General features: G+C 69.2%; 50 protein-coding genes and 2 pseudogenes. 30 read left to right on the top strand and 22 right to left on the bottom strand.

Translation table 11 applies throughout. The features are described from left to right. Positions 1–45 precede the first annotated feature (45 nt). Both rsmG and LF41_RS08740 read right to left on the bottom strand, forming a co-directional pair. On the bottom strand, positions 46–702 hold the full coding sequence (rsmG, locus tag LF41_RS08745; protein ID WP_036168655.1) for a 16S rRNA (guanine(527)-N(7))-methyltransferase RsmG: 657 nt from the start codon (positions 700–702) through the stop codon (positions 46–48). Positions 703–714: 12 nt separating this feature from the next. Further along, on the bottom strand, positions 715–1,299 hold the full coding sequence (locus LF41_RS08740; protein WP_052116270.1) for a 4'-phosphopantetheinyl transferase family protein: 585 nt from the start codon (positions 1,297–1,299) through the stop codon (positions 715–717). Between the two features lie 88 nt (positions 1,300–1,387). On the opposite strand from LF41_RS08740, the gene LF41_RS08735 reads away from it, so the two are divergent. Then, complete coding sequence (locus tag LF41_RS08735; RefSeq protein ID WP_052116269.1) at positions 1,388–2,740, top strand: AMP-binding protein; 1,353 nt, start codon at positions 1,388–1,390, stop codon at positions 2,738–2,740. Positions 2,741–2,900: 160 nt separating this feature from the next. Then, positions 2,901–3,170 carry a GlsB/YeaQ/YmgE family stress response membrane protein gene (locus tag LF41_RS08730; RefSeq protein WP_036168653.1) on the top strand — a complete coding sequence of 90 codons (270 nt, stop codon included), beginning with the start codon at positions 2,901–2,903 and terminating at the stop codon, positions 3,168–3,170. Positions 3,171–3,270: 100 nt separating this feature from the next. Here the strand turns inward: LF41_RS08730 and xth are convergent, their stop codons facing one another. After that, on the bottom strand, positions 3,271–4,038 hold the full coding sequence (gene xth, locus LF41_RS08725; protein ID WP_036168652.1) for an exodeoxyribonuclease III: 768 nt from the start codon (positions 4,036–4,038) through the stop codon (positions 3,271–3,273). Positions 4,039–4,103: 65 nt separating this feature from the next. On the opposite strand from xth, the pseudogene cysK reads away from it, so the two are divergent. Together cysK and LF41_RS17200 are read left to right on the top strand one after the other, a co-directional pair. Then, a pseudogene (gene cysK / locus LF41_RS08720) lies at positions 4,104–5,111 on the top strand (cysteine synthase A); the annotation flags it as partial. Further along, entirely contained in the window at positions 5,091–5,600 is a 510-nt protein-coding gene (locus tag LF41_RS17200; protein ID WP_237577700.1) for a glutaredoxin, read from the top strand. The pseudogene cysK and the gene LF41_RS17200, both read left to right, overlap by 21 nt. A gap of 12 nt (positions 5,601–5,612) precedes the next feature. Here the strand turns inward: LF41_RS17200 and LF41_RS08715 are convergent, their stop codons facing one another. Then, positions 5,613–7,040, bottom strand: coding sequence for a coniferyl aldehyde dehydrogenase (locus LF41_RS08715; protein ID WP_052116268.1), 1,428 nt, complete (start codon positions 7,038–7,040; stop codon positions 5,613–5,615). A gap of 38 nt (positions 7,041–7,078) precedes the next feature. Here LF41_RS08715 and LF41_RS08710 point away from each other — a divergent pair, with 38 nt between their 5' ends. The 8 genes from LF41_RS08710 (at position 7,079) to LF41_RS08675 (ending at position 14,871) form a co-directional block, all read left to right on the top strand. Next, positions 7,079–7,618 carry a gamma carbonic anhydrase family protein gene (locus LF41_RS08710; RefSeq protein ID WP_084073505.1) on the top strand — a complete coding sequence of 180 codons (540 nt, stop codon included), beginning with the start codon at positions 7,079–7,081 and terminating at the stop codon, positions 7,616–7,618. A gap of 72 nt (positions 7,619–7,690) precedes the next feature. Next, on the top strand, positions 7,691–8,206 hold the full coding sequence (locus LF41_RS08705) for an RDD family protein (RefSeq protein ID WP_036168646.1): 516 nt from the start codon (positions 7,691–7,693) through the stop codon (positions 8,204–8,206). 23 nt (positions 8,207–8,229) lie between these two features. Next, on the top strand, positions 8,230–8,910 hold the full coding sequence (locus tag LF41_RS08700; RefSeq protein WP_036168644.1) for an RDD family protein: 681 nt from the start codon (positions 8,230–8,232) through the stop codon (positions 8,908–8,910). After that, positions 8,907–9,905 carry a stage II sporulation protein M gene (locus tag LF41_RS08695; RefSeq protein WP_036168643.1) on the top strand — a complete coding sequence of 333 codons (999 nt, stop codon included), beginning with the start codon at positions 8,907–8,909 and terminating at the stop codon, positions 9,903–9,905. The genes LF41_RS08700 and LF41_RS08695 overlap by 4 nt, the downstream gene beginning before the upstream one ends. Continuing rightward, positions 9,895–11,409: a DUF4129 domain-containing protein gene (locus LF41_RS08690; protein WP_036168641.1), complete on the top strand. Its 1,515-nt coding sequence runs from the start codon at positions 9,895–9,897 to the stop codon at positions 11,407–11,409. The genes LF41_RS08695 and LF41_RS08690 overlap by 11 nt, the downstream gene beginning before the upstream one ends. Further along, complete coding sequence (locus LF41_RS08685) at positions 11,406–12,566, top strand: DUF4350 domain-containing protein (protein ID WP_152599961.1); 1,161 nt, start codon at positions 11,406–11,408, stop codon at positions 12,564–12,566. Before LF41_RS08690 ends, LF41_RS08685 begins: the two co-directional genes overlap by 4 nt. Before the next feature lie 5 nt (positions 12,567–12,571). Next, positions 12,572–13,573 (top strand): AAA family ATPase, encoded by a 1,002-nt coding sequence (locus LF41_RS08680; RefSeq protein ID WP_036168761.1) that lies wholly within the window; start codon positions 12,572–12,574, stop codon positions 13,571–13,573. Beyond that, positions 13,570–14,871, top strand: a complete 1,302-nt coding sequence (locus tag LF41_RS08675; protein ID WP_036168639.1) for a DUF58 domain-containing protein — start codon at positions 13,570–13,572, stop codon at positions 14,869–14,871. Before LF41_RS08680 ends, LF41_RS08675 begins: the two co-directional genes overlap by 4 nt. Here the strand turns inward: LF41_RS08675 and aroE are convergent. From aroE to LF41_RS08640, 7 genes are all read right to left on the bottom strand, one after another. After that, the gene (aroE, locus tag LF41_RS08670; protein ID WP_425599471.1) at positions 14,868–15,713 is read right to left on the bottom strand and encodes a shikimate dehydrogenase; all 846 of its coding nucleotides are present in this window, start codon (positions 15,711–15,713) and stop codon (positions 14,868–14,870) included. The genes LF41_RS08675 and aroE overlap by 4 nt on opposite strands. Positions 15,714–15,843: 130 nt before the next feature. Next, positions 15,844–16,833, bottom strand: a complete 990-nt coding sequence (gene hemB / locus LF41_RS08665; protein ID WP_036168635.1) for a porphobilinogen synthase — start codon at positions 16,831–16,833, stop codon at positions 15,844–15,846. A 74-nt stretch (positions 16,834–16,907) separates the two neighbouring features. Beyond that, positions 16,908–18,506: a PA domain-containing protein gene (locus tag LF41_RS08660; RefSeq protein WP_036168633.1), complete on the bottom strand. Its 1,599-nt coding sequence runs from the start codon at positions 18,504–18,506 to the stop codon at positions 16,908–16,910. After that, positions 18,499–18,843: a hypothetical protein gene (locus LF41_RS16750; protein WP_036168631.1), complete on the bottom strand. Its 345-nt coding sequence runs from the start codon at positions 18,841–18,843 to the stop codon at positions 18,499–18,501. Before LF41_RS16750 ends, LF41_RS08660 begins: the two co-directional genes overlap by 8 nt. 333 nt (positions 18,844–19,176) lie before the next feature. Continuing rightward, positions 19,177–19,425, bottom strand: a complete 249-nt coding sequence (locus tag LF41_RS08650; protein ID WP_036168628.1) for a hypothetical protein — start codon at positions 19,423–19,425, stop codon at positions 19,177–19,179. A 22-nt stretch (positions 19,426–19,447) separates the two neighbouring features. Continuing rightward, positions 19,448–20,410 (bottom strand): chorismate transformation FkbO/Hyg5 family protein, encoded by a 963-nt coding sequence (locus LF41_RS08645; RefSeq protein ID WP_052116265.1) that lies wholly within the window; start codon positions 20,408–20,410, stop codon positions 19,448–19,450. Between the two features lie 32 nt (positions 20,411–20,442). Beyond that, positions 20,443–21,798 (bottom strand): NAD(P)/FAD-dependent oxidoreductase, encoded by a 1,356-nt coding sequence (locus LF41_RS08640; protein WP_052116264.1) that lies wholly within the window; start codon positions 21,796–21,798, stop codon positions 20,443–20,445. Between the two features lie 112 nt (positions 21,799–21,910). Here LF41_RS08640 and LF41_RS08635 point away from each other — a divergent pair, with 112 nt between their 5' ends. The 8 genes from LF41_RS08635 to fabG all read left to right on the top strand — a co-directional run bounded on the left by LF41_RS08635 (position 21,911) and on the right by fabG (position 28,320). Then, positions 21,911–22,183, top strand: coding sequence for a phosphopantetheine-binding protein (locus LF41_RS08635; protein WP_036168622.1), 273 nt, complete (start codon positions 21,911–21,913; stop codon positions 22,181–22,183). Beyond that, positions 22,180–22,887, top strand: a complete 708-nt coding sequence (locus LF41_RS08630) for a COG4648 family protein (RefSeq protein WP_052116263.1) — start codon at positions 22,180–22,182, stop codon at positions 22,885–22,887. Before LF41_RS08635 ends, LF41_RS08630 begins: the two co-directional genes overlap by 4 nt. 84 nt (positions 22,888–22,971) lie before the next feature. Continuing rightward, entirely contained in the window at positions 22,972–23,250 is a 279-nt protein-coding gene (locus LF41_RS08625; protein WP_036168620.1) for an ApeI family dehydratase, read from the top strand. Continuing rightward, positions 23,247–24,254 carry a lysophospholipid acyltransferase family protein gene (locus tag LF41_RS08620; RefSeq protein ID WP_084073494.1) on the top strand — a complete coding sequence of 336 codons (1,008 nt, stop codon included), beginning with the start codon at positions 23,247–23,249 and terminating at the stop codon, positions 24,252–24,254. The genes LF41_RS08625 and LF41_RS08620 overlap by 4 nt, the downstream gene beginning before the upstream one ends. Next, a complete protein-coding gene (locus LF41_RS08615; protein WP_036168619.1) occupies positions 24,178–24,825 on the top strand; it encodes a LolA-related protein in 648 nt (215 codons plus the stop codon). The genes LF41_RS08620 and LF41_RS08615 overlap by 77 nt, the downstream gene beginning before the upstream one ends. Beyond that, positions 24,822–27,158: an MMPL family transporter gene (locus tag LF41_RS08610; protein WP_036168618.1), complete on the top strand. Its 2,337-nt coding sequence runs from the start codon at positions 24,822–24,824 to the stop codon at positions 27,156–27,158. Before LF41_RS08615 ends, LF41_RS08610 begins: the two co-directional genes overlap by 4 nt. Next, entirely contained in the window at positions 27,155–27,598 is a 444-nt protein-coding gene (locus tag LF41_RS08605; RefSeq protein WP_036168617.1) for a hotdog family protein, read from the top strand. The genes LF41_RS08610 and LF41_RS08605 overlap by 4 nt, the downstream gene beginning before the upstream one ends. Beyond that, on the top strand, positions 27,595–28,320 hold the full coding sequence (gene fabG, locus LF41_RS08600) for a 3-oxoacyl-ACP reductase FabG (RefSeq protein ID WP_036168616.1): 726 nt from the start codon (positions 27,595–27,597) through the stop codon (positions 28,318–28,320). Before LF41_RS08605 ends, fabG begins: the two co-directional genes overlap by 4 nt. 1 nt (position 28,321) lies before the next feature. Here fabG and LF41_RS08595 read toward each other — a convergent pair whose 3' ends face one another. Genes LF41_RS08595 through LF41_RS08575 form a run of 5 tightly spaced genes read right to left on the bottom strand, consistent with a single transcriptional unit; the run spans position 28,322 to position 34,061 of the window. Further along, complete coding sequence (locus tag LF41_RS08595) at positions 28,322–29,551, bottom strand: cation:proton antiporter (RefSeq protein ID WP_036168615.1); 1,230 nt, start codon at positions 29,549–29,551, stop codon at positions 28,322–28,324. Positions 29,552–29,565: 14 nt separating this feature from the next. Further along, positions 29,566–31,230 (bottom strand): NAD(P)/FAD-dependent oxidoreductase, encoded by a 1,665-nt coding sequence (locus LF41_RS08590; RefSeq protein ID WP_036168614.1) that lies wholly within the window; start codon positions 31,228–31,230, stop codon positions 29,566–29,568. After that, positions 31,227–32,051 (bottom strand): glycosyltransferase family 2 protein, encoded by an 825-nt coding sequence (locus tag LF41_RS08585; protein ID WP_036168612.1) that lies wholly within the window; start codon positions 32,049–32,051, stop codon positions 31,227–31,229. Before LF41_RS08585 ends, LF41_RS08590 begins: the two co-directional genes overlap by 4 nt. After that, on the bottom strand, positions 32,044–32,829 hold the full coding sequence (locus tag LF41_RS08580; protein ID WP_036168610.1) for a beta-ketoacyl synthase chain length factor: 786 nt from the start codon (positions 32,827–32,829) through the stop codon (positions 32,044–32,046). The genes LF41_RS08585 and LF41_RS08580 overlap by 8 nt, the downstream gene beginning before the upstream one ends. Next, complete coding sequence (locus tag LF41_RS08575) at positions 32,826–34,061, bottom strand: beta-ketoacyl-[acyl-carrier-protein] synthase family protein (protein WP_052116262.1); 1,236 nt, start codon at positions 34,059–34,061, stop codon at positions 32,826–32,828. The genes LF41_RS08580 and LF41_RS08575 overlap by 4 nt, the downstream gene beginning before the upstream one ends. Before the next feature lie 175 nt (positions 34,062–34,236). Here LF41_RS08575 and LF41_RS16980 point away from each other — a divergent pair, with 175 nt between their 5' ends. The 8 genes from LF41_RS16980 to uvrD all read left to right on the top strand — a co-directional run bounded on the left by LF41_RS16980 (position 34,237) and on the right by uvrD (position 49,036). Then, entirely contained in the window at positions 34,237–34,656 is a 420-nt protein-coding gene (locus LF41_RS16980) for a hypothetical protein (RefSeq protein WP_052116261.1), read from the top strand. A gap of 110 nt (positions 34,657–34,766) precedes the next feature. After that, on the top strand, positions 34,767–35,450 hold the full coding sequence (locus tag LF41_RS16975) for a YdcF family protein (protein WP_052116260.1): 684 nt from the start codon (positions 34,767–34,769) through the stop codon (positions 35,448–35,450). 85 nt (positions 35,451–35,535) lie between these two features. Continuing rightward, positions 35,536–41,229 (top strand): alpha-2-macroglobulin family protein, encoded by a 5,694-nt coding sequence (locus LF41_RS08560; protein WP_152599960.1) that lies wholly within the window; start codon positions 35,536–35,538, stop codon positions 41,227–41,229. Between the two features lie 126 nt (positions 41,230–41,355). Beyond that, complete coding sequence (locus tag LF41_RS08555; protein ID WP_036168607.1) at positions 41,356–43,689, top strand: S9 family peptidase; 2,334 nt, start codon at positions 41,356–41,358, stop codon at positions 43,687–43,689. A gap of 100 nt (positions 43,690–43,789) precedes the next feature. After that, positions 43,790–44,386 carry a biliverdin-producing heme oxygenase gene (locus LF41_RS08550; protein ID WP_036168605.1) on the top strand — a complete coding sequence of 199 codons (597 nt, stop codon included), beginning with the start codon at positions 43,790–43,792 and terminating at the stop codon, positions 44,384–44,386. Positions 44,387–44,389: 3 nt separating this feature from the next. Then, a complete protein-coding gene (locus tag LF41_RS08545) occupies positions 44,390–46,114 on the top strand; it encodes a GAF domain-containing protein (RefSeq protein ID WP_052116259.1) in 1,725 nt (574 codons plus the stop codon). 67 nt (positions 46,115–46,181) lie between these two features. Next, positions 46,182–46,823, top strand: a complete 642-nt coding sequence (locus LF41_RS08540; RefSeq protein ID WP_036168603.1) for a TIGR00645 family protein — start codon at positions 46,182–46,184, stop codon at positions 46,821–46,823. A gap of 35 nt (positions 46,824–46,858) precedes the next feature. Continuing rightward, complete coding sequence (gene uvrD / locus LF41_RS08535; RefSeq protein ID WP_036168601.1) at positions 46,859–49,036, top strand: DNA helicase II; 2,178 nt, start codon at positions 46,859–46,861, stop codon at positions 49,034–49,036. Here uvrD and LF41_RS08530 read toward each other — a convergent pair. After that, on the bottom strand, positions 49,033–49,230 hold the full coding sequence (locus tag LF41_RS08530; protein ID WP_036168599.1) for a hypothetical protein: 198 nt from the start codon (positions 49,228–49,230) through the stop codon (positions 49,033–49,035). The two genes, uvrD and LF41_RS08530, sit on opposite strands and share 4 nt — an antisense overlap. A 27-nt stretch (positions 49,231–49,257) precedes the next feature. After that, entirely contained in the window at positions 49,258–49,572 is a 315-nt protein-coding gene (locus tag LF41_RS08525; protein WP_052116258.1) for a DUF2782 domain-containing protein, read from the bottom strand. A 99-nt stretch (positions 49,573–49,671) separates the two neighbouring features. Between LF41_RS08525 and polA the strand changes: the two genes are divergently transcribed. Both polA and LF41_RS08515 read left to right on the top strand, forming a co-directional pair. Then, positions 49,672–52,443 (top strand): DNA polymerase I, encoded by a 2,772-nt coding sequence (polA, locus tag LF41_RS08520; protein ID WP_036168597.1) that lies wholly within the window; start codon positions 49,672–49,674, stop codon positions 52,441–52,443. A gap of 304 nt (positions 52,444–52,747) precedes the next feature. Next, on the top strand, positions 52,748–53,239 hold the full coding sequence (locus LF41_RS08515) for a DUF421 domain-containing protein (protein WP_036168595.1): 492 nt from the start codon (positions 52,748–52,750) through the stop codon (positions 53,237–53,239). Here LF41_RS08515 and hemF read toward each other — a convergent pair. The 4 genes and pseudogenes from hemF to LF41_RS08495 form a co-directional block, all read right to left on the bottom strand. Continuing rightward, positions 53,216–54,160, bottom strand: a complete 945-nt coding sequence (gene hemF, locus LF41_RS08510; RefSeq protein WP_052116257.1) for an oxygen-dependent coproporphyrinogen oxidase — start codon at positions 54,158–54,160, stop codon at positions 53,216–53,218. The two genes, LF41_RS08515 and hemF, sit on opposite strands and share 24 nt — an antisense overlap. A 35-nt stretch (positions 54,161–54,195) precedes the next feature. Further along, the gene (locus LF41_RS08505) at positions 54,196–55,434 is read right to left on the bottom strand and encodes a heme biosynthesis HemY N-terminal domain-containing protein (RefSeq protein ID WP_036168593.1); all 1,239 of its coding nucleotides are present in this window, start codon (positions 55,432–55,434) and stop codon (positions 54,196–54,198) included. 13 nt (positions 55,435–55,447) lie between these two features. Continuing rightward, the gene (locus LF41_RS08500) at positions 55,448–56,419 is read right to left on the bottom strand and encodes a uroporphyrinogen-III C-methyltransferase (protein ID WP_036168591.1); all 972 of its coding nucleotides are present in this window, start codon (positions 56,417–56,419) and stop codon (positions 55,448–55,450) included. A 32-nt stretch (positions 56,420–56,451) separates the two neighbouring features. Then, a pseudogene (locus LF41_RS08495) lies at positions 56,452–56,750 on the bottom strand (hypothetical protein); the annotation flags it as partial.

The raw sequence follows: 56,750 nt of genomic DNA, 5'->3' as shown, positions 1-56,750 counted from the left end.
CCCCGGGTGGTTCGGCGCTGCTCGGTGGAGGCGGCCGGACCCCGATTATGCCGCAGCCACGACGACGAGGTGCCGCTCGGCTTCGAGACCGGGCACACGCATCGGGTGCATCTCACGAACGCGCCATCCCGCCGGCAGCGCGGCGATCTCGTCCGCGGGCACGACGCCCTTCATTGCCAGCAGTACGCCGCCCGGTCGCAGGAGATGGCCGCCGGAGGCCAGGATCAGCGGCAACGTGGCGAGTGCGCGCGCGGTGATCGCGTCGAACCGGCCGGGGGCATCGAAGGCCTCGATCCGCGATTCCACGGCCTCGACGTTGGTCAGCCCCAGCTTGCGGATCGCCTCGCGCAGGAAGCGCACCTTCTTGCCGTTGCTCTCCACCAGCGACACGCGCAGCCCGGGTTTGGCGATCGCCAGCGGGATGCCGGGCAGCCCGGGCCCGGTGCCGAGATCGGCCAGCGCGCCACCCGCATTGGCGATGTCGTCGATGTAAGGGTGCATCGCCAGCGAATCGAGCAGATGCTTGCCCACCATCTCGCGCGGGTCGCGGATGGCGGTGAGGTTGTAGGTGGCGTTCCAGCGCGCGAGCAGCGCGAGGTAATCGAGCAACGGCGTCGCGAGCGCGGCATCGAGGCCGAGCGCGCGCAGGCCCGATTCGAGCTCGGGGCGCAGGGCGTCGATGGGGGTGGCGGGCGTCGTCATGGGGCGCGCATCTTAGCGGCCGCGCCAGGCGAGCGCCGCGCGATAGCTGGGCCGCGGCGCCCATTCATGCACCGACCACGGGCCGCCGAGCCCGGCATGCGGGTGGGTCATCGCAAGCCCGCCTTCGAGATCGGCGAGGCCGAACTTGTCCAGGCCGAACGCGATGCCACGCCCGTGCGCCTTCAGCACCGCTTCCTTCGCGCACCACAGACGGAGGAAGGCTTCGTTGCGGTCGGGCTCCGGAAGGCCGCGCAGCCAGGCGTGTTCGGCGACATGGAAGAAGCGCTCGGCGAGTTCCAGCGCGCGCGGCCGCGGGCGGGCGCGTTCGAGATCCACGCCGACGTCCACGCCTTCGCCCAGGGCGATGAGCAGGCCCTCGCCGCTGTGGCTCCAGCTCACGTCGAAGCCCTGCAGCACGCCCGCCAGGCGCGGCCTGCCCAGCGCATCGCGCCGCAGGTCGACGGATGACGCCGCCACGCCGAGTTCAGCGCCGAGCCAGTCGCGCACCAGCGGCGTCGCGGGCGTGCCGCGCGCGTGGTCGCGCCAGGTCCAGCGCGGCAGGTGCGATGCCTCGGGCGATGTGAAGGCCGGTTCCATGCGATGGGGGAACAATCCCGGGACGAGACGAGCCAGCGTAAAGTACGCGAAGGGGGGCGGCGCAGGCCGCCAAGGGAACGCAGTTCGAATGTCCGCAGTCATCGAGCCCGGCGCACGCGCGCCGCACACATCCATTGCCGCGGGCGCGCCGTCGCGCGCGGTGGTGTTCGACGCACGTGGGGACGTGCCGCTGGACACCTTCCTCGCGCAGGTGCGCGGCGTCGCCGCGATGCTGCCGCCGGGGTTGCACGCGATCAACCTGTGCGAAGACCGCTACCGCTTCCTCGTCGCCTTCTGCGCGATCGCGATGCGCGGACAGACGAACCTGCTGCCGCCTTCGCGCGCGGCAGGTGCCGTCGACGAAGCGATGGCCCAGCACCCCGACAGTTACTGCATCGGCGACGGCGATCTTTCGCCCGCGCCCGCGCGCTACCTGCGTTTGCCCGAGGTGTTGCCCGAACGCATCGGCGACACGCCGCTGCTCGACGACGATGCCTTGGTTGCGATCGGCTACACCTCCGGCAGCACCGGCCGCCCGCAGGCGAATCCGAAAACCTGGGGCAGCTTCCGCCGCAGCACCGCGCAGAACCTGGCCGCGTTGTCGGACCTGTGGGAAGCCGAAGGCGATGCGCATGTCGTGGCCACCGTTCCGCCGCAACACATGTACGGCATGGAGATGTCGGTGCTGCTGCCGCTGCTCGGCCCCGTCGCCGTGCATGCCGCGCGCCCGTTCTTCCCCGAAGACGTCGCGCAGGCGCTGGCGCATGCGCGCGCGCCGCGCATCCTGGTGACCACGCCCGTGCACTTGCGTGCGCTGTTGGTGTCGGGCTGCACGCTGCCGCCGTTGCGCGCGATCGTGTCGGCGACCGCGCCGTTGTCGGCGGAACTCGCCCGCGAGGCCGAAGCGCGCTTTGGTTGCGAAGTGCGCGAAGTGTTCGGTTCCACCGAAACCTGCGTCATCGCGCGCCGCCGCACCGCGTGCGAAACCGCGTGGACGCCGCTGCCCGGCGTGCGCGTCGTGCCGCAGCCCGACGGCACCGCCGTGCACGCACCGCATCTCGAAACGCCCGTCGTGCTTGCCGATCTCGTCGAAGTCCAACCCGACGGTGGCTTCCTGCTGCGCGGCCGCAATGCCGACTTGCTGGAAATCGCCGGCAAACGCGCGTCGCTCGGCGACATGACGCGCAAGCTGCTCGCCATCCCGGGCGTCGAAGACGGCATCGTGTTCCAGCTCGACGAACCAGGCGAAGGCGGCGTGCGCCGCATCGCCGCGCTCGCCGTCGCGCCTGCATTGGACGAGTCGCACATCCTCGCGGCGTTGCGCCGCACGCTCGATCCGGTGTTCCTGCCCAGGCCCCTGCGTTGCGTGGCGATGTTGCCGCGCAACGAAACCGGAAAACTGCCGCGCGAGACGCTTGCCGAATTGCTCGCGGGCTTGTGACGCGCCCTTCACGACGACTGCAAACCGCTGAAAACAAGCGGTTTTTCGACGCGTTCGAGTTCTGACTCCACCTTCACGCCTGCCCGCAGAGACTGCCGCCGAACCCCCTTCCCCTGGGGGGTCGATCAGGATTCGCTGACCAATTCAAAGGAGTGGGTGCATGAACATCATCATCTGGTTGATCGTGGGCGGCATCGTCGGTTGGCTCGCCAGTCTCATCATGAGGACCGATGCGCAGCAGGGCATCATCCTGAATGTGATCGTCGGCATCGTCGGCGCGTTCCTCGGTGGGTGGCTGGGCGGCATGCTGGGTATCAGCGGTGCCAACATCAACGACGGCTTCAGCGTCACGGGCTTCATCATTTCGCTGATCGGCGCCGTGGTGTTGCTCGCGATCGTCAACCTGTTCCGCCGCGGACGCGTGCGCTAAGACAGCGCGCGAACGGGATGCGGAGCTCGGTCATGGATGGCCGAGGCTCCGCGACAGGGACCAAGCCCGGCTTCGCGCCGGGCTTTGTTTTTCCGGGGATTCAATCGATCTGCACCCACACCGGCGTGTGGTCGCTCGGGCGCTCCCAGCCGCGCGGCGTGGTATCGATGCCGGCGGCGGTGGCGCGGGCTTTCAATGCGTCGCTCACCAACACCAGGTCGATGCGCAGGCCCCAGTTGCGCTGGAACGCGGCGAGGCGGTAATCCCACCAGCTGTAGTGACCGTTGTCTTCGTTGAAGAGGCGGAAGCTGTCGTGCAGGCCGAGGTCGAGCAGCGCGCGCAGCGCGTCGCGTTCGGGCGTGGAGCACAGGATCTTCTCGCGCCAGCGCTTGGGGTCGTGCACGTCGCGGTCGTCGGGCGCGATGTTGAAGTCGCCCAGCACGACCAGGTTCGGATGCGCGACGAGCTCTTCGCGCAGCCATTCGCGCACGGCCGCCAGCCACTTGAGCTTGTAGTCGAACTTCGCGCTGCCGACGCTCTCGCCGTTGACGACGTACAGGTCGACGATGCGCAGGTCCCCGACGGTCGCCGCCAGCACGCGCTTCTGCGGGTCGTCGAAGTTCGGGATCGCGGTGATGCACTCGCTGGCGAAAGGCACCCGGCTCAGCAGTGCGACGCCGTTGTAGGTCTTCTGGCCGCAGAACACGCTGCGGTAGCCGAGCGCGGCGATGTCCGAATCCGGGAAGCGTTCGTCGTCGAGCTTGGTTTCCTGCAGCGCGACGATGTCCGGCTGCGCCTCGCGCAGCCATTGCGACAGGTGCGCCATGCGCACATTGAGCGAATTGACGTTCCAGCTGGCGATCTTCAAGCAGTCGGTCCCGTTGGCGCGCGGGCTTCCGTTGTTCCCTGTGCAGGGACCAGCGTGGAGGCCGCATGGCGAAGTACGACACGATACTCGACACGATCGGGAACACGCCCCTCGTCCGCCTGGGCACGCTCGCGCCGCCCGGCGTGAACGTGTTCGCCAAGCTCGAATCCTTCAATCCGCTGGGCTCGGTCAAGGACCGCATGGCCCGCGCGGTGATCGAGGCCGCCGAGCGCGACGGGACGCTGCAACCGGGACAGACCGTGGTCGAGGCCACCAGCGGCAACACCGGTATCGGCCTGGCGATGGTGTGCGCGCGCAAGGGGTATCCGCTGGTCGTCGTGATGGCGGAGAACTTCAGCATCGAGCGTCGGAAATTGCTGCGCTTCCTCGGCGCGAAGGTCGTACTGACGCCGGCTGCGGAAAAAGGCTCGGGGATGTTGGCCAAGGCGGTCGAACTCGCGCAGGCGCACGGCTGGTATCTATGCCGCCAGTTCGAGAATCCGGCGAACGCCGAAGTGCACATGCGCACGACGGCGCGCGAGATCCTCGCCGATTTCCCGGACGGCACGTTGCAATGCTTCGTCACCGGCACCGGCACGGGCGGCACGCTGCTCGGCGTGGGCCGCGTGCTGAAGGCCACCGACCCGCGCATCCGCATCGTCGTCGCCGAACCGGACAACGCGCCGATCCTCGCCAGCGGCATTCCGCAAGCGCGCGAGGCCGACGGCCGCCCCAGCCGCAGCCATCCGCATTTCCAGCCGCACCTGATCCAGGGATGGACGCCGGACTTCATCCCGCGCCTGACGCAGACTGCGCGCGACGAACAACTGATCGACGAAATCGTGCCGATCGCCGGCGCCGACGCGTTGCGCCTGGCGCGCGAACTCGCGACCCGCGAAGGCATCCTCGCCGGCCCGTCGAGCGGCGCGACGCTCGCCGCCGCGCTGCAGGTCGCGCAACGCAGCGCGCCGGGCACCAACATCGTCTGCATGCTGCCCGACACCGGCGAGCGTTACATGTCGACGCCGTTGTTCGAACACATCCGCGAAACGATGGACGACGACGAGATCGCGATTTCGCGTTCGACGCCGGGTTGCCGATTCGATCCGCCCAAGGCGGCGGCGTGCGCGGTGCCCGTCACGCCAGCCCCTGCGACCGAAGCACTGGACGCGCGCGCAGAGGCGTTCGTCGCCCAGGTGATCGGCGGCAAGCCCGTGGTGTTGTTCGCGCTGGAGTGGTGCGAGTTCTGCTGGGCCGTGCGCAAGCTGCTCGCGCGCCTGGGCATCGAATACGAAAGCGTCGACCTGGATTCCGTCGAATTCCAGAAGGGCGACCTCGGCGTGAAGATCCGCGCCGTGCTGCGCGCGCACCATGCGCCGACGATCCCGCAGATCTTCATCGGCGGGCAACGCATCGGCGGCTGCACGGAGTTGTTCGACGCGATGCGCAGCGGCGAGATGCAGCGGCGCCTGGATGCGGCGGGCGTGCGTTACGACAAGGGCATCGCGCTCGATCCCTACACGCTGCTCCCGAACTGGGTGCACCCGCGCGAACCGGCCTGATGCGACGCGCGCCTAACGCGCGAGGAAGCGCACCAGCCGATCGACGAAACCCGCGTACGGCGGCCGCAGCAGATCGGTCGCCGCCCAGCGCGATTGCCGGAAGATCGGCAGCAACTTGCTGAAGGTCTCGAACCCCGCGCGCCCGTGGATGGCGCCCATCCCGCTCGGGCCGATGCCGCCGAAGGGCAGTGCGTCGACGGCGAAATGCATCAGCGTGTCGTTGACGGCGACGCCGCCCGCCAGCGTCGCATCGACGATGCGCTCGACCGTCGTGCGATCGTTGGAGAACGGATAGAGGGCGAGCGGCCGATCGTGCGTTCCGATGTACGACAACGCATCGTCCAGGCGGGCGTAGGTCTTCACCGGCAGGATCGGACCGAAGATCTCGTGGCGCATCAGGTCGCTGTCGTCGGGCGCGTCGAGCACCAGCGTCGGCGGCAGCAGGCGTTGCGCGTGACTGCGATCCGCGGCGACATCCACCAGCGGCAGCACCGTCGCGCCCCGCGCGCGCGCATCGGCCAGCAAGCCCTGCAACCGGTCGAACTGCGATGCATTGATGATGCGCGTGTAGTGCGAGGCATCCGACAGATCGCCGAACCGCGCGACGACCTGCGTGCGCAACGCCTCGACGAAGCCATCGCGCCGCGCCGCATCCACCAACGCGTAATCCACGCCGATGCACGTTTGCCCGGCGTTGAACCACTTGCCGCTCGCGATACGCGCGGCCGCCAGTGCCAACGGGAAATCCGGCGCGACCACCGCCGGCGCCTTGCCGCCGAGTTCCAGCGTCACCGGCGTGAGGTTCGGCGCCGCCGCGGCCATCACCTTGCGGCCGACCGCGGTCGAACCGGTGAACAGCAGATGGTCGAACGGCAACGCGGAGAACGCAGCGCCGACGTCCGCGCCGCCGATCGCGACGGCGACGCGATCTTCCGGGAAGACCTCCGCGAGCAATTCGCGCAGGAATTCGCTGGTGCGCGGCGTGTGTTCCGATGGCTTGAGGTACACGTGGTTGCCCGCCGCGATCGCCGACACCAGCGGCACCAGCGCCAGGTTCACCGGGTAGTTCCACGGGCTGATGATGCCGACCACGCCGACGGGGACCGGCCGCAATTCCGCGCGCGCCGGCCAGAACTTCCAGCCCACGCCCACGCGCCGCGGCTTCGCCCAGCGGCGCAGCTTCGCGCGCGCCAGGTCGATCTCGGCGAGGGTCACCATCGCCTCGGAAATGAGGTTTTCGTGGGGCGAGCGGTGGCCGAAGTCGGCGCGGATCGCCGCGTCCATCGCGTCCAGCCGGCGCGAGAGCGCGTGGCGCAAGCGGCCCAGGTCGTCGCGGCGTTGCGCGAGGGTCGGCTTGTTCGCACGCCAGGCGTCGCGGAGCCGTTCCAGCACCGACCCGAGCTCCGCGGAGGCCTGCGGCGCGGCATTCATCTCGTTCATGGGGGCAGTGTATGCGCAGCAGTCCTTACAATGCCGGCATGTCTATCCGTCCTTATTCCGGCCACCTGCCCGTCCTGGGCGAGCGCGTGTACGTCGACCCTGCAGCCTCCGTCATCGGCGATGTCGTGCTGGGCGACGACGCGTCGCTCTGGCCCGGCACCGTCGTGCGCGGCGACGTCAACTTCATCCGCATCGGTGCGCGCACCAACCTGCAGGACGGCACCGTCGTGCACGTGAGCCACGATGGCCCGCACGCGAAGCTCGGTGGCTTCGCGACCGTTATCGGGAGCGACGTGACCATCGGTCACAAGGCGATCGTGCACGCGTGCCGCATCGAGGACGCGGTGCTGATCGGCATGGGGGCGATCGTGCTCGACGGCGCGGTCATCGAGAAGCATGGCTTCGTCGGCGCCGGTGCGCTCATTGCACCGGGCAAGGTCGTGGGCAGCGGCGAGTTGTGGCTCGGCAACCCCGCAAAACGCGTGCGGATGCTGTCGGATGCGGAAATCGAGGCGCTTTACTACTCCGCCGGCCACTACGTGCGCCTGAAGGACCAGTACCTCGCGCAAGTCCCCTGAGTTGCGGCGCGCGCCGCGCCAGTCCAAAGTAGCGGCGGGGAAATTGGCCACATCGCACGAAGGGGAAAACGCATGCAAGACACCAACGGCGTCAATCCGTACGCCGCGCCGAGCGCGCACATCCAGCAATACGACAACAACACCGTCAACGACATGGTGCTCGCCTCGCGCGGCAAGCGCCTGGGCGCGATCCTGCTCGACGCGCTGCTCGTCGCCGTCCTGGTGATCGTGGTCATGATTCCGGCCTCGCTGGTGTCCGACTCGGTCGGCAAGGACACGGGCATGATCGTCGGCTTCTCGATCGGCGGCATCGGCGTGCTCGCCCTGTTCGTCGTCAACATCATGCTGCTGTACAAGTACGGCCAGACGATCGGCAAGCGCTGGCTGGGCATCCGCATCGTGCGCACCGACGGCACGCGCGCGGGCCTGGGCCGCATCATCGCGCTGCGCCAGTTCGTCCCGGGCCTCATCGGTGCGATCCCGCTGGTCGGCCCGTTGTTCAGCCTCGCCGATCCGCTCTTCATCTTTGCCGACGACCGCCGCACGCTGCACGACAAGATCGCCGACACGATCGTCGTCGACGTCTGATCGCCGCGTCGCAGTCCGACGCGATGCTCGACACCGTCCGCGAAGTCCACACGCCCGAAGGCGTGGCATTGCGCCTGCCCACCGCAGGACCCGTGCCGCGCGCGCTGGCCTGGGCGCTGGACCTCGTGATCCGGTGCGGCATCGCGATCGCGGCCGGCACCGTGCTGGTCGCATTGCAGCAGGCCGGCTCCGGCCTGTACGCGATCGTGGTGTTCGGCCTGATGTGGGCCTATCCGATCGTGTGCGAAGGCGCCTTCAACGGTCAGACGCCGGGCAAGCGCGTGATGGACCTGCGCGTGGTCTCCGCCGACGGCGCGCCCGTCGGCTGGCTCGCGGCCGTCGTGCGCAATCTGTTGCGGACGGTGGACATGCTGCCGTTCGCGTACACGGTGGGGCTCGTGTCCAGCCTCACCGATCCGCACGGCCGTCGCCTGGGCGACATGGTCGCGCGCACCGTCGTCGTGCATGTCGACACCCAGCGCGCGCGTCCCGAACTCGTGCCGGTGGAAGCGCACGTGCCGGCGGTGCCGCTGCGTCCGGCCGAACAGACCGCCGTCATCGCCTTCGCCGAACGCGCGCCGCGCCTGACGCCCGAACGCCAGCGCGAACTCGCCGACATCGCGGACGTCGCCACCGGCGCGCGCGGCGATCTCGGCGTGCGTCGCCTGGCCGGCATCGCGAACTGGTTGCTGGGGCGTCGATGAGGCAGGAGCAGTTCGTCGCGCGCCACGGCGCGGAATGGGTGGTCTTCGAAGCCTGGCTCGATGCGCGTGCGGACAGCCCGCGCAGGGCGCGCGGCGACCGCACGTGGAAAGGCTTGCCCGACGAAGACGCACCGCATGCGTATCGCCGTTTGTGCCAGCAGCTCGGCCTCGCGCGCCGGCGCAACTACAGCCCGACGGTGGTCGATCGCCTGCAGCAATTGATGCAGCGCGGGCACACGGCGCTGTATCGCGCGCCGCCACCGCAGTGGTCGCGGATCCCGCGTTTCTTCCTGGCCGAATTCCCGCGCCTGGTGCGCGCCGAATGGGGCTGCATGCTCGTCGCCCTGCTGAGTTTCGCGGTGCCGCTGGTGGGCATGTTCGTGCTCGTGCGCCTGCATCCCGAACTGGCCGCGAGCGTGGTCGGCCAGCACCAGCTCGCCGAAGTCGAAACGATGTATTCGTCCGCCGAAGCCACCGGCAAGATCGGGCGCGAATCGGGCACTGACATCGGCATGTTCGGGTTCTACATCCTCAACAACGTCTCCATCGGGCTGCGCACGTTCGCGATCGGCCTGTTCGCCGGCGTCGGCAGCCTCTTCATGGAGGTGTTCAACGGCGTGTTCTTCGGCGCGATCGCCGGGCACCTGCAGAACGTCGGCCTCGGCCCGTACCTGTGGCGCTTCGTCGTGGGCCACGGCAGTTTCGAACTCACCGCCATCGTGATCGCCGGCGGCGCGGGCCTGCGGCTCGGGCTCGACGTCATCGCGCCCGGGCGCCGGCGCCGCATCGACGCGCTCGTCGAGGGCGGCAAGCGCGGTGCCCGCATCGCGATGGGCGTGGCGCTGATGTTGGTGATCGCCGCGTTCCTCGAAGCGTTCTGGTCGTCGATGGCCACGCTGCCGGCGACGCTGATGTATTCGGTCGCCGGCGTGTTGTGGGCGATGGTGTTCGCATGGCTCGCCTTCGGCGGCCGGGGCCTGCCCGATGCGGATTGACCGGATCTCCGTCGAACTGCGCCCGCGCTCGTCGTGGGAAGCCGCCGAACTCGGCACCGCGCTGGTGCGCACGCATGCGCGTGCGATCTGGATTCCGTACGTCCTGGTCACCCTGTCGGTGTTCCTCGCGATCCACGCGGCGTTCGCGTGGTTCGGCGTGCTGCCGTGGGCGCTGCTCGCGTACTGGTGGCTCAAGCCGGTGTTCGACCGCGTGCCGCTGTACGTCCTTTCGCGCGCGGTGTTCGGCGCCGTGCCGCCGGCGCGCGAGACGCTCGCCGCGCAGCGCACGTGGGGCTGGGGCTGGATGCTGCACTACCTGACCTGGCGCCGGCTGGGCTTCTATCGCTCGCTCTACATGCCGGTCGACCTGCTCGAAGGCGGCAAGGACAAACACAAGCGCCGCAACGTCATCGGCGGGTCGGCGCGCGGCGTCGCCTCGTGGCTGACCGTGGTCTTCGTGCATTTCGAAGCGGCCTTCATCTTCGGCGCCATCGCCATGGTGCCGCTGTTGCTCGTGCCGATCGAAGCGTGGCCGGAGCTGGGCGAGCGCTTCGGCAAGGCGTACATCGCGCAAACGCACTGGGTCAACGTCCTGTACTCGGCGTTGTATTACATCGCCTCGACGGTACTCGAGCCGTTCTACGTCGGCGCGGGCTTCGGGTTGTATCTCAACCGCCGCACGCAGCTGGAAGCGTGGGACGTCGAACTCGCCTTCCGCCGGTTGCGCGAACGCCTCGGCGGCACGTTGCTCGTCGCGTTCCTCGCGCTGGGCCTGGTGTTGTCGCCCGGCCGCGATGCGATCGCGGCGGAGGCCGCACCGGCCGCGAACGACGTGCCCACGCTGCGCGAGACCATGGGCGATGCGTACGTGGATCCGGCGCGCTTCGAAAAAGCGGTCGATGCGACGAAGACCGATCCGCTGCTGCATCCCTCCGAGCGCCGCACGATGTGGGTGCCGCGCGACCTGAAACTGAAGAAGCCGCCGGATGTCGACGCAGGCCCCGTCGCCAAATTCATCGTTGCCCTGATCGGCGGGATCGTGAAGTACGGCCTGTGGATCGTCGTCGGCCTGCTGGTCGTCCTCCTGGTGACGACGTTCAAGTCGTGGTGGCCGTGGCTGCGTTCGGCGGTGCCGCGCCGCTATGTCGAACCCTCGCCGATCGAGACCGCGCCGATCGACCACGCCGAAGACCTGCCCGACGACGTCGTCGCCGCCGCGCGCGCGTTGTGGGCCGAAGGACGCGCGCGTCGCGCGCTGGCGCTGCTGTATCGCGCGAGCGTGGAGGCGATGGTGGCGCGCACCGGTGCGACGCTCGTTCCCGGCGCGACAGAAGCCGAATGCCTCCGCGCCTCGCGCGCGTTGGGCGCGGCCGACGACCGCGACGCGTTCGCGCGCGTGGTGCGCACCTGGCAGTACGCCGCCTACGCCGACCGCATGCCCGCGGCGGCGGAATTCGAATCGCTGCTCTGCCTGGCCTCGTCGCGATTCGGGTGGACGGCATGACGCGCGGCAAGGGCATCGCGATCGGCCTGGTCGCCGCGACGGCCATCGGCCTGCTCATCGCGTGGGCGGTCTACGCGTTCGAGCGCAAGACCGTCGACATCCCGCTACCGCCGAAGGGCGAGGCGGTCTACAACCCGCTGTACGCGCTGAAGATCGCGCTGGTCAACGACAGGCAGCGCGTGCATTCGCGTCCGTACCTGTTCGACGACAAGCATCCGCTGCAGGCCGGCGACACGGTGCTGATGCTCGCCGACCCCGCGCGCCTGTCGCGCCGCGAATCCGATGCGTTGCGCGCGCATGTCGCACGCGGCGGGCACCTGGTGGTGCAGCCGCCCGTCGCGCTGCTCGACGATGACGCGGACGTTCCACTGCTCGAAGGCTTCGGCGTCGGCAAGCACGCGTTCATCGACGATGTCTGCATGCAGATGACGGCCAAGCGCGACGTGCCCGAAGGCGCGGATCCGATGGAAGCGCTGCAAGGCATCTTCGAACGCGGCCTGCTGTGCGACGACCGCTTCGCGCTGTACGAGGACGCCGAGCCGACGATCGAGTGGGGCGACAAGGAAGGCTACGCCTTCGCGCGTTTCCGCCACGGCGCCGGCACGATCGACGTGGTCGCCACGCTCGATCCGGCGCGCAACGCGGGCCTGCGCCGCGACTACAACGCCGCGCTCGTGCGTCAGTTGCTGCAACCGAACTGGGGCCGCGGCACGTTCCACCTGGTCTACGCATCGCAGATGCCGCCGTTGTGGCGCCTGATGGCCGAATACGCCTGGCAGGCGTTGCTCGCGCTCGCGCTGGCCGTCGCCGCCTGGCTGTGGATGCGCATGCAGCGCTTCGGCCCGCGGTTGCCCGCGCCGCCCGAAGCGCGCCGCTCGCTGCTCGAACACGTGCAGGCCACCGGCGACCATCTGTATCGCTACGGCCGAGCGCACCTGCTGCATGCGGCATTGCGTGCGCACGTCCTCGCGAAGTTGCGACGCAAGGACGCCGTCGCCGCCGCACTCGAAGGCGACGTCCAGGCCGAAGTGCTCGCCAAGCGCACCGGCCTGCCCGCCGCCGACATCGCCGACGCGCTGCGCTCGCCGCGGCCGTTCGACGCCAAGGATTTCCGTTACCGCATCGCCCGCCTCATTGCCCTGGGACGACACACATGAACGACATCGCCACGCCGGCTTCCGCGCCGGTTGTTCCTTCCAACGCGATCACCGGCGAGGCACTCGTCGCGCAGGCCGCCGCCATCCGCGATGAAGTCGCCAAGGCCTTCATCGGCCAGGACGCCGTGCTCGACCAGGTGATCGTCGCGTTGCTGGCCGGCGGGCACGTGCTGCTCGAAGGCGTGCCGGGCCTGGGCAAGACGCTGCTCGTGCGCGCACTGGCGCAGGCGCTCGGCTGCAATCACGCGCGCGTGCAGTTCACGCCGGACCTGATGCCGAGCGACATCAGCGGCCACGCGGTCTACGACCCGAAGACCGAACGCTTCCAGGTGCGCCGCGGCCCGGTGTTCACCAACCTGCTGCTCGCCGACGAAATCAATCGCGCGCCGGCGAAGACGCAGTCGGCGCTGCTCGAAGCGATGCAGGAACAACAGGTCACCATCGAAGGCCAGAGTTTCCCGCTCGCGCCGCCGTTCATGACACTGGCCACGCAGAACCCGCTGGAGCTGGAAGGCACGTATCCGCTGCCCGAAGCGCAGCTCGATCGCTTCCTGCTGAAACTGCTGATCGGCTACCCGAGCCTGGCCGACGAAAAGCGCATGGTCGCCGCCGTGAGCGAGGGGCGCATGGCCGCCGACTTCGACCTGGCCAGCGTGCAGCGCGTGCTGGCCGACGGCGACATCGTCCGCCTGCAACTGGGTACCGCCGCGGTGCGCGTGGATGCGGCGGTGATCGATTACGTCGTGCGCGTGGTCGCCGCGACACGCAAATGGCCGGGCATCGCGCTCGGCGCCGGCCCGCGCGGCAGCATCGCGCTGGTGCGCACCGCGCGCGCGCAGGCCGTGCTCGCCGGCCGCGATTTCGTCACGCCCGACGACATCCGCGAAATCGCGAAACCCGCCTTGCGCCATCGCATCGCGCTCGCGCCGGAACTGCAGATCGAAGGCCAGTCGCCGGACGACGTGCTGCACGCGCTGCTCGCCAAGGTGGAAGCGCCGCGCCAGTGAGGCCCGCACCGCCCCTGCTGTGGGCGCTCTTCGCCTGGGCGCTCGTCGGCGCACTGGTGAGTGCGTCGCTCCTGCCGGCGTCGGCGTGGACGCTGGTGGGCGTTGCGTTGTTCATCGTGCTCGCGATCGATGCATGGCGCTTGCGCCGCCGCGCCGTGCCCGACATCGTGCGGCACATCCCCGATGCGCTGCCGCTCGGCGTGGAACGCGAAGTGCAATTGCAGATCGACGGTGGCGCTGCGCCGTTGCGCCTGGACGTGCACGACCTGCATCCGGGTGCATGGGCCACGACCGGCCTGCCGCGCACGCTGGACCTGCAACCGGGCACGAGCGCGACGTTCGGCTACACGATCAAGCCGATCGAACGCGGCGACCACGCCTTCGATGGCGTGCACGTGCGTTTGCATTCGCCGTGGCGCCTGTGGCGCCGCGCGTTGGTCGCGGGCACCGCGCGTTCGGTGCGCGTGTTCCCGAACTTCGCGCCGCTCACGCGCCTGGCGTTGCTGAGCGCCGAGCAGGCCTCGCGCCTGATGGGCGCGCACATCAAGCGCCGCCGCGGCGAAGGCACCGACTTCCACCAGATGCGTGATTACCGCGTCGGCGACAGCCTGCGCCAGGTGGACTGGAAGGCGACCTCGCGCATGCGCCGCCTGATCTCGCGCGAATACCAGGATGAGCGCAACCAGCAGCTCATCGTGGTGATGGACACCGGCCGCCGCATGCTCGCGCGCGACGGCGAACTCACGCACTTCGACCGCGTGCTCGACGCCGCGCTCGTCGTGTCCTACGTCGCGCTGCGCCAGGGCGACGCGGTCGGCCTGCTCGCGACCGGCGGCGACCAGCGCTTCGTCGCGCCGCAACGCGGCATGGGCGCGATCGACACGCTCTTGCAGGCGACCTACGACGTGCAGCCGCGCCCGGTGGCCACCGATTACCTGGCCGCCGCATCGGAACTCGCCACGCGCCAATCGCGCCGCGGGCTGGTGATGCTGGTGACCAACCTGCGCGACGAGGACATCGATGATCTGCTCGCGGCGGTACGCATGTTGCAACGACGGCATCGCGTCGTCGTCGCAAGCCTGCGCGAGGAAGCGCTCGACGCCGCGCTGGAATCGACGACCGACGACCTGCAGGGCGCGGTGCGCGCCGCCGCCGTCGCGCGCTATCTCGAACAGCGCAAGGCCGCGCACGATGCATTGCGCAGCCAGCACGTGCAGGTGCTGGACGTGACATGCGAACAGTTGCCCGGTGCGCTCGTCGAGCGCTACCTGGCGATCAAGCGGGACGGCGCGCTCTAGTCGGCCGTCACCAGCGCGTCGTGGTGCGAGCGCAGCATCTCGTACACCGCGTCGGTTTCCGGCCGCACGCCGTGCCAGCGCGCGAAACTCTCCGCCGCCTGCTCGACCAGCATGCCCAGGCCATCGACGACATCGCGGCACCCGGCCGCCCGCGCCCACGCGAGGAACGGGATCGCCGCCTCGCCGTAATTCAGGTCGACGGCCGCGCACCGCGGGCCGACGATGCTGCGCGGCAGTTGCGGCATCTGGCCGTCGCGCGCCGCGGACGTCGCATTGACGATCAGGTCGAACTCGCCGAGCGAGAGCAGGTCGTTGAGATAGCGCGGATGCACGCGGCCCGGTTCGCCGAGCGCGTCGGCGAGCGCGTCGCTGCGCTGCGCCGTGCGGTTGACGATGTACAGGTCGCCGATCCCCGCATCGAGCAAGGCCGGCGCCACGCCGCGCGCGCCTCCGCCTGCGCCGAGCAGCAACGTGCGCCGCGAACGCAGGTCGAGCGCATGCCGATCGGTGAGGTCGCGGACCAGCCCCGCGCCGTCGGTGTTGTCGCCGTGCCAGGTATCGCCGTTGCGCACGAGCGTGTTGACCGCGCCCGCGCGCCGCGCGCGTTCGGTGAGGTCGTCGCAGAGGGTGAAGGCCACTTGCTTGAGCGGCAGTGTCACGTTCGCGCCGACGCCGCCCATTGCGATGAAGTCGGAGAGCGCATGGGTGAACTGGCCGGGCTCGGCGTCGATGGCGCGGTAGTCGACCGGGATGCCGGTCTGGCGGCCGAAGGCCGCATGGATCTTCGGGGACAGCGAGTGCGCGACCGGGTGGCCGAACACCGCGAAGTGCTTGCTCATCACGGATTCCCTCGAGTCGGCGCCCCGCCTGGCCGGGTGGGCTGTTCCGTTCAACGGGAGCCCGCCCGGCGCGCGGCCAGACTTGGCCACGTGTGGCGAGGGTCTCACACGCCGCATCTAGGCGGCGTGTTCATCAAGCCTCGCGCAGCCAGCGGGCGGCGTCGAGCGCGAAGTACGTCAGCACGCCATCGGCGCCCGCGCGCTTGATGGAGGTGAGGGCTTCCAGCACGCAGCCGCGCTCGTCCAACCAGCCATTGGCGATGGCCGCGCGCAACATCGCGTACTCGCCGCTCACCTGGTAGACGAAGGTCGGCACGCCGAACTCGTCCTTCACCCGCCGCACGATGTCCAGGTACGGCAGGCCCGGCTTGACCATCACCATGTCGGCGCCTTCGTCCAGGTCGAGCGCGACTTCGCGCAGCGCTTCGTCCGAATTGGCCGGGTCCATCTGGTAGGTGAACTTGTTGCCCTTGCCGAGCGCGCCGGCCGAACCGACCGCGTCGCGGAACGGGCCGTAGAAGCTCGAGGCGTACTTCGCGCTGTAAGCCAGGATGCGCGTGTGGAGGTGCCCGTCCATTTCGAACGCGCCGCGGATCGCGCCGATGCGCCCGTCCATCATGTCCGACGGCGCCACGATGTCCGCGCCGGCGCGCGCGTGCGACAGCGCCTGCTTCACCAGGGCTTCGACCGTGTCGTCGTTGACGACGTAACCGCTGTCGTCGATCAACCCGTCCTGGCCGTGCGAGGTGTAGGGATCGAGCGCGACATCGGTGATGACGCCCAGTTCCGGGAAGCGTTCCTTCAACGCGCGCACGGCGCGTTGCACGAGGCCGTCGTCGTACCACGACGCTTCGGCGGTGAGCGACTTCGCTTCGGGCGCGGTGACGGGGAACAGGGCGAGTGCGGGAATGCGCAGCGTGTGCGCCTGCTCGGCGACGCGCAGCAGCTCGTCGATCGAGACGCGTTCGACGCCCGGCATCGAGGCGACCGCCGCGCGGCCCTTCAACTCGTGCACGAAGACCGGGTAGATCAGGTCGTCCGTGGTGAGGACATGCTCGCGCATCAGGCGCCGCGAGAACTCGTCGCGACGCATGCGCCGCGGGCGGACGAAGGGATAGGTCATGGGCGCGCATGATACGCCCCCGAAAAACAGCCGGCGCCCGAAGGCGCCGGCCGGGGTGGAACGCGGCGTTGCGCTTACTTGGGCGCTTTCCCGATCTTCGCGGCGCAGGACATGATCTTGCCGCCCTGGCGACCGGAGATCAGCCCCGCGGCGAGCAGGCCGTCGCGATAGGTCTCCATGCGGGCCATGTACTGGTCCTTGTTCGCCGAGGTGCGTGCGATCAGGTTGCTGGTCGCCACGACGTTCGCGCCGGTGATGACGCCCGCGTCGGTGATGACCTTCACTTCCGTGTTGCAACCGTTGATCTGCGCGGTCCCGGTGTTGAGGCGCCAGCCGGTGTCCTTCAGCAGGTTGGCCGAGTTGTCGATGAACAGCGCGGCGTTCAGCGAATCGTTGATCGCCGGTTCCATCAGCGCGTTCGGCGACAGCGCCGTGTCGTAGTGCGAGCCCGACGAGCCCGGCGCGACCGGGTTCGGCATGTACAGGCGCGGACGGCCCTGGTTGTCGGCACCCTGCAGCAGCGACGGATCCACCGCGAAGCCCACCGTCAGCGGCACGTTCGCCTTGAGCAACGCACCATCGGACTGCGTGACGCTGATCGAGGGGATCGTGACCGTCGGGTCGACGCCGCCCATGCCCGGCGGCGGATTGCCCGGCGCGTTGTTGGCGACGATCATCCCGGTCGCCCCGGCGGCCTGCGCGTTGGCGGCCTTCACCGCGAACCCGCACCCGCCGCGATCGACGATCGCGATGTTCCCGGCGATCGCGCCGGCGTTGGTGAACGCCGTGCAGCCGTCGGTCGTCGACGGGCCGGCCGCATTCGAATCGTCGGTGGCGATCAGCGCGGTACCGCTGAAATTCGCCGGCGTGGGCAGCGCGCCGAAGCTGGCGGTGCCGTACTCGTAGAACCCGGCCACGCCCGCGGGTGCGGTGACGCGGAAGCCCGTGCGCGGGCCGAGCGTGAGCGCGGCGCCCGTCTTCGCGTTCGCACCGGTGAACACCACGTTGCCGTAGTTGATCGCCGAGGCCTGGCGTTGCGGGACCGACATCGCCGGCCAGAACTGGCCCGTCGAGTTGTCGAAGGTGAACTGCGAATACACATCCGGAAAGCCCGACTGGAACTGGCCGGTGGCTTCGTTCTCGAAGTTCTGGAAGCCGAGCCCGTGCCCGAACTCGTGCATCACCACGTCGAGGAAGCTCAGTTGCCCGGCGGGCGTGTTGCCGTCGAGGCCGTAGTAGAACGCGAAGGTCGAGCTGAACTGCGAAATGATGTCGATCTCGCCTTCGGTCAGGTCCTCGCCGGTCAGCGATTCGGCGAGCGCCGCGCTGTACCACGTGCCCGGGAACGCCGCGCCGTCGAAGTCGCGGAAGATGAAGGTCGCGCCGGCCGAGCCGAGCACGTTCGGCGCCAGCGGATTGAACTGCGCACCGACGTAGACCGGCACGTCGCTCACGAGCACGGTGCCCCACAGGTCGGCCGCGAACTGCGCGACGATGCGGCGCTGTTCACCGACCGAGGTGCCCGGGTTGCCGCCGGCGGGCGCCAGCGCAGCCGGGTCGTTGTAGCCCTCGCCCGGGTCGTCGAAATTCACCGGGATGATGTCGCCGGCGTGCGCCATGCCGGTCATCGCGACACCGATCGCGACGGCCAGCGAGAGGATGGACTTATTCATTGGGCAGGCCCTCCGTCGTGGCGGCGGGGGCCGCGGTGCCGTCGGTCTCGATGACCCGCAGGTTGCCGTTCGCATCGCGCTGCACGGCCATCGTGGACCACAGTTCTTCCGGCACGCGCACGGCGACGGCGCCGCCGGGCTTGCGAACCTGCGTGGCGTTGGCCTGCGACATCGTGCGCGGTTGCGTGGCCTTGAACGCGTGGCGCTTGGCCTTCATCGATTCGGCCTTGGCGCTCCGTTGCTCGGGCGTCGAATCGTCTTGCGGTTTCGCTGCGTGCGCTGCAGCGGTAGCGCCGACCAGCACCATGCTGGCCAACACCAGGGTTGCCTTTTTCATCGTGGAGACCCCTCTCGTTCGTCCTGAAGTGCGACAGGCGCGCCACCGGCGGAACGGGATGCCGGTGGCGAAATCCGAAAACTCGGAGGCCGTGCGGTGCTGTCGCTGGATCGAACGGCCGAGCGCAGGATGCGCGCGTGCGCAGAGCGGCCACATGTCGCAATGCAGCACGCGCCCCGCGCGTTCACATCGAGCCGATGAGGCAGGGCGCGGCTCGTAGGCCGCACATCACATGGGCCTAACGCTTGCGCGCTGACCAACGGTTGATTTACAGGGACGAGCGGTCAAAGTGTGAACTGCGTCTCACCCATTCAGGCGGTGCAACCACACGGATCAAATGATTCCGCCGCCCAGGTGCAGCCGCGCGACCGCGACCACGATGACGATGCCGTTGAGGACCAGGCCGGCCTTCGCGCGGCCGTTCTTCCCGCTGCCACTGAGCATCACGCCGATCGCGCCGATGACCGCGCCGACGGCGGCGAAGGGGATCACCAGCCAGTTCGCGATCCCGAGCAAGGGAATGAGCGCGATGCACATGAAGACCATCGCGACGATGCCCCACACCAGGCTGATCAGACCCATCGTTGTGCTCCGTTGGAAACGTTCAGAGGACGCCGTCGATTTCGACGCGCAATTCCCGCCGGCAGACCGCCGCGTGCAACAGCACGCGCGGCACGGACGGGTCGAGGTGTGCAGCCAATGCCTGTTCGATGCGCGGCAGCGCGTCGGCGTCGCGCACGTACACCTTCAGCCGCGAATCGGGGCCGAAGCGCGCCGGCAACTCCGGCCGCACGCTGCGCGCGGCAGCGATGAGGCTCTCGAAGTTGGCGAAGGTTTCGGCCAGTTGCGATTCGATGCAATCGTGGTGGCGCGACTCGTGCCCGACCACGCTCGCGGTGCCCGAAAGCAGCAGCGGCATCTCCGCGGTGGGCGGCACCATCGCGCGCGCGAAACTCGGCGGCTGCGGGCCGTACTGGCGCGGGTAGCGATACGCGCTGACCTGTCGCGGATTCTCGACGGGCGTCCCCGGCACGCGCGCGGCGAGCCAGTACACCTGCAGGGTACGCACGCCATCGCAACGCCCGATGGCGGTGGCCGCAGGCAACGTGCCCGCGACGACCGTGCCCAATCCCGTGGCGCGGCCGACGCAGAAACGGCGATAGCGCTCTTCGTCGGCGTCGCCGAGGGTGATCGCGTCGAGGTAGTTCCAGCTGCGCAGCAGGTGCGGGAAGCCGCGCGTGCGCACGAATGCGGACAGATTGGCATAGGCGCGCGCGCTGGCCGATTCCAGGCCCCCGTCGCCTTCGGGGATTTCGATCCAGCCGAACTGCAGGGTGTCCGATTCGGCGAAGCGCAACGCGCCCTGCCGGCCGACGTTCACCGGGCCCGGCGTGCGCCACACCTCGAACGGCGCCGCACCATGCGGTTGCAACGGCACGCGCAGGTAGCGCGGGTCGTCGCGTTCCGGCGCACCGCTGCCGAAGCCGAACACCGCCAGCGTGTCGGAGTGCGCGAGCAACGCATCGAGCGACGCGGCGCCCGCATCGTCGACGTAGTCGACGCGCATCTGCGGCGCGTGCGCGAGGGGGCGGACTGCGCTCACGGGTTGCCCGGTTGCAGCGTGTCGCCGCTGACGTCGACGCCGACCTGGCGGCGGCGATTCAGCCAGCCCCGGAACGCCTGCGGCGCGAGCTGCAGTGCCGTGAGGGCGTAGATCGCGCGGAAGATGCGCAGGCGGCGCAGCACCTTCCGATTGTCGAACACATCGCCGGCCAGCATCGAGATCACCGCCTGCTCCACCTGCCACACGTTGCGCGGATTGTTGAACAGGTGGCGCATGACGGGCGTGTTGAAGCGGTAGATGAACCACTGGAAGTGCTTCAGGCCGCGCTTGAGGCGGCCCACCATCGCGGCCTGCAGCGCCTTCTCGCGCGACACATCGCGCAGTGCGCCGTCGACGACGTCGGCGGCCTGCTCGGCGCTGTTCATGCCCAGGTACACGCCCGAGGAGAACACCGGATCCACGAACGCGTACGCATCGCCCACCATCACCCAGCCCGGGCCGGTCATGCGCGTGCAGGTATACGAATAGTTGCCGGTGACGTGCACGGGCGCGACGCGCTCGGCGTTTTCCATGCGGTTCCATGCCGACGGCTCGGATTCGAGCGTGCGCATGAGGAAGGCCTCGTTGTCGCCGCGGCGCGTCTTGAGATAGTCGGGGAAACACACCGCGCCGATGCTCATGACATCGCCGCGCAGCGGGATCAGCCACATCCAGCCGTGCGAGAACCGCTGCACGGTGATGTTGCCCGCATCGTCGCCATCACGGCGCGTGACGCCCGTGAAGTGGCTGAAGATCGCGGCGGACTGGTGCAGCGTGTTCTTCTGCTTGAGCTTGAGCTGCGCGCCCAGCAGGGTGTCGCGGCCGCTGGCGTCGACCAGGTAGCGCATGCGCACGCGCAACGCATTGCCGTCGGCATCGGTCGCGAAGGCTTCGTTCGGGCGGCCGTCGCCGCCGAAGCCGATGCGGTCGACCTTCACCATTTCGCGCGCATCGACGCCGTTGGCCTTCGCGTGTGCGAACAGGAGCTGGTCGAACTCCTCGCGCTTGACCTGGTAGGCGTAGCCGAACTGCGCGTCGATCGCGCGTTCGAAACGGAAGGTGTTGAAGTTGACGTCGTCGACCGGGAATTCGGCGCCGGGCTTGAACGTGCCGATCGCCTTCACCTGGTCGAGCACGCCCAGGCGCTCGAGGATCGGCAGGTTCATCGGCAGCAGCGATTCGCCGATGTGGAAGCGCGGGTGGCGCGACTTCTCGAGCAGGAGAACGCGATGGCCGCGCCGCGCCAGCAACGTGGCCGCGGTGGTGCCGGCCGGGCCGCCCCCCACGACCAACACATCCACGTCGAGCGTCTTCACGGACGCGTCAGGGGCAGAAGCTGTGTCCGTCGTCATGCAATGGGGTCGGCGTGAAGAAAAGCTGCGCGCATCATAACGCGCGCCAGAACCGCGCAGCCCCGCCGCGCGGCTAGAATGCGGGCCATATCCCGCACTTCCCGGAATCCCGATGTCCCCGCAGAGCCCCGCCGAAGCCGACCTCGCCAAGTTGCTGGTCGAAAGCCTGAACCTCGAAGGCGTCGACGCCGCGCAGATCGACCCGGACGCGCCGCTGTTCAACGACGGGCTGGGCCTGGATTCCATCGATGCGCTGGAGCTGTCGCTCGCGATCTCGAAGCAGTACGGCTTCCAGCTGCGTTCCGACAACGACGCCAACCGCCGCATCTTCGCGTCGCTGCGCGCGCTGTCGGCGCACGTCGAACAACACCGCACCACCGCTTGAACGCCACGCCGCTGGCGCGGCTGGCGCTGGCGCTGGCCTATCCCGTGCTCGCGCACCTGGCGAGCCTGCGCGACGATCCGTCGCTCGCCGCCATCGCGCTCGGCGACCTGGCCGTGTTCGTGCTGCTCGAACCGCTCCTGCGCCGACGCGCGTGGGCCTGGATCGTGCTCGCGGCCACCATTGTTGGCCTGGTGACCGTCGCCGGATCGCCGTACCTGCACCTGGTGTTGTTGCTCGTGCCGGCGCTGTTCGTCGCACTCGTGGCGTGGACCTTCGGCCGCACGCTGCGCGCGGGCCACGTGCCGCTGATCACGCGCATGGTGTCGGCCATCGACGGCGTGCCGGTCGCGCAACTGGATGCGGACCTGCGCGCATACGCCCGCGCACTGACGGCGACGTGGGCCGCGGTGCTTTCGGGCCTGGCGGTCTGCAATTTCCTGCTCGCGCTGGTCGCGGTGCCGGGCGGCCTGCTGCACAGCCTGGGCATCACGCCGCCCGTCACGGTGTCCGAGCGCGCCTGGTCGTGGTTCGCCAACCTCCTCAATTACGGGCTGGTCGGCGGGCTGTTCGTGGGCGAATATTTCTATCGGGTGCGGCGCTTCCCCGGGCGCTACACGAGCTTCTTCGATTTCGTGCGCAAGATGGCCGGGTTGGGGCCCACCGTCTGGCGCGGGCTGCTGCACGACGAGCCCCGTCGAAGCTGAACCGGTCGGGGACCGCCGCGGCAGGGGGCCGCGTTGCATAATCCCGGCGCGCAACGGCGCCGCGGATGCGTTGAAGAATTCGCCATGCAGTTTGTCGTTCCATCCGATCATCCCAGTTTGCCGGGGCATTTCCCCGGCCATCCCGTCGTGCCCGGCGTCGTCGTCCTCGATCGCGTGTTCGATGCGATCGAAGCGGCGCACGGCCCGCTGGGCGCGGTGCGATTGCCGCAGGTGAAGTTCGTGCAGCCGTTGCTGCCCGGCCAGCACGCGCAAGTCCTGCTGGAGGCCGGCGAGGGTCGCTGGCGTTTCCGCGTGGTGCGCGATGCGCAGACCATCGCCAGCGGCGAAGTGGTGCGCGCATGAACATGCACTGGAAGCAGCGCCCCGAAGGCGGTGGCCGGTTCGCGATCTGGCTGATCCGCGCGATCGCGCGGCGCGGCGGACGCACGCTCGCGCGCCTGTGCCTGTATCCGATCGTCCTGTACTTCCTCGCGCTGCGCGGGCCCGAACGCAAGGCCTCGCGCACGTATCTCACGCGCGTGCTGCGCCGCCCCGCGACGCTGCTCGGCGTCGCGCGCCACATCCATTGCTTTGCCGCGACCATCCTCGACCGCGTGTTCCTGCTCGGCGAAGACCTGCGGCGTTTCGACGTGCGCGTCGAAGGCCTCGAACGCCTGCACGCCGAAGTCGACATGCATGGCGGCGTGCTGCTGTTCGGCTCGCACCTGGGCAGCTTCGAGGTGCTGCGCGTGCTGGCGCGCGAACGCCCCGACATTCCCGTGCGCGTGGTGCTCGACAAGGGCCACAACGCCGCGATGACGCAGTTGCTCGATGCGCTCAATCCGACCATCGCCGCGACCGTGATCGACGCCGGCCAGGATGGCCCGTCCATCGTGCTCGCGATCCAGGACGCGATCGCCGAAGGCGCGATCGTCGCGATGCTCGTCGACCGCACGCAGCCGGGCGATGCCGGATACCCCGTCGAATTCCTCGGCGCGCCCGCGCGCCTGCCGGGCGCGCCATGGCAGATCGCCGCGGTGCTGCACGCACCGGTGGTGCTCGCCTTCGGCCTGTACCGCGGCGGCAACCGCTACGACCTGGTGTTCGAGCCGTTCAGCGGGCCTATCAGGGTGGCGCGCAAGGATCGCAGCCGCGAGTTGGCCGCGATGGCCGCCCGTTATGCCCAGCGCCTCGAGCACCACGCCCGCCGCGCGCCGTACAACTGGTTCAATTTCTACGATTTCTGGCACGTGCCCACCGGAGCGCCCGTCGATGACAAGCCGCAATCGCATGCGCATCCTGAAGACGGTGCTGCTGCTCCCACTCGCGATGGCGTCGGCGACGGGCGTATCGGCCGCGCCGCCTGAACCGGCGGCGTCCGTCGACGCCGGCTGGATCCTGTCCAAACTCGCACGCCCCGCGCCGACGCAAACCGATTTCGTCGAATTGCGCGGCTCGGCGTTGTTGAAGACGCCGCTGCGCATCGAAGGCCAGTACCGCCGGCCGACCAACGACACGCTGGTGCGCGCGGTGCGCGCGCCATACGCGGAAACGACGACGATCCGCAACGGCGAGGCGACGATCGAACGCAACGGCAAGGCGCGGACGTTCTCGTTGTCGCGTGCGCCCGAACTGCAGGGCCTGCAGGCGAGCTTCGGCGCGATGCTGGCCGGTGATCGCACGCAGTTGGAGCGTTACTACACGATCGAGGCGGCCGGCACCCGCCAGTCGTGGGCGATGACGCTCACGCCGCGCGAGCGCGCGCTCGCCGGCAAGGTGCGCGGCATCGTGCTGCGCGGCCGCGGCGCCGAGCTGCGCTGCATCGAAACGCGCCCGGTGAAGGGCGATCTCCAGCGCACGCTGCTCGCCAGCGCGGCGCGCAGCGCGCACGGCGCGACCGACGCCGCGGCGCTCGCCGCGCTGTGCACCGCGCAATGAGGGCAACGCCCTTGCGGCCGGGCGCGCGCATCGCGCTCGCCGCACTGTGGCTCGCGATCCTGCTCGTCGCAGGGTGGGCCATCGCGCGACACCTCGAACTGAGCGGCGACCTGCGCCGCTTCATGCCGAGCGCGCGCACGCCCGAGCAGAAGCTGCTGATCGACGAACTCGGCGAAGGGCCGGGCTCGCGCCTGTTGCTCGTCACGTTGGAGGGCGCGCCACCCGGAACGCTCGCCGCGCAATCGCATGCGTTGCGCGCGGCGTTGTCGCGCGACGCGCGCTTCACGCTGGTCGCCAACGGTGAGGGCGGCCTTGAGGCATTCCCCGAACGCCTGCGTCCGTATCGTTACCTGCTCTCGCCCACGCTCGACACGCAACGCTTCGATGCGGCGTATCTGACCGAGCAAGTGCAGGCGCGCGTCGCCGACCTCGGGTCGCCCGCGGCCGCGCTCGTCGAACCACTCGTGCCCCGCGATCCCACGCTCGAAACGCTCGTCCTCGCCGAATCGTGGGAGCCGGCGACCGCGCCGCAACGCATCGAGGGCGCGTGGTTCGACCGTGCGGGCAAGCGCGCGCTGCTCGCGATCCAGACACGCGCGGCGGGGTTCGATCCGACGGGCCAGCGCGACGCCGTCGCCGCCATCGCATCTGCGTACGCGAGGGCGAAGGGTGCGAAGCCCGGTGCGCTGTCGATGACCGGCCCCGGCGCGTTCTCCGTCGAGATCGGCGGACGCACGGAGCGCGAAGCGAGCTGGATCGGCATGGTCGATACGATCGGCCTGCTCGTGCTGCTGTTCGTCGCGTACCGCAACTGCAAGATTCCGTTGCTGGGCGCATTGCCGCTCGCGAGCGCGGGCCTGGCGGGCCTTGGCGCGGTGGCGCTGCTGTTCGACGGCGTGCACGGCATCACCGTCGCCTTCGGCTTCACGTTGATCGGCGTCGCACAGGATTACCCGATCCATTTCTTCAGCCACCAGCGTGCCGGCGTGCAGCCGTACGCGAGCGTGCGCGCGCTGTGGCCGACGCTCGCGACCGGCGTCGTGTCGACATGCATCGCTTACGCGACGTTCTTCGTGTCGGGCGTCGACGGCCTGGAGCAACTGGCGGTCTTCACCATCGTCGGATTGGGCGCCGCCGCGCTCGCGACACGGTTCCTGCTGCCGGCGCTGGTCGATCCCGACCTGCGCGATCCCGCGCAATCGGCGTTCCTCGAACGCCTGCGCACGTGGGTCGCGCGCCTCCCGCAACCGCGCATCGCCATCGGCGTACTCGCACTCGTCGCGGCGGCCATCGCGCTCTTCGCACCCGGCCCGTTCTGGCAGAACGATCTCTCGCGCCTGACACCCGTCGACCCCGCCGCGCTCGCGCGCGATGCGCAGGTGCGCGACGAACTCGGCGCGCCGGACGTGCGTTACGTCATCGCGGTGCAGGGGCGCGATGTCGAGGACGCGTTGCAACGCACCGAACGCCTCGGCGTGGCGCTCGAACAGGCGCGCACGCAAGGCTGGCTCGCGGAATTCGAAAGCGCGCCGCAATACCTGCCGAGCATGCACACGCAACGCGCGCGCCAGGCAAGGTTGCCGACGCCGCAGGCGCTTCGCGCGTCGCTCGACGTGGCCGTCGCGGCCTCGCCGTTCCGCAGCGATGTCTTCGAACCCTTCCTGCAGGATGTCGACACCGCGCGCCGTGCGCAGCCGCTCGTCCCCGCGGATCTCGCCGGCACGCCGCTGCAGGTGCGCGTCGATGGATTGCTGTCGCAACGCGACGGCCACGCGACCGCGCTCGTGTCGCTCGTCGGCCTGTCCGCGCCGGACAAGGTCGCCGCGCTCGTGCAACGCGAAGGCGCACGCCTCGTCGACCTCAAGGCCGCGTCGGAGTCGCTCGTCGTCGCCTATCGCGAACGCGTGCTGTGGGCGCTCGGCCTCGCCGCCGTGCTGTTGATCGTCGCGGTGCGCATCGCGCTGGGCTCCACGCAGCGTGCATGGCGCGTGCTCGCGCCGATGGCGGTGACGACGCTGGTGATCCTCGCGGCGCTCAGGATCGCTGGTGTCGAACTCACGCTGTTCCATCTCGTCGCACTGATCCTCGCCGCGGGCCTGGGCCTGGACTACGCGTTGTTCTTCGAACACGCGGGCGATGATCGCGAAGAGCAACTGCGCACGCTGCATGCGCTGCTGGTGTGCAGTGCGATGACGTTGCTCGTGTTCGCCTTGCTCGGCCTGTCGTCGATCCCCGTGCTGCGCGCGATCGGCGTCACCGTCACGCTCGGCGTGGTGTCGAACTTCGTGCTCGGTCTGTTGATCGCGCGACATCCGCACCGGGAGACCGCATGATCGACCGCGCGACCATCGAATCCCTCGTGCCGCACGCCGGCGCGATGTGCCTGTGGGACACCGTCGTCGCCTGGGATACGCAGACCATCGTGCTGCGCACCGATGGCCATCGTGATCCGCACCATCCCCTGCGCAGCCATGGAATGCTGCGCGCGCTGCATCTGAGCGAATACGGCGCGCAGGCGATGGCCGTGCACGGCGGTTTGCTCGCCCGCGAACGCGCGGCGACTGCGGCCCCCGGCATGCTGGTCGCGCTGCGCGGCGTCGAATTGCATTGCACGCGCATCGACGATCTCGACGGACCGCTCGAATGCGTGGCGGAGTCCCTGGTCGCGGGCGAGGGCGCGCAGCAGTATCGTTTCACCCTCCGCCACCAGGGCGTCGTGCTGGCCGAAGGCCGCGCCGCCGTGATGCTCCGACTTCCGGGAACCGACGAATGACCCAGCATCGCGCACTCGTGACCGGCGGCAGCGGCGATATCGGCGGTGCGATCTGCCGCCAGCTCGCGGCGGACGGGCTGCACGTGATCGTGCATGCGAATGCGAACCTCGCGCGGGCCGAAGGCATCGTCGACGAGATCCGCGGCAGCGGCGGCAGCGCGCAGGCGGTCGCCTTCGACGTCGCCGACGCGGACGCTACGCGCGCCGCCATCGAAGCATTGCTCGCCGACGGCCCGATCCAGGTCATCGTGAACAACGCCGGCATCCACGACGACGCGCCGCTGGCCGGCATGTCGGCCGAGCAATGGAAGCGCGTGATCGATGTGTCGCTGCACGGCTTCTTCCATGTCACCCAACCGCTGCTGCTGCCGATGGCGCGCACGCGCTGGGGCCGCATCGTCAGCGTGTCGTCGGTCGCGGCGGTACTCGGCAACCGCGGCCAGGCGAACTACGCCGCCGCGAAGGCCGCGTTGCACGGCGCGAGCAAGTCGCTCGCGCGCGAAATGGGCAGCCGCGGCATCACGGTGAATGTCGTCGCGCCGGGCGTCGTGCAGGGCGCGATGGCCGATGCGAGCTTCCCGCCCGAAATGGTGAAGCAGATGGTGCCCGCCGGGCGTGCGGCGACGCCCGACGAAGTCGCCTCGGTCGTGCGCTTCCTGTGCTCGGAGGGCGCCAGCTACGTCAACGGCCAGGTGATCGGCGTCGACGGTGGAATGACCTGAGCTACGCCCGCGACGACGCCGGGTCCGCGAGATCCGGCGAGCGTCCGCCGAACCACGTCAGCAACGGGCTGGTCATCACCGTGGTGACCAGCGCCATCACCAGCAGCATGGTGAACAGCGACGGCCCGATCAGGCCCGCATCCAGGCCGACCTTCATCACGATCAGTTCCATCAAGCCACGTGCGTTCATCAGCGCGCCGGTGGCGAAACTCTCCCGCCAGCCATAACCCGCCACGCGCGCACCGGCCGCCCCGCCGGCGACCTTGCCCACGATCGCCGCGAGCAACACCAGCAGCAACGCGCCCAGGCCGGTGCCGACGAACGCGTCGGCCGTCGTGTTCAACCCCGCCAGCGCGAAGAAGATCGGCATCAGCAACACGATGGCGATGTATTCCAGCCGCTCGACGAGGCATCGCAGCAGGCGGTCGTCGCGCGGAAGGCAGGCACCGAACAGGAACGCGCCGAACACCGCGTGCAGGCCCAGCCATTCCGTGAGCCCGGCGCACCCGAGCGCACCCAGCAGCAACGCGGCGAGCAACATCTGCGACGGTTCGCCCGTCGGCGCGAAGCGACGCAGCAACCACGCGTACAACGGACGCAGCACGCCGAACACCAGCGCGAGCAGCAACAGCATGCCGATGGTCGTGCGCACCAACCCCGACGTACCGTCGCCCACGCCGGCCAGGGCGACGACCAGCGCGAGCATCACCCACGCGAACACGTCCGCGATCGCCGCCGAGCTCAACGCAAGCCGGCCGATGCGCGTCTGCGTCAGGCCGCGATCCTTGAGGATGCGCGCCATCACCGGGAACGCGGTGATCGACAACGCCGCCGCCATGAACAATCCGAACGGCCAGAAGCCCACGCCCGCGGGCGCGAGCGGATGCAGCACCGGCGCGACGGCGAATCCGGCGGCCATCGGCAGCAACACGCCGAGCACGCCCACCCAGCCGGCGGCCTTCACCTGTGCGCGCACGCCGTCGGGCGCGCGCAGTTCGACGCCGACGATGAACATGAAGAGCACCAGGCCCACCGTCGACAACGCGCTCAGCCCGCCGAGCGACTCCTTCGCGAACAACTGCGCATGGATTTCAGGCGCGATCGCGCCGAACACCACGGGCCCGAGCAGCAACCCCGCCGCCATTTCGCCGATCACCGCCGGTTGCCCGAAATACTTCAACAGCAGCCCGCACCCGCGCGCGGCGGCCAGGATGACCACCAACTGCAACATCAGGATCGAATGACTCACGGCGCGAGGGCCTCGGCAGGTTGCAGGTCGGGCGATTGCACATCGCGCGCATACCACGCCGCGTCGAGGCAGGGCATCGCGGGCGCGTCGCCGCGGAACGGTGCGAGCTGCGCATCGAGCCCGTGGTCGTCGATGTCCGCGTGCGTGCGCCGCGCTTCGGCCAGCATTTCGGCCGCCAGCCAGCGCATGCGCACGACGTTCGCGCGCAGCCGCGCTTCGAACTGCGCATCGTCCAGCGGATCGTTGAGAGCGCGGTTCATTTCATGGAACCACTCGATGCCCCACTGGTTGAGGAAGCGGCCATCGGGCACCAGCGGCCCGGTGTTGCGCTCGCCCCATTCGCGCAGCAGCGCCTGCATCGACAGGTTCAGTTCGCGGCCCTGCGAGAACGCATCGCGCAGGCGGCCGAGCAGCGGGATCGACGTCAGGCGTTGCGCGAAGAACACCGGCGCCAGCAGCGCCCAGTAATAGGTGTAGTCCCAGATCACCTTGAGCGGCATGACCTGCGCATCGCCGAACAACGGGTACTGGTCCTGGTACAGCGTGAGCGTGTTCTCGTAGAACGAGAAATACAGCTGCTCGTAGATCGACGCGTACGGCGCCACCGGTTGGTTCGCGCGGTCCTTCTCGATCAGGTCGACGATGAAGGTGTTGCTCATCGCGATGAAATCGCTGCCCGGCGAATAGAACGGATCGAGGAACAACCCGGCCTCGCCCGTCAGCGCCCAGCGGTCGCCGGAGAACACCTGTTTGCAGCCATAGGAGAAATGGCGGAAGAACAGGAAGTCCTGCAGCGCGTGTTCCGGCTTGTCGACCGCGCGCGCGACGCCCGGTTGGTGTTCGCGCAGCCAGTCCATCGCCTTGGCGTGCGAGTTCATCGTATCGAGCGGATGCATCTTCGCGTCGCACACGATGCCCAGCGAATGCGCGTTGGACGCAAGCGGGATCAGCCAGAACCAGTAGCCGGGGCCGCACATGTGGTTCGTCGAACGCCAGCGCGCGGGCGGATCGCAGCGGCCGGTCCACGTCGGATCATCGGACCACTCGTCCGGTTTGACGTACCCATCGACGCGCCACCACACCGCGTTGGCGTCGTGGTCGTTCGGCTGCGCGAGGTCGAGCTTGCGCTTGATGAGGCCGGCGCGTCCGGCGGCATCGACCACCCAGCGCGCGGAGATCGTGTGCGATGCCCCGCCGCGGTCGAAGCCGACGCCATGCGGTGCATCGTCCTTCGACAGGTCGATCGTGCGCACCGTGGCGCCGTCGAGGAACTTCACGCCCAGCGCGCGTGCCTGCTCGCCGAGGAAGTTCTCGAAGCGCCCGCGGTCGAGCTGCCAGGACGGCGTCGGCAACAACTGACTGACGCCGATCTCCGTGCACTGGTCGACGTCCTCCTGTCCTTCGCTGAAGAAGAACCGGAACCCGAACTTGCGGATCTGCTGTGTTTCCAGGTGCTCGCGGAAGCCCAGCACGTCGGCGAAGTAGTGCGCGCCGATCTCCACCGACGACTCGCCCACCTTGAACGCCGCCTCGCGCACGGGGTGCGCGCGCCGCTCGAGGACCGTCACCGCGATCGACGGATCGCGCTGGCGCAACTGGATCGCGAGGGTCAGGCCGGCGAGGCCACCTCCGAGGATGACGACGTCGGCCTGCGCGCTCATGGGCGTCCTTGTTGCATCTGCAATGTGGAGGCGGGTGCGAATTCGCCTGTCGGATCATGGATGACGGGCGGATTGGCGCGCGTGCGCCGGTATTCGGCGACCACGTTGCCGTAGCGCACGATCTGACGCGTGACATGCGAGGTGATGCGCCACAGATCCCGCAACGGGCGGAAGTGGCTCTTGCGGAACTGCGCGGCGGCGCCGGGCCCCTGGTAGCGCGATTCGATGGGCACCGACACCACGCGCACGTCGAGCTCGCGTGCGGCCGACATCAGGATCTGCGCTTCGAACACGAAGTCTTCGCCCGGCACGTCGCCGAGTTGGCACACGTTGGCGGGGTAGTAACGCTGGCCGCTCTGCGTATCGCAGATGCGATAACCGCAGCCCCACGAAATGCCCCAGTCGCCGAACTCGTTCGCCAGGCGGCGATGTTTGGGCTGTTGCACGCGCTTGCGGATGCGCGAGCCGATGATCAATGCGCCGGGATACGCATGCGCGGCCTCGAGCAGGCGCGGGATGTCGGCGGCATGGTGCTGGCCGTCGCCGTCCATCGTGAGCACGCCGTCGAAACCGCGACGCATCGCCTCGGCGAAGCCTTCGCGCAGGGATGCGCCCTTGCCCTGGCGTTGGTCGTGGCGGATCAACGTGATCGGCAGATCGCGCACGCAGTCGCCGGTGCCGTCGTCGGAGCCATCGTCGATCACCAGCACGTTCGGGCAATGCGCGAGTGCGCCTTCGACCACTTCGCGGATGCGCAGCGACTCGTTGAGCGCCGGGATGACGACGCAGGTACGGCGCGCGAGGTCGGTGAAATCAGCCATGCGCGATTCCCACGTGCAGGGTGCGGCCGCGCCCGGCGAACAGTGTCACGTCGGTCGCGGAACCGGCGAGTGCTTCGAACAACGGCAGCATCGGCGCCATCGCGTTGCCGCCGGCGACGGCGGACAGGCGCTCGGCCGGCGTGCGTGCATCGCCGTTGCCGATGGTGACGTCGATGCGCGGGGCATCGGCCTTGTGGGCGCGCGTCAACACGAGCGCGCCGCCCAGCAGGCCTGCGCTGTTCGAAATCGGCGTGAGCGCGCCCGCGCCCGCGCCGTCGTAGCCGACCAGCAGGATGGCGTCCTCGCCGGCGGCCAGTTGCACCAACGCTTCGATCAGGCCTTCGGCGAAGCTCGCGTCGTACGCGCTGATCGCCGTGGCCGCCTCCGTGCAGCCGGCGCCGATCGTCCAGTAACCGGCGGCGGCGTTGTGCACCGAATTGTGGAAGCGCGTGGGTGAAATCGAGCGCGGATCGGCGGCGAGCGTCGAACACATGTAATCGGTGATGCCGAGGTCGCCGTGCGTGGAGGCGAAGACCGACGGCAGGACCCGCGGATCACGGCCGGCGTCGGTGCATGCGGCGAGCGCGACTTCCAGCGCGACGGCGACGGTCTCCGGTGCGCGGCGGCGTTCGTTCGGTGCGAGCAGTTGCGGCGACGGGCGCGCCGGCGCGCCTTCGGGCAGGGCGCCGTCGCGCACGAACGCGCGCGCGGCATGCCAGTCCGGCAAACCGTTGCTCCAGAAGCCGATGCCTTCGATGGTGGCGGACAGCGTGGTCATGCGGCGAACACCAGCGAACAGTTGTTGCCACCGAAACCGAAGGAATTGTTCATCGCGTAGCGGATCGCGCGTTCCTGGTTGTCGAAGCGGATCTGCGCGCCGCATGCGGGATCGTGCTGCGCGCTGTTGAGGATGCCCGGCAGCACGCCGTGTTCGAGCGCGAGCAACGCGCACACCGATTCGACGATGCCCGCCGCGCCGAGCGTGTGCCCGGTCCAGCCCTTCGTCGAGCTTGCATGGAGCGTTTCGGGGAACATCGCGGCGACGGCCTGCGCTTCGATCGTGTCGTTGGCGGGCGTCGCGGTGCCATGCAGGTTCAGATAGCCGATGTCCGACGGTTGCAGGCCCGCGCGCGCAAGCGCGTCGCCCATCGCCAGCCGTGCGCCGAGGCCTTCGGGATGCGGCGCGGACATGTGGTGCGCGTCGCTCGATTCGCCGTAGCCGCGCAGCGACAAACCCGGCGCCGCACCGTCTTCGACGCGTTCGAGCAGCGCGAAGCCGCCCGCTTCGCCGAGCGACAGGCCGTCGCGCGTCGCATCGAACGGCTTGCACTTGCCCTGCGACACCAGGCCCAGCGAGTTGAACCCGTACAGCACGCTGCCGCACAGGGTGTCGACGCCGCCGACCAGCGCGGCATCGGCCAGGCCCGCCTGGATCAGGCGTGCGGCCTGCGCGAAGACCTTCGCGCTCGACGAACACGCGGTGGCCACGGTGACGCACGGGCCAGTCAGGCCGGTCGCGTGCGCGATGAAATCGCCGAGCGAGTGCGGCGTGTGCACGATCGCGCGGCGCATGTCGTCCGGGAAGGCGGGGCCGGCATCGGTCGCTTGCAGGCGCGCATAGGCTTCCTCGCTCGCGCCGATGCTGGACGTCGAGGTGCCGATGACGATCGCGACGCGCTCGCTGCCGAGACGCGCGCGCGCTTCGCGCACCGCATCGAACATCCCGTCCTGTTGCAGGGCGAGCCATGCGAGACGGTTGTTGCGGCATTCCCAATGCGCGAGCGCGTCGGGCAGGCCTTCGGATTCGAGGCCGTCGACACGGCCGATCCAGCAGTCCAGGCGATCGCCGTCGCCGAAATCGTTGGGCCGCAGCCCGCCCGTGCGATCCCTGAATGCGTTCAGTTGCGCATCGCGCCCGCGGCCGAGCGCGGTGGTCGCGGTGTAACGGCGGATCGCCAGCGGCGCGACGCGCGCGGTGGCGGAGCCTGGCGGCTGGGAAGCGAAATGCAAGCGCGGCTCCGGAAACGGTCGTGGGACATACGGCGGGGCCGAGTATAGCCATCGCCCCGTCGGCGGCCAGCGTGGCGCAGCGGCCGCGGAACCGGGATGATGGCCGCCGCCGCGGGGGCTCGGTGGAGACCGGGGACGCGGCTCACGAATCGGCACTCAAAGGGGAAACACCGCAATGCAATTCCATCGTCGCGCGCTGGGCCTGTGCTTCGCGCTGCTGTCCCTGTTCTTCGTCGCCAACGTCCAGGCCCGCGAAAGCATGCTGGTCGATCCGGCTGCCGTCGCCATCCCCGCCGGCATGACCGACGAACAGGTCGTGAAGGACATCAAGCGCGCCCTCACCGGCCGTGGCTGGGTGATCACCGCCGAGCAGCCCGGGCAGATCGACGCCGAGCTGAACCTGCGCGAGCACTGGGCGAAGATCAAGGTCGTCTTCGACGGCAAGACCGTCCAGTATTCCTACGTCGACAGCCGCAACCTCGATTTCAAGGTCAAGCGCGGCCAGCGCTACATCCACCGCAACTACCTGGGCTGGATGAGCTACGTGCAGAAGGACACCTCCACCAACCTGCAGTTGACCGCCGGCCAACTGTGAGGCGATCGTGCGTCGTGGCGCACATCTTCACGCGCCACCACGCACGTAAACTGGAAGGCGCCGCGCTCGCGGCGCTTTCTTTTTTGCCCGGACGCCCCCATCCAGCGGCCATGCCGTCCCACGTCGCCCACCGCCTTCGCCTCGCCATCGACCGCGATGTCCTGCACACGGGGCTGATCGCGCTGCTCGCGTGCCTGCTCAGCGCCGGCGTGGTGTACCTCGGCTACTTCTGGCACGTGCTGCGCGTGGCGCGCCGCGCGCCGACGATGCCCGAGCGCGGCGACACGCTGCTCGTCTTCGGCAAGCACGCGCCGCGCGGCCGCATCGATGCCGATTTCGAAGCGCGCCTGGAACGCGCCGCCACGTTGTGGCGCGATCGTCCGCCGCGTGAAGTCATCCTGCTCGGCGGCGGCGCGCCGAACGAACCGACCGAAGCCGAAGTTGCGCAACGCGCGTTGCTCGCGCGCAACCTCGCGCAGGGCCCGGCGCTGCGGCTGGAAGCGCACTCGCGCGACACCTTGCAGAACCTGCGCAACGCGCGCGACATCCTGGTCGGGCAGGCCTCGCGCCGCGTGACGCTCCTCAGCAGCCGCTACCACCTCGCGCGTTGTGCACTGATGGCGCGCCAGCTCGGTTACGACTGGGAACTGTGCGCGGCCGAAGCCCGACTTCCGTTGAAGCCGGGCACGCTCCTGCGCATTGCCGCGGAAGCCGGTTTCGTGTGCTGGACCGACCTCGGCACGCGTTGGGCGCGCCTGATCGGCTCGCAGCGGATGCTTGCGCGCGTGACCTGAGGGCGCGGGGGACAACCCCATTCACCTTGCGCATCCGTTCCCCACGGCCGGACACTGCCGGTTGGGGATCACACGGATGAAGCGCATGCAGCGTTGGGGAATGGGCGTGCTGGCGTTGTGCCTGGCGGGCAGCGCGATGGCGGGGGAACCGATCGAGATGCGGTTGGCAGGCGATCGGGGCGTGCGTTTCCTGTTCCCCGAACCGATGCAGACCCTCGCATCGCAAAGCGACACGCCACGCGCGACGTTCACGCCGGCTTTGCCGCTCGCCGGTTGTCACTGGGCCAACGACACCGAGCTGAGCTGCCAGTTCGTCAAACCCCTCCCGCGCGCCACCGCATTCCGCGCCACGTTGCCAGCCGGCCTGCGCACGGTGTCGGGCGCGCCGCTGCCGTCGGGCGAACTGCGTTTCGAAACCGAGCGGCCGAGCGTGTGGATCGAGCGTCGTTGGAACGACGGCCGCCTGCATTTCGAGGTGCACGCATGGTTGGGCATCACAACGGCCGCCATCGCCGATGTGTTGCGCATGACGGTCGACGGCAAGCCCGTGCCGGTGTCGCTGCAGGAAGTGGTCTCGCCCTACGGCGGGCCGATCTATCGCCTCGATGCGCCCGCGGTGACCCATGAATCGACGCTGGAACTGCGCATCGTCCCGGGCCTGGTTTCCACCGAAGGCCCGTTGCGCGGCACGCAGGACCAGGTGCGATTGCGCGCGATCATCGGCGAGCCGTTCCAGGTGCGCGGCGCCGTGTGCGCCGGCGCGAACGCACCCATCATCGCGTCGGTGCGCAACGGCGCGGTCGCCCTGGACGACTGCGTGCCCGGCGAGCAGGTGCGCGTGCTGTTCTCGCGCCCGCTCGACAGTGCCTCGGTCAATGCGTGGCATGCGACCTGGGGCGAGCGCCTGCACCGCAAGGGCGACACTTTCGAGCCGTCGTATCGCACCTGGCGCGAACCCGATCCGCCGGAACGCTCGCCCGCGGCATCGATTTCCTTCACGGTCGATGCCATCCACGCCCATCAAACGCTCGCGATTCCCGCATTGCGCGCGAACGACGGTACGACCGACACCACGCCCGTCACGCTGACCGTCGGCACCACCGGTCCGCGTCCGTCCTTCGATGCGCCCTTCACGCGCGCCTTGCTGCTGCCCGACGGCGACCCGGGCCTGCGTTCCGTGAACGCACCTCCCGTGCGCGTCGAGACCGACACGATCGCGCGCACGACGACGCATGCATCGACGACAACCACGCAATCGCCCGAAGCGGGCGCACCCGTCGCGATTCGCGAAGTTCGCCGCGCGCTGGACGAATCGGGTTACGCGCGTATCCAGTCCTTCGGTTCCGAAAAGCGCGCGACATCGGAAGGCCGCATGCACGCATCCGCGCCGGATTTCGACGTGTACGCGCGCATCGGCCGACGTGGCGTGCTCGTCTGGGCGAACGCATGGGAAGGCGACGCGCCGATATCCGGTGCGAATGCGACGCTGCTCGCGCTGGACGACACCGACAAGGAAGCGCGCGTCGTCGCGAGCGGCACGACGAACGCGCAGGGCGTGGTACGCCTGGCATTGCCCGCGGCGTATCGCATGCGAACCGACAAGGACGGCAAACCGATCCGCCCCGACTGGTTCGTGCGAGTCGAACGCGGCCGCGGCCACGCCCTGCAACGCGCCGTGTTGCCGATCGAGACGACGTATTGGGAGGCCGACCTCGGCGCGGATCCGCGCACGGCCACGTGGGGCGTGACCGATCGCCCGCTGTATCGCGCCGGCGACACCGTGCGCTGGACCGTATGGACCCGGGAGGACGACGGCCTGCATTACACCGCGCCCGGAAAACCGCAGTCGCTGCCGCTGGTGCTCAAATCCAGCGAATCCAGCAACACGCTGCTGTCGTGGTCGTCCGACTTCGACGTCCACGGGCGTGCCACCGGCGAGACCATCATCCCCATCCACGTGCCCGACGGCGACTACTGCATCGCGAGCGATGACGACGACGCCGTCTGCTTCCACGTCGGTACGTTCCGCACGCAGGACCTGTGGGTGCGCGCATCGAGCAAGCAGGCGCTCGTGAAGCCGGGCGACACGTTCGCATTCGACATCGCGTCGGGCTTCTATTCGGGCGGATCCGGCGCGGGCCTGGTCGTGGAGAACGTCGAGGCCGAGCTTGCGGCCGATTCGCCCGCGCACGCCTACCCGCAATGGCGCGACTACATCTTTGCGCGCGGGAAGATTGATTCCGAATCGATCGACGACATCGACGCACTCGGGGGCCGCACCGATGCGAAGGGCAACGCCACGCTGAAGCTGCCGCTGGGTGAAGACTTGCGCACGGTGGACATTCCCTTCGGCACGCTCAGCGTCTCCGCCGAAGTACATCCGGCCGATCGCGAGGGCACGAGCAGCAACAGCGTCGAAGTGCCGTACGCGGCGTTCGCGCGGTATGTCGGCCTGAAGGTCGGGATGGCCTACGATTCCAGCGGTCCGGTGACGCTGACCGGCGTGGTGATCGATGCCGCGGGCCGCGAGATCGGCGATCAGTCCATCGAAGTCGACGTGACGTTCATTGCGTCCGGCGGAACGAAGCCATCGCCGGTCCACGCCTGCACGATCGGCTCGGGCGTTGCGACTGAATGCACCTTCCCGCGCAAGCGCAGCGGCCTGTACACGATTCGCGCGCGCAGCGCAGATGCCGCTCCCGCGATCGTCGAGCGTTACGTGTACGTCTCCGGCACCGCGCAGACCGATGCCAAGCCCGCGCGCCTGCAGGTGACCCGCCTGGGCGAGGAGACCGTCGCCGGCGAACCGATCCGCATCGAGGTGACCGCGCCGCACGTGCCCGCGCGCGCGCTGGTGCTGATCTCGCACGGCGACGAGGTGATCGCGCATCGCGTGGTGACGCTCGCCTCCGCTGTGCAACTGGTCGAGTTGCCGACGACAGCCGACACCCCGCGTCGCCTGAAGGTCAGCGTCCTCGTGCGCCGCACCGATGCACCACCGTCGAAGGTCGCCTTGCCGGCGGGCTTCCGCCGCCCGATCGCGAGCGAAACCGCCAGCGTCGATCTGGTCGTGAAGCAGGCGGACACCGCGTCGCCCGTCTCGCTCGCCTTCGAACGCGCGCAGTCCGCGCCCGCGCAGACGGCGCGACTGGTGTTGCGCAACGACAGCACGCAGGCACGCGCGGTCACCCTGGCGGTGACGGACGACGCGCTGCGCGCGCTCGGTGCGCAATGGCTCGAAGCGATGGATCCGGTGAAGTCGGGCTTCCGGGAGCGGCACGGCTGGTTCTCCGGCGGCGGGATCGAAGCAGGCTTCGAGGGCTGGAACGCGCTGCCGTTGCGGTGGCTGCTGGCGCGCTCCGACGACACGACGTGCCTGGACATGCGACTGGGCGAGTGCGTGATCACCGTCGTCGGGAATGGCGCGATCAATCCGATCGACGTGACTTCCGTGGAGTCCACCACGATCCTCACCGCCGAGCAGTTGTCGCGGATTCCCGTGCCGCGCGACACGACCAGCGTCGCGCTGCTCGCGCCGGGCACCGTGCGCAAGGCGTCGGGTCCCGAGCTGGCAGCGGTCGAAGTCGCCGGAGCGACGAGGGGCTACGCGGCGCCGCCCGCGCCGCCGCCCGCCGACGCCTCCGAAGCAACGCCGCGCTCCGGCGCGCCACGCCCGGAACGCAGCCCTCCTGCCGACTACGGCGCGGCGCTCGCGCGCATCCGCACCGACTTCGCCGACACCGCGTTGTGGCGCACCGACATCGTGCTCGCGCCGGGCGAATCGAAGACCGTCGAATTCGTCGTGCCCGACAACCTCACGCGTTGGCGCGCGGTGGCCTGGAGCCACGACGACGCCGACGATTTCGCAATGACCGATGCGACGCTGGAAGTCGGCCTGCCGGTCGAAGCGCGCCTGCAAACGCCGGTGCGCGTCTATCCCGGCGATACCTCGCGCATCGCCTTGAACGCGCGCCAGATCGCCGAACAGGATTCGAAGGCCGAAGCGCGCATCACCATCGTCGACGGCGACGCGTCTTCGGACCGCACGGCTACGTTGTCGTTGCCCGCGAATGGGCAGGCGAGCTTCGGCACGTCGATCGCGCCGACGCAGACCGGCGCGCTGCGCATCGTCGGTGCGACCGCGACGCCGGCCGGCAAGGATGCGGTGGCGGCGACGATCGATGTCGCGTCCACGGCGGTCCTGGGCACGAAGACGCAGGCGGGCTGGATCGGCAAGGCACCGATGTCGCTCGAACTCCCCGCACTGCCGCACGGCGCGCACGACGCGCACGTCGACGTCAGTGTGTGGCGTGGCGCGAGCGCGCTGGTCGACGGGTGGACCGAAGACATGCGCGTGTACCCGCATCGGTGCTGGGAACAGATCCTGAGCCGCGCGGTCGCCGCGGCGCTTGCGATCGAACGCAAGGATCCGTCGTGGCCCGACGCCGATACCGTGGTGCGCGAAGCGATCGACAACGCCGGCGCGTTCCAGCTCGACGACGGCAGCATGGTGTACTTCAACACCGCCACGCAGCACCAATGGGACGACGGATTCGCGCGCGGCACGGTGCCGCTCACGGCCTACACCCTCGATGCCTTCGCGTTGCTGCGTTCGCTCGGCCATGCGCCCGACCCCGCCATCGAAGCGCGTGCGCGCGGCTTCCTCGACGCGTCGAATCGCTGGGGCGTCGACAAGCCCGAGGCGAAGAACGAGCGTGCGATCGCCGCGGCGGTCGTCGACCTGCCGGCCCAACGTTCGACCATCGCGGAGGAATTCGATGCGCTCGCGCTGCCCGCGCGCGTCGCCGCCGCGCGTGCGCTCGCACGCGCCGATGCGCCTGAATCCGAAGGCGCGTTCGCCAAGCTGCTGGCGCTGGCACCGCAACGGGGCGAAGCACGTTCGCTCGACCGCGGCACGCGTTACGACCGTTGGATGAGCTCGTCGCTGCGCGAACAGTGCGAACTGATCCGCCTGCTCGAGGACTATCCGCGCTTCGCACCCGAGGGCGCGCGGCGTGCGCTGATCGCCGGTCTGTCCGACCTGTATGCCGGCGGCGTGGCGCGGATCGACACGCAGTCGGCCGCGTCCTGCCTGCGCGCGCTGCGGACCGAAGGCACGTCCGGGATGGCTTCGCGGATCGTCGTCGATGCAACGGTGGGTGCGCAGTCCGACCGCATCGCCGTCGATGCGGGCCAAGTGCGCAACGCACACACCTTCGCGATGCCGGCCGGCGGCGCGGTGACGGTCGCGCCCGTCGAACGGCCCGATTCGCCCGTCGCGTTCCTCGCCCGCGTCGAATACCAGGAAGACGCGCGGCAGGCGCAAGCCTCGGCGATGGGCTTCTCGATCGCGCGCCTGTACGAAGTGAAACGCGGGGCGAAGTGGGTGCCGCTGAATGGGGGCGCGTTGCGCGAGGGCGACTGGGTGCGCATCACGCTCACCATCGACAACGCCGATGCGCGGTACTTCGTCGCGGTCACCGACGACCTGCCCGGCGGCCTGCGCCCGATCGACATGGACCTGTCCGGCGTCGCCGGCGCCTCGCGCTTCAGCGACGGCGATGGCGGCAGCTACTTCGACGAACGCAAGCTCGACCCGCGCAAGCCGAAGTTCTACGCCCAGCGCCTCCCGGCCGGGCACCACGCGATCCGGTACTACGCCCGCGTCGGCAACAGTGGCGATTACCTCGCCGCCCCCGCCGTCGTCGAGCTGATGTACGGCGAATCCGCACGGGCCCGCACGGCCGCCGACCGCATCCGCATCGCCGACCCGAAGTGAGGAAATCGCGCGGATCGTCCGCGAACCGCGACATCCGTCCCCTGCACGAGACCATCGGCAGGGGCCGGAGACCCGGGTGGGTGCGCTAGGATCGGGCGCTTCGGTGTCCATGTCTGGAGCAGGGGAATGGGTGTGAAGCTGGATCGCGGCGCTTGCGCGCTGGTCATCGGCGCGGGTGTCGCGCTGTCGTCGGGCGCCTTCGCCCAATCGCCTGCGAAGGTCACCGCCGCGGATTACGACCGCGCCGTGAAGATGCTTTCGCCCAACACGATGCCGCTGGTGGACCACGCGGCGCAGAACATCACCTGGCTCGACGACAAGACCTTCGTCTGGTTCGACAACGACGCCAACGGCGTGCGCGTGGTCAAGACCGACGCGACGACCGGCAAGTCGGTCGCCGCCTTCGATGTCGCGCGCATGGCCAAGGCGCTGGCCTCCGCCACCGGCAAGCCCGTGGACGCCAAGCGCATCGACAAGACCCTCTACGGCGTCGGCCTGAATGCGGACGGCCGCTACGATTTCTCGGTCAAGGGCACGCACTACCTGTGCGAGGTCTCCAAGCCGCGCTGCGTCGCCAAGCCCACGACGAAGGGCAAGGCCGGCGACGGCCCGGGCAACGCCTCGCCCGACGGCAAGCGCGAAGCCTTCATCCGCGACTGGAACCTGTGGGTGCGCGAGACGGCCACCGGCAAGGAAACGCAGCTGACCACCGACGGCGTCGAGGACTTCGGCTACGCCACCAACAACGCCGGCTGGGTGCACGACGACAGCGCGATCCTGGTGTGGTCGCCCGATTCGTCGAAGATCGCCACCTTCCAGCAGGACCAGCGCAAGACCAGCACGATGGCGCTGGTCGGCACCAACGTCGGCGCGCCGAAGATCGAAACGTGGAAGTACCCGTTCGTCGGCGACAAGGACGTGACCATGATCGAGCGCGTCGTCATCGACGTGCCGACGGCGAAGGTCGTGCGACTGAAGATGCCGGCCGACCAGCATCGTTCGACGCAGTGCGACGACGTGAGCTGCTTCGGCGGCTGGGAAGACGTGCAGTGGAGCAAGGACGGCAAGACGCTCGCCTTCGTGTCCACCTCGCGCGACCACACCAAGAGCTGGGTGCGCACGGCGGATGCCGCCACCGGTGCCGTGAAGGACATCTTCGACGAGAGCGCGAAGAACTGGTTCGAGTCGGGCATCAACGCCATCAACTGGCGCTACCTGCCCGAGAGCAACGAGATCCTGTGGTGGAGCCAGCGCAGCAACTGGGGCCACCTGTATCTGTATGACCTGGGCACCGGCAAGCTGAAGCGCCAGGTGACCGAGGGCGACTGGAACGTCGCCGAGGTGCTGCGCCTCGATCCGGCCTCGCGCACGGTGTGGTTCACCGGCGTCAACCGCGAGGAAGGCCACCATCCGTATCACCAGCATCTGTACAAGGTGAACCTCGACGGCGGCGCGCCCGCGCTGCTCTCGCCGGAAGATGCGCAGCACGCGTTCAAGCTGTCCGACGACGGCAAGTACGTGGTCGACTCGTATTCGACGACCGCCGTGCCGCCGGTGACGGTGCTGCGCGATGCCAACGACGGGAAGGTGCTCGCCGAAATCGCGAAGGCCGACATCACGCGCTTGAAGGCCGCCGGCTGGGTCGCGCCCGAACCGATCGTCGTCAAGGCGCGCGACGGCAAGACGGACCTGTACGGCATGCTGTTCAAGCCGTCGAACTTCGATCCGAACAAGAAGTACCCGATCGTCAACTACGTCTACCCCGGTCCGCAGGTCGGCTCGGTGCGCACGTACGGCTTCGCGCCCTCGCACGGCGACAACCAGGCGCTGGCCGAACTGGGCTTCGTCGTCGTCGCCATCGACGGCATGGGCACGCCGTATCGCTCCAAGGCCTTCCACGACGCGTACGCGAAGAACATCGGCGACAACACGCTGCCCGACCAGGTCACCGGCATGAAGCAGCTGGCCGAACGCTTCCCGTGGATCGACCTGTCGCGCGTCGGCATCTGGGGCCACTCCGGCGGCGGCAACGCCACGGGCACTGCGCTGTTCCGGTATGGCGACTTCTTCAAGGTCGGCATCGCCGAAAGCGGCAACCACGACAACCGCAACTACGAAGACGACTGGGCGGAGAAGTGGCAGGGCCTGCTGGTCGCGGGCAAGGACGGCAAGTCGAACTACGACGACCAGGCCAACCAGAACCACGCCGGCAAGTTCAAGGGCAAGCTGCTGCTCATGCACGGCCTGATGGACGACAACGTCCCGCCGCAGAGCACGCTGCTCGTCGTCGACGCGCTGATCAAGGCCAACAAGGATTTCGACCTGTTGCTGCTTCCCAACGCGCGCCATGGTTACGGCGAGTACTCGCCGTACGTCATGCGCAAGCGTTGGGATTACTTCGTCGAGCACCTGATGGGCGCGGAGCATCCGGACGCCTATGAGGTGAAGTTGCCGAAGTAAGGCGCCGCTACGGCCATTTCACGCGGTTGGAGACGGGGCTTCAGGCCCCGTCTTCGTTGGTGAAATCGGCGTGCAGGCGATCGTGTATCGTCTCCTTCACATGACCGCCGCCGCCGACAACGGATATCGCGATCGCCTGCGGGGTGCCACCGGCACCGCGCACGTGCGGCTCGACACGCGCTTCGCGCAGGGGCTGCGCACCCACGCGCAGTACCGCACCTACGTGCTCGGCATGCAGGCCTTCGTCGCCAATGCCGAGCGCGCACTTGCCTGCGCGATGCTCGGTCCGGCCTGGCGCGCCTGGCGCGATCCGGCCCGCACGCAATGGCTCGACGACGATCTGCACGCGATGCAGGTGCCGGCGTTGGCCGAGGGTCCGGCGATGACCGTCGGCAGCGACGCGGACGCGGCCGGCCTGTTCTACGTGATCGAAGGCTCGGCGCTCGGCGCGACACAGTTGCTGGGCGATGCGCAGGCGCTGGGCCACGGCCCCGGCACGGGCGCCACGTTCCTCTCGCGCCATGGCGGTTTCGGCGCGGGCAAGCGGTGGCGCGCGTTCGTCGCCGATCTCGAGCGCGCGGCCTTCGGCCCCGCCGACGAGCGCCAGATGCTCGCCTCCGCCGCGCGCGCCTTCGCGTGCGCCGAATTCGAATTCCACCGCGCGGACCTCGCGCACCAGGGCGTAGAAGGACGCTGATCCATGGACCACGTGACACCGCGCCCGCAGCCGGGCGCCGACGCCGATTGCGCGCGCGAACCGATCCACCTCAGCGGTGCGATCCAGCCCCACGGCTATCTGATCAGTTGTTCGATGCCCGACTGGACGGTGCGACACGCCTCGGCCAACGTCGCCGAACTGCTCGACCTGTCCCCGGACGACGTCATCGGGCACAGCCTGCGCGAACACGTCGCCGACGAGGTGTTGCAACCGCTGCTGGAAGTGCTCGACCTGATGGAGCCCGGCGCGCCGCCGCAGCGCGCGGCCATCGGCAACATCGGCGCGATGGCGCACCTGTGCGATTTCGTCGTGCACGTCGCGGGCAAGTTGGTCCACATCGAACTCGAGCCGCGTACCGTCAAGCCGCAAGGTCAGACCCCGACGGTGGTCGCGCAGCGCATGATCGCGCGCGTCAGCGGCAGTGCCGACATGCGCGGTTTCCACCAGCGCACCGCGGAGGAAATCCGCCAGCTCACCGGCTACGACCGCGTGATGATCTACCGCTTCCGCCACGACGATGCGGGCGAGGTGATCGCCGAAGCGCGCGCCGACGACATGGAACCCTTCCTCGGCCTGCGCTATCCGGCCTCCGACATTCCCGCGCAGGCGCGCGCGCTGTACGTGCGCAACCGCATCCGCGTGATCCCCGATGTCGCGTACGCGCCGGTGCCGATCGTGCCGGACCGTGATGCCGACGGTGCACCGCTCGATCTGAGCCAGCACATCCTGCGCAGCGTCTCGCCGGTGCACATCGAATACCTGAAGAACATGGGCATCGGCGCCTCGATGTCGATTTCCATCGTCGACAACGGCCGCCTGTGGGGGCTCATCGCCTGCCATCACCGCACGCCGCGCCTGGTGCCGCCGTCGATCCGCGCCGCCGCCGAGATGTTCAGCCTGTTCGTGTCGATGCGCGTGAGCGCGGCCGAGCAGGAAGTCGCGGGCAGGCAGGACGACCGCGCGCGCGACGCGCGCGAACGCCTCGCGCTGCGCCTCTCCGGCGCCGATGGTGCATCCGCGCTTGCCGCCGCGATGCCGATCCTCGCCGACATGCTCCCCGCCGAGGGCATTGCGTTGCGCAGCGACGGGCGTTGGACGACGCACGGGCGCACGCCGTCGATCGAGGGCCTGGCGCATGCGCTGGAATGGGCGCGCACGCAGGGCGTCGATCGATTGCCGGCCGTCGAGCACGCCACGTCGTGGGCGCTTCCGCTTGCGAACGATGGCCTGGCCGGCGTGCTCGCCGTGCCGTTCGGGCGCCGCGACGATTGGTTGTTGTTCTTCCGCGTCGAGCAGGTCGAAGACGTGGTGTGGGCGGGCGATCCGCACAAGCCGATGGTGCCCACCGACGACGGCGTGCGCATCGCGCCGCGCAAGAGTTTCGCGAGTTGGCGAGAGACGGTGCGCGGTCACGCGACGCCGTGGACCGACGCCGAACGTGGCGCCGCCGAACGATTGCGCTGGTTGTTGCAGGAGCGTCCGTGGCAACCGCTGCCCGACGAGTCCGATGCCGGCAACGTCAGCGACATGCGCCTGTTCCGGCGCCGCCACGTGATCGCCGAGCAGAAGTCGCGCCTCGACCAGCTCGGCGCCTTGCTGGACGGCATGGGGCATCTGGAAGACGAGGAGACCGCGCGCATCGGTGCGCGGATCGCGGAACTCGAGGCGGAACTGCGCGCATTGATGCACGGCAGCGCGGTCGGCTGACCGCTTGCGCGCGGCGAACGGCCGCCGTTACCCTCGACGGCCGAGTTCCCCTGCAGAAAAATCCCCCATGTCCGACGTCGCTCCCCGCACCCGCGGGCTCAATCCGCTGCCCACGCTGATCTTCTCCTCGCGCTGGCTGCAGTTGCCGCTGTACCTGGGGTTGATCGTCGCGCAGGGCGTGTACGTCTACCTGTTCGTCAAGGAACTGCTGCATCTCATCGCCGAGACGCCGCGCCTGGGCGAGCAGGAGATCATGTTGATCGTGCTGGGCCTGATCGACGTGGTGATGATCAGCAACCTGCTGGTGATGGTGATCGTCGGCGGTTACGAAACCTTCGTCTCGCGCCTGCGCCTGGAAGGACATCCGGACCAGCCGGAGTGGTTGAGCCACGTCAACGCGAGCGTGCTGAAGGTCAAGCTCGCCATGGCGATCATCGGCATTTCGTCGATCCACCTGCTCAAGAGCTTCATCGAGGTCGGCATGGTCGGCGGCCTGCCGCTGTGCAGCTCGCCCGACGGCATCGCCGCGGTGCGCGCGATGACCGAGTCGGGCCTGACAATGAAGGCCTGCACCACCATCACCCAGGCCGGCGTGATGTGGCAGACGATCATCCACAGCATCTTCATCGTCTCGGCCCTCGGCATCGCCTGGACCGACAAGTTGATGACGCACGCGGCGAGCAAGCGCGAACACGCGCACGCACACTGACCGGGATTGGCGGCGTCGCACCGTAAAATAGCGAGATGGATGTCTCCCACCTGCTCGACGCGCTGAATCCGGCCCAGCGCGAGGCCGTCACCGCGCCCGCCGGGCACTATCTGGTCCTCGCCGGCGCCGGCAGCGGCAAGACGCGCGTGCTGATGCATCGCATCGCGTGGCTCAACGAAGTCATGGGCGTGCCGCCGCACGGGATCCTCGCCGTGACCTTCACCAACAAGGCCGCGGGCGAGTTGCGCCATCGCGCGGAGCACCTGCTGCGCCACGGGTCGCGCGGGATGTGGATCGGCACGTTCCATGGACTGGCGCATCGCCTGCTGCGTTTGCACTGGGCCGACGCGGGATTGCCGGAAGGCTTCCAGGTGCTGGATTCCGACGACCAGCTGCGGATGGTCAAGCGTGTCGTGCAGCAGCTCGAACTCGACGACACGCGTTTTCCCCCGCGGCAGATCGCGTGGTGGATCAACGCGCAGAAGGACGAAGGCCGCCGCCCGCAGCACATCCAGCCGGGCAGCGACTGGTTCATGGACACGATGCGCAAGGCCTACGAGGCCTACCAGGAACGCTGCGACCGCGCGGGCCTGGTCGATTTCGCCGAGCTGCTGCTGCGCGCGCATGAATTGTTGCGCGACAACGCGGGGTTGCTGGCGCACTACCGCCATCGCTTCGGCGAAGTGCTGGTCGACGAATTCCAGGACACCAACGCCATCCAGTACGGCTTCGTGCGCCTGCTCGCGGGCGAAACGGGCCACGTGTTCGTCGTCGGCGACGACGACCAGGCGATCTACGGCTGGCGCGGCGCGAAGGTGGAAAACGTGCAGCGCTTCCTGCGCGATTACCCCGGCGCCACCACGCTGCGCCTGGAACAGAACTACCGCTCCACGTCCAACATCCTCAACGCCGCCAACGCGGTCATCACGCACAACCCCGATCGCCTCGGCAAACAGCTGTGGACCGATGCCGGGGAGGGCGAGCAGATCGATCTCTACGCGGCGTACAACGAAATCGACGAATCGCGCTACGTCATCGAGCGCATCCGCCAGTGGGTGCGCGACGGCGGCAGCCACGGCGATTGCGCGATCCTGTATCGCAGCAACGCGCAGTCGCGCGCCTTCGAAGAAGCCCTGCTGGGCGAGCAGATCCCCTACCGCGTCTACGGCGGACAACGCTTCTTCGAGCGCGCGGAAATCAAGGACACGCTGGCGTACCTGCGCCTGGTGGCCAATCGCGCGGACGACGCGGCGTTCGAGCGCGCGGTCAACACGCCTGCGCGCGGCATCGGCAGGCGCACGCTCGACGAAGTGCGCCGCACCGCACGTGCGAACAGCCAGACGCTGTGGGACGCCGCGCGCGCGACGAGCGAAGGCAACGCGATCGCCGCGCGTTCGCGCAATGCGCTCGCCGGCTTCCTGTTGCTGATCGAAGGCCTGCAGGTGGAGACGGCCGCCCTGCCGTTGCAGGAAAAGATCGACCACGTGCTGATGCGCAGCGGCCTGCGCGAGCATTACGCCAACGAATCGAAAGGCCAGCTCGACTCGCGCACCGACAACCTCGACGAACTCGTGTCGGTGGCCTCGCGCTTCGTGCACGGCGACGACGAGGAATCGGCGGCGCTCAGCGAGCTCGTCGCGTTCCTCAGCTACGCCGCGCTGGAAGCGGGCGAAGGCCAGGCGCAATCGGGCGAGGATGGCGTGCAGTTGATGACGCTGCACAGCGCGAAGGGCCTGGAGTTTCCGCTTGTGTTCCTCGCGGGGCTGGAAGAAGGCCTGTTCCCCAATACGAAATCGCAGGAAGAACCCGGGCGCCTGGAAGAGGAACGCCGCCTGGCGTACGTCGGCATCACGCGCGCGCGGCAGAAACTCGTGCTCACGTTCGCCGAGGCGCGCCGCATCCACGGCTCGGACATGTACGGCATTCCCTCGCGCTTCCTGCGCGAGATCCCCGGGCCATTGATCAACGAAGTGCGCCCGCGCGTGAAGGTGGCGCAGCCCTATCGGCCGCATTCGGGGCGCCGCGACGTCGCGATGCCGGCGGTCGACGTGCCGCCGGTGAAACTCGGCGCCAACGTGCGGCACCCGACGTTCGGCACGGGCGTGGTGACCGATTACGAAGGCAGCGGCCCGCACGCGCGCGTGCAGGTCAACTTCGACGATGTCGGGGCGAAGTGGCTGGTGCTGGCGTACGCGAACCTGTCGCCGGCCTAGCGCGCGTCCGCGACGGACGCCTGCAGCGCACTGGCCAGTGCCGCATCACCGCTGACCAGCGCGGTCCATGCCAGTTCGAGGCCCTTGCGACGGCCCTTCTCGACGAGCTTCAGGCCCTCGGGGCCGATCGTCAGCGTGTACACCTGGTCGCCGATCTGCACCTCGCGGCGCATGGGCTTGTCGAGCTTGGTCATCGCGGTCTCCGATCCGGGGGCGAAGGGTCACCAGCCATAGAGCTTGAAATACACCGGCACGTTGCGCGTGCCATCGCTGTTGCGATCCAGTCGGCCGTCGCCGTCGGCGTCGGTCACGTAGTACGTCGGGCCGTTCTTCGGCACCACGCGCACCATCGCGAGCGAGCCGTTGACGCGGTACTCGGTGACGATGTCGCCGTTGGATTCGGTGCGCGTGGCCTGCTCCGACCCTTCGGGGATCGGCGGCGGCGCGTTCGGATCCTGCGGGGCGGTGGCGCAGCCTGCCACCAGCGCCAGCACGGCGACTGCGGCGAGCGTGCGCACGGGACGATTGCGGGCCATTGGCGACCTCCTCCCTGCGGATACGGAACTGAAGCATACGCCCGGCCGTTGTCGGCCCGATGTGCATGGCGACGGGCGGGCGCGGCGTAGAATCCCCCGATGCCAAGACTGGTCCTGATCGACGGGTCCTCGTACCTGTACCGCGCGTTCCACGCGCTCCCGCCCCTCACCAACAGCGCCGGCGAGCCCACCGGGGCCCTCTTCGGCGTCGTGAACATGCTCCGCGCCACGCTCGCCGAGCAGCCGGACTGCGCGGCCTTCGTCGTCGACGCGCCCGGCAAGACCTTCCGCGACGATCTGTATCCCGAGTACAAGGCCAATCGTTCGGCGATGCCGGACGACCTGCGCGCGCAGGTGCAACCGATGTGCGAGATCGTGCAGGCGCTCGGGTTCCCGATCCTGCGCATCGACGGCGTGGAAGCCGACGATGTCATCGGCACGCTCGCGCTCGAGGCGGCGAAAGCCGGCAGCGACGTGACCATCTCCACCGGCGACAAGGATTTCGCGCAGTTGCTGTGCCCCGTCGACGGCGGCGGCAACATCCGCCTCATCAACACGATGAGCGGCAGCGTGCTGGACACCGACGAAAGCGTGATGGCGAAGTTCGGCGTCCACGCGCACCAGATCGTCGACATGCTCGCGCTGATGGGCGATGCGATCGACAACGTGAAGGGCGTGGACAAGTGCGGGCCGAAGACGGCGGCGAAGTGGCTCGCCGAGTACGGCTCGCTCGACGGCGTGGTCGCCAACGTCGACAAGATCGGCGGCAAGATCGGCGAGAACCTGCGCGCGGCTTTGCCGCGCCTGCCGCTCAATCGCACGCTGGTGACGATCAAGACCGATGTCGCGCTGGATGCGGCCGCGCATCAACTCACGTTGCGCGAGCGCGACGTCGAAACGCTGAAGGTCCTGTACGCCCGCTACGGGTTCAACGCCGCGCTGAAGGAACTCGGCGGTACGCCGCCGGCGGCGAGCGAACGCAAGGTCTCGATGCGCGGCACCGAGGCCGGCTGGGCGCGCACGGGCGCGGCGCCGATCGAGGCGCCGGAGCCCGCGCTCGGCGAGAAGGGCGCGTACGAAACGGTCCTCACGCGCGAGCAGTTCTCCGCGTGGCTGGGCAAGCTGCAGGCGGCCGATGCCTTCGCCTTCGACACCGAAACCGATTCGCTGGACGCGCTGTGCGCGAACCTGATCGGCCTGAGCGTGGCAACGCAGGCGCATTCGGGCGCCTACATCCCGTTCGGCCATGAATATCCCGGCGCGCCGGCACAGCTGTCGCGCGACGAAGTCCTGGACGCCCTGCGCCCGATCTTCGCCGATGCAACAAAGAAGAAGATCGGCCAGCACGGCAAGTACGACCTGCACGTGCTGCGCTGCCACGGCATCACGGTGCACGGCTACGACGAAGACACGATGCTCGAAAGCTTCGTGTTCAACGCCGGTGCGAGCCGCCACGACATGGACTCACTCGCCAAGCGCTACCTGGGCTACGACACCGTCCGCTACGAGGATGTCGCGGGCAAGGGCGCCAAGCAGATTCCCTTCTCGCACGTGTCGGTCGAAGACGCCACGCGCTACGCGGCCGAAGATGCCGACGTCGTGCTGCGCCTGCACTCGGTGCTGCGCCCGAAGGTGGCCGCCGAGCCGTCGCTCGACCGCGTGTACCGCGAGATCGAAATCCCGCTCGTCCCGGTGCTCGAGCGCGTCGAAGCCAACGGCGTGCTGGTCGACGCGGCCGAACTGCGCCGCCAGTCCGCGGACCTCGGCAAGCGCATGCTGGAAGCGCAGCAGCAGGCCACGCAGCTCGCGGGCCGCACCTTCAGCCTCGATTCGCCCAAGCAGGTCGGGCAGTTGCTGTTCGACGAACTCAAGCTGCCGGTGTCGGTAAAGACTTCCACCGGCCAGCCGAGCGTGAACGAAGAAGCGCTCGAAGCGCTCGCCGACCTGCACGAGCTGCCGAAGATCATCCTGGAATACCGCGGCCTGGCGAAGTTGCGCAGCACCTACACCGACAAGCTGCCGGAAATGGTCAATCCGAACACCGGCCGCGTGCACACCAGCTACCACCAGGCCGGTGCGGCGACGGGGCGCCTGGCCTCGTCGGACCCGAACCTGCAGAACATCCCGATCCGCACCGACGACGGCCGCCGCATCCGCAAGGCGTTCGTCGCGCCGGAAGGCCGGCGCATCGTCGCGCTCGACTACTCGCAGATCGAGCTGCGGATCATGGCGCACCTGTCGGAAGACCCGAACCTGCTCAAGGCCTTCACCAGCGGCGCGGACATCCATCGCGCGACGGCCGCCGAAGTGTTCGGCAAGGCGATCGACGATGTGTCGAGCAACGAACGCCGCGCGGCCAAGGCCATCAACTTCGGCCTGATGTACGGCATGAGCGCCTTCGGCCTGGCGCGGCAGCTCGGCATCGGCCGAGGCGAGGCGCAGGACTACATCGCGCTGTACTTCTCGCGCTACCCCGGCGTGCGCGATTACATGGAGCGCACGCGGCAGGACGCGCGCGACAACGGCTACGTGGAGACGGTGTTCGGCCGCCGCCTGCACCTGGAGAACATCCACGCGCGCAACCAGGGCCTGCGGGCCGGCGCCGAGCGTGCGGCGATCAACGCGCCGATGCAGGGGACGGCCGCGGACATCGTGAAGCGCGCGATGATCTCGATCGACGGCTGGCTGGCGGGCGACAAGCGCGCGCTGATGCTCCTGCAGGTGCACGACGAACTCGTGTTCGAAGCCGATGCGGCGTTCGTCGACGATCTCGTCGCCGGCGCGCGCGAGCGGATGGCCGCGGCGGCCGAACTGCGCGTGCCGCTCGTCGTCGATGCGGGCACCGGCGCCAACTGGGACGAGGCCCACTGATCAGCTTGTCGCACGGATTAGGTTTGTGAGGGCGTGCTTCACGCCATGAATTCAAACTGAATCCAACGGGTTATTAACGTGAATCTTCACGAACCATCCATGTATGGAATGGTCATATAGCTCGCGTCAGATGCAAGGTCTGACGCAGATCTCTCCCTCCCCTGGAGTGATCCCCGGAGCGCGACTCCTCCCCAAGTCCCGCTCCCCAGCCCCGCCGGTCTCCCCCTGGCCTGCGGGGCTTTTTATTGCCTGCGTTTTTTGCGGCGTGCAATAAAGTGGGCCAAGGCCGCTTCGGGGGAACCGCATGTTCGAGCTATCCATGCCCGTCTGGGAGTACGTGCGCGCGGTGGTCGTCTACGTCGTGCTGCTCGGCATGATCCGCATTTCCGGCAAGCGCACGATGGGCCAGTTCACGCCCTTCGACGTGTTGCTGATCGTGCTGCTCGGCAACGCGGTGCAGAACGCGCTGTTGGGCAAGGACACCTCGCTGCTGGGCGGGCTGTTGCTCGCGGCGGTGTTGATCACGCTGAACTGGACGACGGGCTACGTCGCCTCGCGCAGCCGCCACGCCGAGCAGGTGATCGAAGGCGTGCCGGTCGTGCTCGCGCGGGACGGACGATTGTTCGAACAGGTCCTGCGCCGCGAACTGGTGAGCAGGAACGATTTCGACGAAGCGTTGCGCCAGGCCGGGGAAATCACGCTGGACGACGTGCACTTCGCGATCCTGGAAACCGACGGGCGCATCAGCGTCGTGCCGAAGCGCAAGTCCGCTTCAGGGGACGACGAGCTCGCTTAGCCAGTCGCGCGGACGCAGGTAATCGGCCAGCCGCGCTTCGCTGCTGCCCGCGTCCGGCGTGAACCCGTATTCCCAGCGGACCAGCGGCGGCAGGCTCATGAGGATCGATTCGGTGCGCCCGCCGCTCTGCAGGCCGAACAGCGTGCCGCGGTCGTACACCAGGTTGAACTCGACGTAGCGCCCGCGCCGGTACAACTGGAAATCGCGCTCGCCTTGCCCGAAGGGCGTGTCCCGGCGGCGTTCGACGATCGGCAGGTACGCCTCCAGGAAGCCGTCGCCGACCGCGCGCTGGTAGGCGAAGTCGCCTTCGAAATCCTGGTGGAGGTCATCGAAGAACAAACCGCCGACACCGCGCGTCTCGTCGCGATGCTTCAGGAAGAAATACTCGTCGCACCACCGCTTGTGCGCGTCATAGCGGGCCTGTCCGCCGAAGGGTTCGCACAGCGCGCGCGCGGTGCGATGCCAATGCAACACGTCCTCGTCGAAGGGGTAATACGGCGTGAGGTCGAAGCCGCCACCGAACCACCACGCGACCGTTTGGCCGTCGCGCATCGCGCGGAAGTGGCGGACGTTGGCGTGCGTGGTCGGGATGTACGGGTTGCGCGGATGGAAGACCAGCGAAACGCCGACCGCGCGCCACGTGGCGCCGACGAGCTCGGGGCGTGCGGCCGTCGCGGAGGGAGGCAGCTTCGTGCCCGAGACGTCGGAGAAGCCGATGCCCGCCTGCTCGAACACCGCACCGTCGCGCAGGATCCGCGTGCGGCCACCGCCGCCTTCCGCGCGTACCCAAGTGTCCTCGCGGAAGCGCGCGGCACCGTCGGCGCCTTCGATGGCCGCGCAGATGCGGTCCTGCAAGCCGGTGAGGTAATCGCGGACGCGGGCGAAGCCGGCGTCGTCTTCCTGGGTCGCGGGCGTTTCCATGCGCGGCATTCTAGCGAGGCCGCGCGGCGGCGCCGTCATTCGCGCAGGCGCGGAACCCCGTGTTCGTCGCGGATCTCGATGGCGGCTTCATCGGCGATGCGGTCGCGCAGGCCGCGGTTGGGCAGCGCGAGCGTGGGCTCGCCGCGCACGGCGCGGAGCGCATTGGCGTAGGACAGGCGCGCGGATTCGGCATCGCCGGCGGCGGCATACCCTTCGGCCAGCGCTTCCCATGCGTGCGCGCCGCCGCCTTGCGCGACGGCGCGATGCAGCGTGCCTTCGGCCATCGGCCAGGGTTGCAGGCGGGCGAGTGCGCGCAGCGTGGCCGGGCTTTCGGGATGCGCCGCGAGCCAGGCTTCGAGTTGCGCGCGGCGCGCCTCGGGGGAGTCGACGGGCAGCGCGCCGTAGGTCTCCACCAGCGATTCGTCCCAATGCGCCGCAAGCGCCTGTTCGATCTTGCTCGCCGCGGCCGCATCCCAGCGCATCGCGGACGCGCGCTCGGCGTAGGCGCCGACGACATCGGGATCCGATTGCAGCGTCTTGGGCAACGCATCCCAACGGTCTGCGAGTGCGTTGGCGTCGGGCGCGCCGGCCAGCGATGCGGCGGCCCAATGCGACTGGAGTTCGTCGAGATGCGCCGGCGAGGCCGCCTGTTGCTGGCGCAAGGCGCCGAGCATGCCGTAGGCCTCGTGCGCGCGGCCGAGCGCACCCAGCGCATGCGCGCGCAGCATCAGTCCGCGCGGCGCCAGCGGCTGCGCATTCGGTGCGTCGAGGATCGCGAGCGCGGTCGTCGGGTCGCCCTCGTCGAAGGCGCGTTGCGCGCGCGCGATCGCGCTGGCCAGCGGGGCGCGTTCGGTCAGCGCATCGAGGTGGCGGAGGGCTGCGCCCGCGTCGCCGCGTGCGTCCGCCGCGTGCGCCGCGGCGACCAGCGCCACCGGTGCGGCTTCGTCGCGTTGCGCCGCGAGTTCGAGTTGCTTCTCCGCACGCGCCCAGTGGCCGAGATGCAATGCGCCCAGGCCATCGGTGAGCCGCAGCCGCGCCTGGCGATTGCGGAAACCGCGCCAGCCGCGGAACGGCAACGCGAGCACCGTCCACAGCAACCACAGCGCGAACGCCGCGATGACGAGCAACAGCGCCGCGCCGACGACGGTGCTGCGGTAATCGTGTCCCCGGAAGCGCACGAGCACTTCGCCCGGATCCTGCACCAGGACCTGCGCGACCAGCGCGCCCACCAGCGCGAGCGCGAGCCAGAACAACAGGTTGCGGAACAGGTTCATGCCAGGACTCCTGTCAGCGCGCCCGCATGGAGCGCAATTGCGCGAGCGTCGTGCCCACGACCGGCGAGGCGATGGCGAGCGGCTGCGCGCGCAGCGACCGCAGGATGGCGCGCTGGGCGCGCAGTGCAGGTGAATCCGGCCACAGGCGCGGCAACCACGTGTCGGCGCGTGCGAGCGCGGCCTGCCAGGCCACGGCGTCGCGACGTTCCAGCGCTGCGCGGGCGAGGGTCAGTTCGATACCAAGCGCTTCCATCGCCGCGCTGCGGTCGCTGGCGGCGCGCAACTGCACGCGGTCGCTGGGTTGGACTTCGACCAGGCGCGAGGCGACGCGCTGCCACCACGACTTGTCCGCGTCGCCGTCGCTGGCCTGCGCGGCGGGGAGGCGCGCGAGTTGCGCTTCGAAGGCAGTCAGTTTCGACGCGGAATCGCGCACGGGATCGACGCCGCGCGCATCGAGCGACGCGCGTTCCTGCGCGAGCGTCTGGCGCAACGTGAGATACGCGGGGTCGTCGATCCCGTCGAGCATTCCCGCCGCGAGGGCGTACGCGCGGCGCGCGCCATCAAGGTCGGAGGCGAGCTGCAATCGTTGCTGCGCCATGCCGAGCAGCATCTCGACTTCGTCCAGGCGGATGGCCTGCGCGCCGTGGCGGTCGGGGTCGGCGAGCTTCGACACGCTGTCTTCCAGCAACGCCGCGCGCTGGCCGACGCCGAGCAGTTCGTCGCGCAATACGCGGTTCGTCGCTTCGGCCTGCTGGAGGCGTTGTTGTTGCGCGCGTTGTTCGCCGCGCAGCGTGGTGATGCGGTCTTCGAGCGCGCCCATGCGTTGCGCGGCATCGTCGGCGGCCGCGCGCTGGTGTTGCGCGCGCGTGTTCCATGCGTGCCACGCCCATGCGCCACCGAGCGCGAGCAGCAACAGCAACAGCCACGCGATGGGCGCGCGGGAGCGACGGACCGGCGGTTCGGGCGAGGGGTCGGTATCGAGCACGGTCGAGGGTGTCGCGGAGGGGTGCGGCGATGCTACCGGATGCCGCGTCGTGAGCGGCCATCACGCGCGGCCACCAGGTCCGCGGGGCGGGCGCCGGCGGCGATGCGGATGTCTCCGAAGCCCAGTGCGCGCGCTTCGTCGGCCAGGCGCGGACTGCCGGCAAGGACGCGTGCCGCGCGTAGTTTCCGTTCGAGATCCGCGGGCGCATGTTCGACCAGGGTGCGCAGGGCCTCGCCACTGCTCAAGGCGATCGCCCAGCGGCCGCGGGCGTGGCGCAGCGCGGCGAACGCGCGGGGCACCGGCGCGATCGGTTCCCGCGCATAGACGTCGG

The sequence above is a fragment of the Lysobacter dokdonensis DS-58 genome (assembly GCF_000770795.1).
Taxonomy (GTDB): domain Bacteria; phylum Pseudomonadota; class Gammaproteobacteria; order Xanthomonadales; family Xanthomonadaceae; genus Noviluteimonas; species Noviluteimonas dokdonensis.
The sequence above is the reverse complement of the archived record's forward strand: the minus strand, read 5'-3'. Positions and strand labels throughout refer to the sequence as shown.

Excerpts from the sequence above, each read along its gene's own strand:
- rsmG (WP_036168655.1), bottom strand. The coding sequence starts at position 702 with ATGACGACGCCCGCCACCCCCATCGACGCCCTGCGCCCCGAGCTCGAA.
- LF41_RS08635 (WP_036168622.1), top strand. The coding sequence starts at position 21,911 with ATGTCCCCGCAGAGCCCCGCCGAAGCCGACCTCGCCAAGTTGCTGGTC.
- LF41_RS08525 (WP_052116258.1), bottom strand. The coding sequence starts at position 49,572 with ATGGCCCGCAATCGTCCCGTGCGCACGCTCGCCGCAGTCGCCGTGCTG.
- LF41_RS08590 (WP_036168614.1), bottom strand. The coding sequence starts at position 31,230 with ATGAGCGCGCAGGCCGACGTCGTCATCCTCGGAGGTGGCCTCGCCGGC.
- uvrD (WP_036168601.1), top strand. The coding sequence starts at position 46,859 with ATGGATGTCTCCCACCTGCTCGACGCGCTGAATCCGGCCCAGCGCGAG.
- LF41_RS17200 (WP_237577700.1), top strand. The coding sequence starts at position 5,091 with ATGGACGACGACGAGATCGCGATTTCGCGTTCGACGCCGGGTTGCCGA.
- LF41_RS08650 (WP_036168628.1), bottom strand. The coding sequence starts at position 19,425 with ATGGGTCTGATCAGCCTGGTGTGGGGCATCGTCGCGATGGTCTTCATG.
- LF41_RS08530 (WP_036168599.1), bottom strand. The coding sequence starts at position 49,230 with ATGACCAAGCTCGACAAGCCCATGCGCCGCGAGGTGCAGATCGGCGAC.
- LF41_RS08595 (WP_036168615.1), bottom strand. The coding sequence starts at position 29,551 with ATGTTGCAGTTGGTGGTCATCCTGGCCGCCGCGCGCGGGTGCGGGCTG.
- LF41_RS08690 (WP_036168641.1), top strand. The coding sequence starts at position 9,895 with ATGCGGATTGACCGGATCTCCGTCGAACTGCGCCCGCGCTCGTCGTGG.
- polA (WP_036168597.1), top strand. The coding sequence starts at position 49,672 with ATGCCAAGACTGGTCCTGATCGACGGGTCCTCGTACCTGTACCGCGCG.
- LF41_RS08695 (WP_036168643.1), top strand. The coding sequence starts at position 8,907 with ATGAGGCAGGAGCAGTTCGTCGCGCGCCACGGCGCGGAATGGGTGGTC.
- LF41_RS08560 (WP_152599960.1), top strand. The coding sequence starts at position 35,536 with ATGCAGCGTTGGGGAATGGGCGTGCTGGCGTTGTGCCTGGCGGGCAGC.
- LF41_RS08640 (WP_052116264.1), bottom strand. The coding sequence starts at position 21,798 with ATGACGACGGACACAGCTTCTGCCCCTGACGCGTCCGTGAAGACGCTC.
- LF41_RS08740 (WP_052116270.1), bottom strand. The coding sequence starts at position 1,299 with ATGGAACCGGCCTTCACATCGCCCGAGGCATCGCACCTGCCGCGCTGG.
- LF41_RS08705 (WP_036168646.1), top strand. The coding sequence starts at position 7,691 with ATGCAAGACACCAACGGCGTCAATCCGTACGCCGCGCCGAGCGCGCAC.
- LF41_RS08730 (WP_036168653.1), top strand. The coding sequence starts at position 2,901 with ATGAACATCATCATCTGGTTGATCGTGGGCGGCATCGTCGGTTGGCTC.
- LF41_RS08735 (WP_052116269.1), top strand. The coding sequence starts at position 1,388 with ATGTCCGCAGTCATCGAGCCCGGCGCACGCGCGCCGCACACATCCATT.
- LF41_RS16980 (WP_052116261.1), top strand. The coding sequence starts at position 34,237 with ATGCAATTCCATCGTCGCGCGCTGGGCCTGTGCTTCGCGCTGCTGTCC.
- LF41_RS08545 (WP_052116259.1), top strand. The coding sequence starts at position 44,390 with ATGGACCACGTGACACCGCGCCCGCAGCCGGGCGCCGACGCCGATTGC.
- LF41_RS08625 (WP_036168620.1), top strand. The coding sequence starts at position 22,972 with ATGCAGTTTGTCGTTCCATCCGATCATCCCAGTTTGCCGGGGCATTTC.
- LF41_RS08615 (WP_036168619.1), top strand. The coding sequence starts at position 24,178 with ATGCGCATCCTGAAGACGGTGCTGCTGCTCCCACTCGCGATGGCGTCG.
- LF41_RS08715 (WP_052116268.1), bottom strand. The coding sequence starts at position 7,040 with ATGAACGAGATGAATGCCGCGCCGCAGGCCTCCGCGGAGCTCGGGTCG.
- LF41_RS08710 (WP_084073505.1), top strand. The coding sequence starts at position 7,079 with ATGTCTATCCGTCCTTATTCCGGCCACCTGCCCGTCCTGGGCGAGCGC.
- LF41_RS16975 (WP_052116260.1), top strand. The coding sequence starts at position 34,767 with ATGCCGTCCCACGTCGCCCACCGCCTTCGCCTCGCCATCGACCGCGAT.
- LF41_RS08540 (WP_036168603.1), top strand. The coding sequence starts at position 46,182 with ATGTCCGACGTCGCTCCCCGCACCCGCGGGCTCAATCCGCTGCCCACG.
- LF41_RS08685 (WP_152599961.1), top strand. The coding sequence starts at position 11,406 with ATGACGCGCGGCAAGGGCATCGCGATCGGCCTGGTCGCCGCGACGGCC.
- LF41_RS16750 (WP_036168631.1), bottom strand. The coding sequence starts at position 18,843 with ATGAAAAAGGCAACCCTGGTGTTGGCCAGCATGGTGCTGGTCGGCGCT.
- fabG (WP_036168616.1), top strand. The coding sequence starts at position 27,595 with ATGACCCAGCATCGCGCACTCGTGACCGGCGGCAGCGGCGATATCGGC.
- LF41_RS08645 (WP_052116265.1), bottom strand. The coding sequence starts at position 20,410 with ATGCGCGTCGACTACGTCGACGATGCGGGCGCCGCGTCGCTCGATGCG.
- LF41_RS08585 (WP_036168612.1), bottom strand. The coding sequence starts at position 32,051 with ATGGCTGATTTCACCGACCTCGCGCGCCGTACCTGCGTCGTCATCCCG.
- LF41_RS08610 (WP_036168618.1), top strand. The coding sequence starts at position 24,822 with ATGAGGGCAACGCCCTTGCGGCCGGGCGCGCGCATCGCGCTCGCCGCA.
- LF41_RS08700 (WP_036168644.1), top strand. The coding sequence starts at position 8,230 with ATGCTCGACACCGTCCGCGAAGTCCACACGCCCGAAGGCGTGGCATTG.
- hemB (WP_036168635.1), bottom strand. The coding sequence starts at position 16,833 with ATGACCTATCCCTTCGTCCGCCCGCGGCGCATGCGTCGCGACGAGTTC.
- LF41_RS08580 (WP_036168610.1), bottom strand. The coding sequence starts at position 32,829 with ATGACCACGCTGTCCGCCACCATCGAAGGCATCGGCTTCTGGAGCAAC.
- hemF (WP_052116257.1), bottom strand. The coding sequence starts at position 54,160 with ATGGAAACGCCCGCGACCCAGGAAGACGACGCCGGCTTCGCCCGCGTC.
- LF41_RS08505 (WP_036168593.1), bottom strand. The coding sequence starts at position 55,434 with ATGAACCTGTTCCGCAACCTGTTGTTCTGGCTCGCGCTCGCGCTGGTG.
- LF41_RS08660 (WP_036168633.1), bottom strand. The coding sequence starts at position 18,506 with ATGAATAAGTCCATCCTCTCGCTGGCCGTCGCGATCGGTGTCGCGATG.
- LF41_RS08515 (WP_036168595.1), top strand. The coding sequence starts at position 52,748 with ATGTTCGAGCTATCCATGCCCGTCTGGGAGTACGTGCGCGCGGTGGTC.
- LF41_RS08555 (WP_036168607.1), top strand. The coding sequence starts at position 41,356 with ATGGGTGTGAAGCTGGATCGCGGCGCTTGCGCGCTGGTCATCGGCGCG.
- LF41_RS08620 (WP_084073494.1), top strand. The coding sequence starts at position 23,247 with ATGAACATGCACTGGAAGCAGCGCCCCGAAGGCGGTGGCCGGTTCGCG.
- LF41_RS08605 (WP_036168617.1), top strand. The coding sequence starts at position 27,155 with ATGATCGACCGCGCGACCATCGAATCCCTCGTGCCGCACGCCGGCGCG.
- LF41_RS08550 (WP_036168605.1), top strand. The coding sequence starts at position 43,790 with ATGACCGCCGCCGCCGACAACGGATATCGCGATCGCCTGCGGGGTGCC.